Source organism: Brachyspira hampsonii 30446 (genome assembly GCF_000316195.1).
Classification (GTDB): Bacteria; Spirochaetota; Brachyspiria; order Brachyspirales; family Brachyspiraceae; genus Brachyspira; species Brachyspira hampsonii_C.
Genome location: NZ_JH994111.1, coordinates 1443403 through 1501073 on the forward strand (window position 1 = coordinate 1443403; position 57671 = coordinate 1501073).

The following is a 57671-nucleotide window of genomic DNA, read 5'->3' on the forward strand; positions in this document are numbered from 1 at the left end:
TTTAAATAATAAAAAGAGACCTAAAACATTTAAGTCTCTTTTGTCAATAAACTTTTTATATAAACTATTAATTTTTAATTAAATATTATCCAATATAAGTCTTAAATCTTTTTTATCTATTATAATATTAGCCTCTTTTTTAAGAACTTCTTTGGCACAGAAAGCTGCCCTATTTTTAGCATGCTTAAACATACTCAAATCATTAGCACCATCACCAACTACCAAAGTATCATCATAAGAAATATTAAGAAGTTTTTGAAGAGTTAAAAGCATATTGCCTTTGCTATCAGAAAACATCATCTCCCCTCCAACTTTTCCTGTAAGCACATTTTCTTTTACATGAAAAATATTTGCAAACTCAGCATCTAAATTAAGTCTTTGAGCAAACAAAACAGTGGCATTTTTAAACCCGCCGGAAAAGCATACACATTTATATCCTTTTTTATGAAGCTCTTCAATAGTTTCTTTAGCTCCATTCATTATAGGAAGAGAACTGCAAATTTCATTAACAGTTTCTAATTTTATTCCCTTAAGCAAAGATACTCTCATCTGAAGACTTTCAAAGAAATCAATCTCGCCTCTCATTCCTTTTGCTGTAATATCAGAAATTTCATCAGCAAAATTTGTTTCTCTTGCAATAATATCTAAAGTTTCTCCGTCCATTAAAGTAGAATCAAAATCAAAAACTGCTAATTTCATTTTATTTGTCCTTATATTTTATAGAGTATACTCTGCTGTAAGTCTTACATATTTAGGCTCATGAACGCCTTCTATATTAGAAATTTTTGTTATAACATCATTTCCTATACTTCTATCAACATTTATAGCCATTATAGACATATTGCTTCCTTTGATATTTTCTGATACACTCATAGAACCAATATTAATGCCGTCTCCTGAAAGCACAGTAGCAACTTTCGCTACCATAGCAGGCTGGTTTATATGAGGAACTACTAATATATGAGGCTGAGGCTTAATTATAACATCATAATCATTAAGTTTAACTATTCTAGCAATATTTTTAGCTATTAATGATACTGATACGCTTGTTACATCTTTATCGGTAGTTAATTTTACTTTTAATATGCCTGTAAATGTAGAAGGAGCTTCTGACTTAACAGTTTTTACTTCGATTCCTCTTTGCTTAGCAAGATAAGGAGCATTAACATAGTTAACATCTTGGAACATATAAGATAATGCACCTTTTAGTATAGCTACTTCAAGAGGCTGAATATCCAAATCAATCAAATCTCCCTGAGCAGTTATTTCTAATGATTTTATTTTACCATTAGAAATTTGCATTATCATCTCACCTGCATTCTCAGCTATTTTCATATAATCTTTAACAGGCTCTAATTTTTCTGGATTTAGAGAAGGTATATTAACTGCTGATTCTGTATATCCTCCAGAAAGCACCTGTTTTATCTGTTTAGCAACATCCAAAGCCACATTTATCTGAGCTTCTTTTGTACTTGCTCCAAGATGCGGAGTAAGTATTAAATTATTATTCTTATACTGTGTTAAAGGGCAAGTTTCTATTTTAGGTTCATTTACAAAAACGTCCACTGCAGCTGCTGCTATAGTTCCATTTTCCAATGCATTTTTTAAATCTTCTTCATTAACAAGTCCTCCTCTAGAACAGTTAATAATAATAGCAGTATTTTTCATTTTGCTCATATTATCTTTATTGATGATATTATTAGTTTCTGGAGTTTTTGGTATATGAAGTGATAAATAATCAAGTTTTGGTAAAAAATCATCTAAAGAAGTTTCATAAATAGCTCCAGCCTTTTGTACAATCTCTTCAGTAGCAAATGGATCATAAACTAATACTTTCATTCCAATAGCCAAAGCAATATGAACAACCTTTCTTCCTATTCTTCCAAATCCCATAACTCCTAAAGTTTTACCGAAAAGCTCATTACCTGTAAACTTATCTCTTTCCCATTTAGCTTCTTTAGTTGACACAGCAGCTGGCACTATATTTCTTGATATGGCAAGCATTAAAGCTATAGTATGTTCTGATGCCGCAATAGTATTTCCATCTGGGGAGTTTACTACTATTACACCTTTTTCTGTAGCAGCTTCTACATCTATATTGTCTACTCCTACACCAGCACGTCCTATAATCTTTAAATTTTTTCCAGCTTCTATAATCCTTTTTGTAACTTTAGTCTGACTTCTTACCATTAAAGCATCATACTCACCTATAACCTTTACTAGTTCATCTTCACTCATTGTAGGAAGAAATACAGCCTCAGAAACATCAGCTATTATATCCTTTACGCATTCATTTACCTTATCAGTTATTAAAACCTTCATATATCCTCTCCTATTATTGTTATGCTCGCCTTCGCTTAAAATAGCAAATAAATAAATTTATTTGCTGCTTCGGCTCGCTTTGTTGTTGTTATGCTCGAAAAAGCCTATAAGATCCTCGATAATGACTTTGTCCGCCTTAGGCGAATTATCGAGGCGGCTTTTTCTCACTATTGTTGTTATCTCGCTTTTGCCTATAATAATCTGCCAAACGAGTTTGCCAGATGGCTCGGCTCGCTTTGTTGTTGTTACGCTCGAAAAAGCCTATAAGATCCTCGATAATGACTTTGTCCGCCTTAGGCGAATTATCGAGGGGCTTTTTCTTTCTTATTATTGCTATGCTCGAAAAAGCCTAGAAATCCCTCAATAATTTATTATCGAGGGGCTTTTTCTCGCTATTGTTATTGTTATGCTCGCCCACCTGTAAGGTGCCTAATCGGTTTGCCTATAATCATCTGCCAAACAAATTTATCATATGGTACCTACTTGGTCGGCTCGCTTTGTTATTACTATTCTCAAAAAAGCATATAATCCTTCGATAATGACTTTATCCGCATTAAGCAAATTATCAATACAGTCTTTATAGCTTCATTATTATTACTAAAAAATAAAATATTCTAATATAATTATTAATAACTATATTAGAATATTAAAATCAAAACTATTTATTATTTATTTAATTCTTCTATTAACTTTTTAACTCCGCTTCCTAATTCAAACTTGTAGCCAAGTTTAACTAAACTAGCTTCTAAAGAGCCAACTGCCATTATCAAATCGCGTTCGCAAACATATCCCAAAGTACCTATTCTAAATATTTTATTTTCCAAAGCACCCTGTCCGTTTGCTACAATAATATCATAATCATCTTTTAGAGTTTTTCTTATGTCTGGAACACTTATTCCTTCTGGAGGAAGTATTGAAGTTATAGCATAGCTTGCATTACTATCATCTTCAACAAGAAGTTTTAATCCTATAGCTTTAATAGCAGCTCTTAAAGCAAGTGAAAACTTTTTATGTCTTTTATTAACATTTTCAATACCCTCTTCTTTTATCATTTTTAAAGCGGTATGAAGAGATGCTATCAAATTAACTGCTGGTGTAAAAGGTGTAGTATCTTTAGCTATAGATTTTTTATGTTCTGCCCAATTAAAATAAAAGCTAGGATATTTACATTTTTCATGCATTTTGAAAGCATCTTCACTTGCAGTTAAAAAAGAAAGTCCAGGGGCTATCATAAAACCTTTTTGAGAACCTGATATGGCTACATCAATATTCCATTCATCAGTTTTAAACTCCATAGCGCATAAACTAGTTATTCCATCAACAACAGATACAGCTCCATGTTTTTTTATAATTGAACATAAAGTTTTAATATCATTAGCAGCACCTGTAGAAGTTTCACTATGAGTAAGCGTTACAATTTTGATATCTTTATCCTTATTTAATGCCTCTTCAAGCATTTCAGCTGTTATCACTTTACCTGCTTCAACCTCTATTTTTGTTACAACAGCTCCTCTGCTTGCAGCAATCTTAGCCCATCTTGAACCAAAATTACCAATGGATAAACATAATACTTTATCACCTTCATTGATAAGATTTTCCAAAGCAGCACACATTGCACCTGTTCCGCTTGCTGTGAATAAAAATACATCATTCTTAGTTCTAAACACATATTTTAAATCTTCATACACTTCTTTTAATATGTTTGAAAATTCTTTGCTTCTATGTGCCATAGGATGCTTTGCCATTTCTACTAATGCTGATTCTGGTACAGGTGTAGGACCTGGTATCATCAAAAAAGTTTTATCTTTCATTACTGAAGTCTCCTTAAAAATAACAATACAAAATAAAAAATATTTTCTACATTATAGTACATATCTTATTTTTTACAATACTGTATCTAGTAATATTATATATAAAAATTAATTTTATATATAAAAATAACTATTTTATATATAAAATGCTTGTTTTTTAGAATTTATTTAATAAAGTTAAAATGCCATTATATATAAAAAAGCTAAAAACAATGAAAAATTATTTTAATTACTATACTAAATATATGCTGCTTTAATGCTGAAAAAAATGCAAAATAGTATAAAAATTGCAAATAACAATATGCACAAAAAATAACTTCTTTTGTCAATGAAAATAATGATAATCCTAATTGGAATAATTTACCTAATATGACAGAAATGATATAAATACAAATACTACTATAGATATTAAAGATAAAATATGGTCGTATTGTGGATATTTTGGAGCAAATATAGTGAGATAATTTATTTAATAGAAAACTCAAAAGGTATTAGCTTAATTTAAAGTTAATACTTTTTTATTTAATACAAAGTATACATAAAATATTTTAATACAAAACTTCTTGACAATACATTATCTTTTATATATTATTTAATATCTGATTTTTTATTTATCATAATTACAATTATATAAGTTACTTTAATTTAAGGAAAACAAATAATGAAATCACTAAAAAAAGAAATTATATATCCTATTATATTTGCATTGCTCTCTATATTATTTTTCTACAGCAATTTAACATTTTCATACCTTCAAATGGGAGATGTTATTCTTTGGGATATTAAAAATATTAAAGATGCCATATTAAATGGAAATTTATATTTTTGGAATAATGCCTATTTCACAATAGCTTCTTCTTCAACAGTACCTATTCACCCAAAATCTTTACTTATAGCATTATTACCTAATAATATATATCCTCAAGTAAGTATAATGTTTCATATAACTGTTATGGGATATGGTTTGTTCTTATTTTTGAGAGAAAAGAAATTATCAATAAATGCTTCTATGTTTGGTGCTGTTGCTTTGATGTTTTCTAATGCTATTATAACATTAATACTTCCCGGACATTTAGGTAAATTTGAAACTTACTGTTATTTTCCATTAGTATTATATTTTCTTTCAAAAGCTATGAATACTGAAAAATGGATTCATTTCTTTTTTACAGGGGCATTTTTAGGCATAGCATTTTTAGGCGGAGCTTTAGATGTGGCTATGTACTTCGCTTTATTTTTATCATGTTATTTTTTATATTTACTTTACAGTAAAAAAAATGATAAAAAACTAATGGATTTTATAAAAACAGATATTAAAAAAATAATTCTTTTATGTGTAAAATTTGCATTAGTTGCTGTATTTTCTTTTTTAATGTCTATACAAATAATAATGATTACAAGAAATACTCAAGATATGGGGGCAGCCGGAGTTACAGATAAAAATCAGTTATGGGAGTGGGCTACAAGATGGTCTTATCCTCCTGAAGAAGTATTAGGTTTCTTTATTCCTGGATTTTTCGGATACTACTCTGGAAGTGAAACTCATCCTTATTGGGGAAGAATAGCCAATATGCCCGGAGAGCCTAAAACTTCAAACTTCTCTTTAACTTCTGCCAATATTGGGTATATAACTTTCATCTTCATAATATTTGCCATATTTATAAGCAGAAAAAAATACAGTGAAAAACATTTTTGGATTGGTACTGCTTTATTCTTCTTAATAGCAAGTTTCGGAAGATATTTCCCTGTTATATACGGAGCTTTATTTCAAATACCAATATTCCAAGATGCAAGAAATCCTAATAAATTTATAGAAATTATACCTATTCCATTTGCAATACTATCATCATTTGCATGTGATTATATATTTAAAGCATTTGAGGCTAAAAAAGAAGATAAACTATTAAAATATTTGGAAGATGATTATAAATATATAAATATAGCCCAAAAGATTATGTACATAATAACAATAGCTTCTGTTATATTAGCATTAATAACAATACTAACAAATGGAATGATATATAACAATTTTGTTTCAGATTGGAAAGAAGCTAATGCTGCATTAATATCAAAAAATATATTTATGTCATTTATAAGATTGGCATTAATATCTTCTGCTGTGCTTCTCTTAATTAATAATACAATTTCATTAAAAGAATTAACTATAAAAGATAAATTTCTTGTAATAGTACCGTTAATAGGATTTATATTATTTTCTGTATATGATTTAGGTCATATAGGTTTTCTCATTATAGGAAGTATTATAGTATTTTTATATATTGTAATAGTAAATAAAGATGAATTATTCTATAAATATTTGCCTTATATGTTTATTGCTGTTTTATTTTTAGATTTAACCCAAAGCGGAAACATGTTTATAGTAAAATCAAATTATGATCAGATGTACAATTCTACTCCTATAGTAGATCATATATTAAATGAAAAAGGCAATGAAACAACAATGCCTATATTGATTCCTTATTTATACAGATACACTACTCATACAATGCCTTACTATAAAATACCTTTAACAGAACCGCCAGCAGCAAGCCGATTATCAAAAGATATTACAGATGTATTTTCAGCATTTAGAATAAATGATTATGTAGGTTATCAGCCTAGACTTATGGATTTACTTGGTGTAAGATACATTCTAAGTCCTACATATTTGGATCAGTCTGTACTTTCAAATGATTTAACAAAAATAACTGAATATCAGGATCAATTCTCTGCTGCTGTTTTATACGAGCTTAAAGGCTATAGAAATAAATATGAATTTGTTAACAATGCTTATAATGCCGTAGATTTCAATGATGGTCTTGGCAGAATTACAATGCCTAATTTTAATTTAGCTAATGAGGTTGTTTTATTAAATAACTCAAATAATAATATTACATTAAATAATGGAAATGCAATATATACAGCCGAATTACTTGAAGAAACAGATAATAAAATAATTCTGAATGTAAAAACTCCTGAAGCTGGTATTCTAGTATCTAAAGAACGTTACAATACTGACTGGTCGGTTACTGTAAATGGAGAAAAGAAAGAGTTATTAAATGCCAATCTGCTATTTAGAGGTGTTTATATTGATGCTGGAGATAATAATATAGTTTTTGAGTTCACACCGGCAATGAAATATTTGTACAGTACAATAATTTGCTGGATAATATTTATAGCTTTATCTATTTTTAATATAATTATATATTTCAAAAAACAGGATAATTAATACTAAATATTTATATTATTTAAAAAACAGTTTTAATAATTTTACATTAGAACTGTTTTTTAAATTTATAGATAATATGTACGATAATATGTAAGTAATAATTATAAAAATAATAAACTTGTAAATGAGAAGTAAAATATTTGTAAAAAATATTGACATATAATAATAAACATGATATACTAATAATATAAAAGGAGGAGGTTATTTATGAAAATATTAAAAGTAATATTAATTATTATTATAATCTCTTCCTCTGCTTTATTTGCTGATGATTGGATTGTTTCTCCTGACTATTTACCTGAAAGAGCCAAGCAATTTGTGGCACAAGTATTTCCTGATGCACAAATATGGTATGTTGAAATGGATGACGGAAAATATGAAGTTGAGCTTTCAAATGGTATAAAAATAGATTTCTTAGGCAATGGAGATTGGAAGGAAATAGAAGCAGAATATATAGGTATACCATATAATGTATTTCCTGCCAATGTTGCAAACACAATAAGAAATACATATCCGCAAACCGTTATAATAAGTGCCGAAAAGAAATGGGGTACTTATGAGATAAAGCTTAATAATATGATGGAGCTTTATATATCTTCTGACGGTCAGCTGATAGGACAAAAATTCGACGATTGATTTACTTTCCATCCCATATACAATGCAGGGTATTAGATTTTTATCTATGCCCTGTAATTTTTTAGCGGAACTTCATTATCATAAAATAATAAACTTATACCAAACTAATTTTATTTATCATTACGAAACGAACAATCATTGAAAAAAAGTCTGATAGGTGAAATAAGAAGATATTTATATATAAAAAAATAAGAAATAAACAATAGACTTGTTTTAAAACTACTTTACAGGATTGTATATAAAAATTTCATAATTTTATAATTTATAAAATAATGTTTCATAAATTATTATTTTTAGTATATAAATGTACAGTCTTTCACGAGAATATCCGGGCTTGTCTAGGATATAGCTTCTCCCCTGCCAAAGGCACGCTTCCTTAGGCATAAGAGCATGCTTTATATGGTAGTACCTATGAAATTACTAAAATTAATTTTGAAGCAAGTCTATTAAAAAAAGTCAATTTAGATTTAATAATCCAAAGCTTGAAAAACAATTAGAAATTATATATAATTTGTAAAATAGCAGCTTTTTTAGTTATCTATTACAGCTCCAATAAAAATAATTTTGAAATAAGTCTAATAATTTGTTTTAATAAAAGTCAATTGTAAAAATATTAATATTATATTATAATTAACATAATATATTTATAGTAAATAGGACTATCAATGGAAAATATATTGAAAGTAGAAAATTTAAAAATGTACTATCATACCTCAAAAGGTTTAGTAAAAGCAATCAATGATATAAGCTTTCAAATAAAGAAAGGCGAAACTTTAGGTATTGTCGGAGAATCAGGATGCGGAAAAACTAGTCTTGGCACATCTCTTTTAAGAATGCCTTCTATACCTGGAAAATATGAAGGCGGAAGAATAATACTTGATAATGAAGATATTATACCTCTTAAAGAAGAGTATGTAAGAAAGAACATAAGGTGGACTAAAATATCTATGGTTTTTCAAGGAGCTATGAATTCTCTCACTCCTGTGTATACAATAGAAAAGCAGATGATAGAAACTATAAACCGACATGTTGATATAAGTAAATCGGATGCCGGCAAACTTATAGAAGAATATTTGGGATATGTAGGTCTTCATGCCGATGTCGCTAAAAGATATCCTCATGAACTTTCAGGAGGTATGAAGCAGAGAGTTGTTATAGCTACTGCATTATTTTTAAAGCCTAAACTTATTATACTTGATGAGCCTACTACTGCATTAGATGTTATAGTTCAGGCACAGATTATAAATTTATTAAAAAAACTAAAGAAAGATTTTGATTTGTCATTTATTTTTATCACTCATGATTTAGCATTGGAAGCTGAAATTGCAGATAAAGTATGCGTTATGTATGGAGGAAAAATATTAGAACTTGCAGACAATAAAGATATATACGAAAACTCTAAACACCCATATACAAAAAGACTTTTAAAAGCTACTCCTAGATTAAATAAAGCTGTAAGTAAATTGGAGTTTATAGAAGGAACGCCTCCTGATTTGCTTAATCCTCCTAAAGGCTGTATGTTTTATGACAGATGCAAAGAAAGAATAGATGAATGCAAAAATGATGAACCTATATTAAAAGATATAGGAAATGGGCATTTATGTGCTTGTCATTTGATTAATTAGTAATTTCTTCTTTGTATGTTATATATTGTTCATTACTATAGATTATAGGCATATTATTATATTGTGAGTTTATATTTTTAGTTCCTATGATATTGTATTTTATATTTGAATTAGTATCTAATTTGAAATTTGGATTTTCAATTTTCATTAATACATACGAATATTGATCTGAGTCATACAAATTAAAAGAATTAGTATTTGAGTCTTTAATTATATTTTCTATATGAGGCTGCATAAATCCCCATCCAAATTTCCCTCTATTTTTATATACTTCATATATCTGTATATTAACAGCAAATAGATTCATTACCGCAAATATTAGTATAAAGTTAAAAATCTTTTTATATTCTATTTTCTTTATAAAATAAATTATAGGTATGAAAGTTAAAGGAAATATATTATAAAAATATCTAGGTCTTGCAGAACCTAAATTTAATAACATAAATAAAACTATAGTTGCTATTATATATATAAAATATAATAATGCTGATTCTTTGAATACTAAATCATCATCATTATTCAATTTCTTTCTAAAAAAATCTGAAATAAAAAATATAAAAGATAATAACCCAATAAGTACAGATATTATATAAAATATAAAACTAAAAATTAATTTAATATCTCCATTAAACCATCGTGTAAATATTACAGATATTTTATTGCCATAATTATAATTAGGCTCATCTGTTGGAAAAAACAAAACAGACCATATCTGAGGCGGCTGTATTATGGATTTTACTGAATTTTTCATATTAATAACATTCATCAAATTTGGAAATCCATTTGAAATTTCATACACAATATAAGGAACATACAATAGAAAAGATATCAAAACACCTATAGATAGCGGTACAATATATTGCTTAGTTCTTTTTATCCGTATTATTAAATATATAATAAATGCAGGTACTATACTGAAAAATACAGCAATATGACACATAGCCTCCAATGCTAAAATAGGAAATATAAAAATACTTGCAATATACGAATATTTATTGTCAGATGATATATATATTAATATTAAAGTTATTGAAATAAATGATAAAATAAAAACTGTATCCGGATTATATATTTCGTTTTGAAAATGTAAAAATGTAGCATTTACAAATAGTATAGAAGTAATTATTGACATTATTTTCAAACCAAATTTTTTTAATATAAAAATTAAAAATACCAAAGGTGATATGGTAATCAATATATAATTTAATAATCTAGCTATATCAATATTTTCACCTGATAAAAAATATAATACTAAATATTGTAAATAAAATAAACCGCCTGGTATTCTCGGAACATTTTCTTCATATACATTTTCAGAGCCTATTAATAATCCTGGAGATACTAAGTAAACACCCATAACAGGAAACTCTTTATTATCATAATATTTCCTCATATTATAATAATGCTCTAAAGTATCTCCGCTTGCCACATTATATTTATCATATAATTGAATTCTTGTTAAAAGCCCTACGAATATTGATAGAATAATGATTAATATATAAATAAAAGATTTATCTTTCATCTGCTGCCTCATATAATGCCGAAGCAGCATATATATTTATTATAATATTTTTTGCAACAAAGATAAATTTGTTTAAGAGAATAAAACTTGAAGTTTGTTTGTTTATTTGTTTCATAAATATGCTCATAATTCTGATTAAATAATTATACTATTATAAACATAAATAGTCAAATTAATTTCATTACTTATCATTATAAAAAATAAATACTTGATTTATGAATTATAATATATTACTATTATAAAAAATAAAATGATTAAGAGTTATAAATGGATAATGATATAATATTAAAACTTGAAAATGTAAAAAAATATTTTAATCCTCATGCCAACATTATAGAAAGTTTAATGAAAAAGTCTAAAGAGATTAAAGCAGTTGATGATGTTAGCTTTGAACTAAAAAGAGGAAAAATACTTGGGATAATAGGAGAATCAGGAAGCGGAAAAACCACTATAGGCAAACTTGTAATGAAATTAATAAACCCTACATCAGGAAATATTATATTTGAAAATGAAAATATTAATAATTTTAATAAAGAAGAAACTGCAAAATATAGAAGAAATGTACAGATGATATTCCAAGATCCTTATGCTTCTATGAATCCAAGATTTAAAATAAAAGATGTATTAAAAGAGCCTTTATATATTCATAATATTGAGGGAGATGAAAAAGTTTATGATGAGATGGTTATTAAGGCTTTAAAAGATGTAAAAATCAATCCTCCAGAAGAGTTTATGGAAAGATATCCTCATATGCTTTCAGGAGGACAGCGTCAGAGAATAGCAACTGCAAGAGCTTTGATACTTAACCCTAAATTAGTTGTTGCTGATGAGCCTGTTTCTATGATAGATTTATCCACAAGAGCAGAAATTCTTTATATGATGAAAGAACTTCAAATAGAGAAAAATTTAAGCTATATATACATTACCCATGATTTATCAACAGCAAGATATTTTGCCGATATGGTAGCAGTTATGTATTTGGGAAGTATTGTAGAAATTGGAGATGCTGATGAAATAATAGATAATCCTAAGCACCCGTATACAAAGGCATTAATAGCGGCAGTTCCAGATGCTTCTTCAGGAAGAGTTAATATAATAAAAGAACTACCTATCAAAGGAGAAATACCTAATGCCTCTGATATACCTTCAGGATGCAGGTTCCATACAAGATGCATATATGCTAAAGAAGAATGCAAAAATAATATTCCTAATGCTGAAAAAATTTCAAAAAATCATTTAGTTTCATGCCTGTTTGCAAAATAAATAATATTGAAATTACAAAATAATTTCAGTATAATAAAATAACTAATTATAAATAGGAATGAATTATTATGAAAGAATTTAATGATAAAGAAAAAAAAATAGCTGAATATATAGAAAAATATTTACCTTTCAGAGCAAAACATATATTTTCCACAAGAGAGCTTTCTATTAAAATAGCAGAAAAATATAATATAGATACAAATAAAGCATCCATTGCAGCATTATGCCATGATTTGGGAAAGAGATATAAAGATGATGAAATGCGTAAAATAATACTTGAAAATGATAATAAAGAATACCCTAATTATATAACAGGTGCTTTACTGCATGCAAGGGTAAGTTCCATAATCGCAGAAAAAGAATTCTCAATAAATGATAAAGAAATTTTAAATGCAATAGAAAGTCATACTGTAGGACATGGAAATATGACTATGCTTGAAAAAATAATATACGCCTCAGATTATCTTGAGCCTACAAGAAATATTCTAGCTGCAGATAAAATAAGAGAGAATATTTTTACAGATTTTGATAATGCATTTTTAGAAGTAGTATTGCAATCTATAAATTTTGTTTTGAGTAAAAAACAATATTTATCAGACAAAACAATAGAACTTTATAATTCATTAGTTATCAAATAATAATATTGGGTAAAATTTTTTATGAATAATAATCAAATAAAAAAAGCATATATAATATTTGTAACCGACAGCAGACAATACAGAAACACTAAAATAAATATAGATAATATACTTAATGAGCTTGAAATGCTATGCGGCACTGCAGGTTATGAAGTTGCAAATAAATATTCATTCATACAGCCAAAAATAACAGCCGGAACTTATATTGGTACAGGTAAATTAGAAAGTTTAAAAGAAAGTGCTGCTATTGATAATGTAGAATATTTTATATTTGATAATGAGCTTAGCGGTTCTCAGGTAAATGCTATAGAAGAAGGTTCTAATATAACAGCACTTACAAGAACAGAAATAATATTAGAAATATTTGCTTTAAGAGCTAAAACTATGACTGCTAAAATGCAGGTGGAATTAGCCTTTTTAGAATTTGAATACCCAAGACTAAAAGGTAAAAGAACTAATCTAAGTCAAATAAAAGGCGGTATAGGATTAAGAGGAGGAGCAGGAGAAAAACAGCTTGAATATGATAGAAGAAGAGCAAGAGAGCGTATACATAAATTAAAATCTCAATTAAGCAAAGTAGAAAAATCTGCAAGCACAGGTAGAAAAGGAAGGGAAAATACTTTTAGAATAGCAATAGTTGGATATACAAATGCCGGAAAAAGTACATTATTTAATCTACTTTGTAAAGAATCTGTTTATGTTGAAGATAAATTATTTGCTACGCTAGATACCCATACAAGAAAATTATATTTAAGTGATGATACTCCTGTAGAAGTAATAATAAGCGATACTGTAGGGTTCATAGACAGACTTCCTCATACTTTAGTAGCTTCATTTAAATCTACATTATCCGAAGTTGTTGAAGCTGATTTACTTTTACATTTATCTGATGCAAGCGATGAAAATATAGATGAAAAACTTTTGCATGTAGAAAGTATAATAAAAGAGATAGATGCCTCTCATATAAAAAGAATAGTTATATTTAATAAATCTGACTGCATAGATGAAGTACAAAAAAATAGAATATTAACCTCTTATGATGATGCTGTGTTTATAAGTGCAAAAAATAATACTAATATAGAAACTTTAAGAAAGAAAATATTGGATATCATATTGGAATTAAATAGTAATTAAATTATCTTCTTAGTTGGGCAAATATAACTACCCAGAAATCCTCACCATTAATGGAATAATGCGAGACACCGATATGAGTAAATTTATCGCTTATAATATTTACTTTATATTTATTAGAATTCATCCAATAACTAACAACAGTTTCGGCATTCTTAAATCTATAAGCAATATTCTCATTCGATGAGTAAACAATTATTCTATTTTCATAAAGCAATTCATCATACTTTGTATTATTAGGCCTAATATGAGAAAAACTTATAGCAAGCTCTTTTGCTCTGATATCTGCAATATTATTTAATTTATCATCAATTTCAAATGGGTATAAATTTTCATTATCTCTTATTTCATTAAATGTTTTCAGCATAGTATTAATATCATCATTATAATCCTGAGCATACAAAAAGCTGGCAGAAGCTATGATGACAAATATCATTTTTATTATAATATTAACCATATATTTTCACTTAATTAATAATTATACTATTACAATAGTATTTTCATACAAATAAATATAATATTTTTTAATTATTTTTCAAGCCTAATAAGTAATTTATTTTTATTAAATTCGGAAATATTTGAATGTTTTATATTATAAATTATCCTCTGTTTTATTTTAGAAATAATGCTTATCTCAGAATTATAATATGATAAAATATCTAAAATGCTATTAGTAATATCTATAAGGTATTCATTAGATTTTGATGAACATAATCTGCTGTAAATTTGAAGTATATATTCCCCAAAATATTTTATAAGTCGTATATCATTAGAAAGTATGGCAGCATTAATATGATAAGAATAAATTTTCAATGCATTAATATTATCATCTTTAATATACTTGTCCAAAAACATAGAGAATACTTTTATATATTCCAAACTTTTATCTTTAAGTTTGCTGCATATCTCATCTTTATTTATTATATGAACAGAATATTTTAAATTTAATACTATAATATCATCTTTATCATAATCAAATATTATATTGTCTTTAGAACAATCCAAAGGATTATCCATTTTTAATCTGATATTATCTATATACCTTAATTTTTTATTAATGCTGCTGTAATTTGTTTTTGAAGTATCAATTACAAATAAATATTCTATGTTTTTAGTTTTATTAACTATAGATCTTTTAGCACCTCTGTATTTAGTATATTCAGAAGTAACAATATCTAACTTACCTCTATTTTCAAGTATTGATATTAAATCATCATACTCTATTATACCATCTGTAGAATAACTCATCACTATATGTTTAGAATCTATATTATCCAATAAATTTATTAAAGTATCCTTAGCAGTTTTTTTATAGCAGTACATAGATCTAGTTTTTATCCAATCTTTTCTTATACCGCCTTTGTCTGTTTTCTTACCATTTATATATATATTTTTATTAATTACAGGCTTATCCCACAGAGCTATAGTATTAAGCAAATGATAATTGCTTCCGTATTGATGCTGATTATAAGGAGGATCTAAATATACTAAATCAAAATGCTTATTTCTATTTTTTATAACAAACTCATTAGCATCAATCATACTCACATGGCATTTTTTACCATTATATAAAGGTATTTGCTTTAATGATATAGGAGCCATGATTCTATGCAAGGCATCTTTATTTCTTCCGCCGAAACCTGCATGAAAAGCTTTAAAAACTCCGGAAGTATTTGTATGAGTAGCTGATTCATATATAATAGAAGCTATAAGATAATAATATTCCTTTTCATTTATTACATTATTTTTATAAAGCATTTCTATATTATGCCTTATAATATCAATTCTCTCGGCATTGTAATGAGTATAAAAAAGTCTTTCATTTATTAAGTCAGGATTTTCATCGCTTGAAGGAGCATAATATTTTGATATATATCTGTCCTCATCATCAATATATCTAATATCATTAATCATCTTTATTGTATTCTCTGCCCCGCCTGTATGAATAAACATATTAGATAAGTCTTCTTCATTTATACATAAATGAGCATAGTTTAGAATATAAGAATAATATTCCCAATCATTAGAATAAACTTCCAAATCTAAAGTTTTAAAAAGTCTTGAAACGCTTCCGCTTCCTGCAAATAGATCCAATGCCGTTTTTATATTACTATCTTCCTGCAATATTGCTGAAATAGTATTTTTTATAAATGAAAGCAATCTTCTCTTATTTCCAATATATGCTATTAAATTTTCTTTTAAATATTTATCTTTAACATTATCTTCAGTATTAGTTATCATAATCTTATTATCATAATATAGTTTACATAATAATATTAACATAATACTGAGAAAATATCAATATTATATGTATAAATATTCATTTAGATAAATATTTATACATACTATAATTATAAAAATCATATATAGCAACAGAAGAAGCAGCATATATTTCTATATCTTTAAAATTATTAATAAAATTTATTTCAGTAAGGAAATCATAAGAATTATATTTATTTTTTATATTATTTTTTATTTCATTAATAAAGCCTTCACCTAAATAAAGCATCTCTCCGCCTATAAATATAGTTTCAGGGTCAAAAGTATTAACTATATTGTATATTCCTATAGAAACCCAATAAGCTGAAAAGTTATTATAAGTATCAATAACAATATCATCATTAATATGATTTTTTATAATTTCATTATAACTTATATTTTTATATTTATTATCTCTGTTTCTAAGTTCATTCATAAAAGCATCAATGCTCGCAACAGATTCCCAGCATCCTTTTTTTCCGCACATACATATATAATTAGAGTCTGTTACTATAGTATGAGAATAATTAGCTGCTGTGTCATGCGTACCATATAAAATTGCTCCATTGCTAGATACCGATACTCCAATCCAATTACCTAAATAAATATATACAGATGAAGTTCGTATAGGCATAGATTTTTTCATCTCTTCAAGCATACTATATGTAAGCATAGCACATGCATATCTGTCAATGATAACATCAGTATTAGTATTCTCTTCTATATATTCTTTTAATGGTATATTTTTCCATTCAGGTATTCCCATACAATCTACAAGGATATTATTATTTTTTTTGCTTATCTTACCTGGTACAGATATTCCTATAGAAAATATCTTTTTATCTTTATATTTATTTTTTAAATCTTTAATTTTTTTTATTATAGGATTAAATGTTATTCTATAATCATCATTTATATTCACTTTTAATGAACATTCTTCTATGATTTCATTTTCCAAATTAACAATAGCTATATTGCATAATTCACTTCTAAAATGTACAGCTATAAAATATCCTAAGTTTTTATTTATATCTAATAATATAGGTTTTTTACCGCCTAAAGATGATGACTCACCATCACATTTTTCATATACTATACCCATATTAATTAAATCATCTACTAGTACAGATATACTAGCCTTGCTTAATTCTAAATTATAAGCCAAATCAGCTCTTGAATAATGACCTATTTTTAATAATTTTACTATATCAATATAATTTTGTTCTTTGATATTTTTAGCTTTTAATCTCTTCATTTTTATATATCAATTTACCTTTAAGAATAAAAAATATACGGTTTTTTATTATATTATAAAGTTATGATTTGCAAAAAGTGCTAATAATAATAAAAAATGATGCATATATTTTTATACGCATCATTGTTATTTTAGATTAATATTTTATTCGAATAAATTATTAATTAATTCAAATTGAACATAATTATTAACATCCACAGGATCTGTTATAACTTTAGAGTTTATAAATATTTTTTGCTGAGATTCATACCATTTAGCAGCAGTACCATCAGAATAATTATTTTTTATATCTTCTCCTGTAAGCCATACAGCAGTTTCTTTTTCTGAAGATACAGATTCTGCAGGAGTTCCATTTACCTTAGCAACTATTTCAACAGCATCATCTATATTAGCTCCCCTATAATCCATAGCTTTTAATATAGCTTTTGAAAATCTATTAACTATATCAGGATTATTTTTTTGATACTCAGGAGTAACTACCCAGCTGCTAGGGAATACACCTTCATCAGAATAATCAATTATAGTTGCAATAGACTCTACTTGATCTCCAAGCTGTTTAGTAATTTCAAAAGTATAAGGTGCCCATACAGATACAGCATCAACTTTTTTACCTATCATAGATGATACTATTCCGCTTACATCCATATTAACAACATTCAAATCTGCTCTATTTACTCCTGCCTTATTTAAAGCCAAATCCAATAAAATTTCTCCTGAAGTTCCTAGCTGTGTACCTACTGTTTTACCTTCTAAATCAGAAATACTATTAATATTAGCCCATTTTCCAACCAGAATTTGTTCAGATTTGCTTAACCCATTAGGAAATAATACATTAACTTTACCTTGAATAGCTAAAGAATGAGCCCCATGTCCTATATAGGCAAATTGTATATCTCCTGAAAGCATAGCAGCGACCTCAGAAGGTCCATTTAAAAATTTAACTAATTCAACATCCAAATTTTCTTCTTTAAAAAAACCTTTTTCCTGAGCAATAGCAGCAGCAGAAGTACCTGAAAAATCTGCCATATATGCTACTCTTATTTTGTCGAGTGCACCATTTGTTTGAGAAGAAGAAGTATTGTTTCCTCCTGAACATGATATTATCAAAGCTATTAATGCTATTGATAAAATAGAAACTAACATAGTTTTTTTCATTTTTGTTCTCCTTTTTAATTATTTTTTTATTAAAACTTATTTACATCAAAAAGAATTTATAAATTCTGAACAATATATCTTTATTATCTTCTCAAAGCCATTCTTCTATATGTATGCACCTCTCCCCTTAATACCAATGATATAGCCATAGCATTCATAGGACTTGATATACCGCCTACTCCTGCATCTCCTATATGCATTATATCCGCTCCCGCCATTTTAGACATTAATGCAATTTGTTTTATTGTATCTATAGGTGCCCCTTCCTGAGCAGTTCCTATAGCCGTTTTTGTAAGCATACCAAGACTTTTAGCTTCATCTATAAGCTCATGAACTTTCTCTACTGTATAACCTGGTAAAGTTCCAGGAGCCCCAAACATTATAACATCAGCACCAGCATCTGCAATTTGTTTTACTGTACTTAAAGTATCGGTATTGCCGGCACCTGCTCCATGCATTTTACCTGCAATAATCATCATCTTACCTTTGGCAATAGATGCTAATTCTTCAGCTGCTTTTGCTATAGTATCTACAGAAACTTTTGTATGAGGGTTGCCTGTTAATACTATATAATCTATTCCAAAATCTAATGCCCTTTTATAATTATCTTTGGTAGCTTTTAAACCTTCAGGATAATCCACCCCTTCTCCTACAGGTTCTAAATTTATACCTATAAATCTTCCTGTATACTTTTTTATTCTTTGTATATGATCATTTCTTTTTCTTGAAGATTCATATAATTTAAGCTGACCTTTAAAAGTTCTTTCTACCATAGGCATAGAATTATCACCTTCAGCTTCATCTAAATCATATATGAAAGGATTAAGTAAGTCAAATATATTTAATGTAATTAAGTCAACCCCCATAGCAGCCAAAATTTCAGGATCTGTAACTTTTTCTATTAATGGTCTTTTATATATTAAGGATTCTGCCATTAATGTTCTTCCCTCAGAATTTCTTATGGTTTCTATCAATGTATTAGTATCCATATTAAATGTATCTGTATAATTTAATTCAAATATTCTCTTCATTATTAATTTACTCCCCTATTTTTTAGCCTCTAAATATTCATGATATACCAGCTGCCATAATTGATTTTTGATATCATTGAATTCTTTTGATAATTTAGTCTCAGGTACTCTAGGATATGCTATAGGCACCTCTACTATACTTTTAATTCTTCCGGGTCTTGGACTCATTATAACAACTCTCTGAGCTAAAAATACGGCTTCATCTACATCATGAGTAATAAAGAAACAAGTTTTCTTTTCATTATCCCAAGTATTTAAAAGTTCTGTTTGAAGCTGTGCCCTAGTCTGTGCATCTAAAGCTCCGAAAGGTTCGTCCATAAGAAGTATATTGGGATTAACAGCATAAGCCCTAGCTATAGCCACACGCTGCTTCATGCCTCCTGAAAGTTCCTTAGGATAAGCATTTTTAAAATCTATTAATCCTACAGCCTTAAGATAATGATCTACTATATCATTTATTTCAGACTTAGATTTTTTCTGAAGTTCAAGTCCGAAAGCTACATTTTTTGCCACAGTAAGCCAAGGAAATAAAGCATACTGCTGAAATACTACACCTCTGTCAACGCCTGTGCCTTCTATAGGTTTGCCGTCTATTTCTATACTGCCTGAATTCGGAGTATCAAGTCCTGCAAGTATATTAAGTAATGTACTTTTTCCGCAGCCTGAAGAACCTATTACACATACAAATTCATTTTTATATATATCTAAATTTACATTATCTAAAGCATGAACATCTTTAGTTGTACCTTTATATATTTTACTAACATTAGAAATTTTTACTTTTACTTCTTTATTTGACATATTCAATCTCTTTTATATAATTTTTTATATATAGCTTATTATCTTTTTTTCTTTTCCTGCCATACAGTTAACTTGTTTTCTATTATGCTTACTATAAAATTTAATATCAATCCTGTAATACCAATAAGTATTATACCAAGCATAACTATATCCATTCTAAAGTAAAGACTTGCCTCCTGAATCATCTGTCCTAATCCTGAACTAGATCCTGTTAATTCAGCAGCAATAAGAGTTGTAAGTGAAGCACCCAATCCTAAACGCATACCAACCAATATATAAGGTACAGAAGCAGGTATTACAACCTTTAAGAAAATATCTTTATCTTTAGCACCAAGAACTCTGGCTGCTTTTATTAAAGTTTGATCAACCTCTCTTACCCCTTGATAAACTGTTATAATCATTACCAAAAAAGTAGATATAAATATAACTGTAATTTTAGCACTTTCTCCAACTCCCTGAGCAACTACAACCAAAGGTATATATGCTAATGCCGGTATATTCCTAACAAATTGTATTATAGGTTCTATTAATAATTGTACAGGCTGATACCAACCCATTAAAAATGCTATTGGTATTGAAACAACAAAAGCTAATCCGAAACCAGACAATACCCTAAATAAACTTATACCTATATGATTTAATAATTTACCATTAGTAATCTCTCTTATAAATGACTTTAATACATCAGCAGGGCTTGCAATAACGGCACCTGCCACGGAAGATGATACTAGCTGCCATACTAATAAAGCTATAATAATGGAAGCTGCAGTAAATATATATTTCTTTTTCCCCATAGGTTTACTATTCATTTTTATCCCTCTTAATAAAAAATCTAAGCATATAACTTAACCGTTTACAGTTAAAACTATATTTGTTTTAGCTGTAAACTATAATTTAATAGTTTAATGCTTGTTTTATAATGTCAATTCTCACATATTTATCTACAGCAACAGGCTCAGAATTTAATCTGTTGTTTTGCAAAAAATAATCTATTTGTTTTCTGTAAATATTGCTTATGCTTCCATCATCTATTCTGCTTTTCATTGTCTGAGAATCCATCCAATCAGAACTGTATTTCTCCTGAGCAACTGTAGCTATATCCAAACCTATAAGATTTGATACATTTGTAATAGCTTCATCTAAATGCTCTTTTCTATAATCCATTGCTTTATACAATGCTCTTGTAAACTTTATAACAGTATCAGTATTAGACTCTAAATAGGCAGGTGTTACTATCCAGCTTGCAGTAGAATCAACGCCGACATCCTGAGGTTTTATAATATTCAAATTCTCTAATCCTATTCTATTGTCTATCTCAACAGTATAAGGAGGCCATACAGATACAGCATCAACTTTATTAGCCAAGAATGAAGCAACAGCACTTGAAACTTCAGCATTAAGTATATTTATATCTGATTTATTAACGCCTGTTCCTGCTAATACCTGATCTATAATAGTTTCTCCAGATGTACCTAACTGTGTTATTAAAGTTTTTCCTTTTAATTGTTCTACAGTAGTTATACCTGAAGACTTTAATGTTCTAATACCTTCTACAACAGCTATTCCGTCAGTAGCTATTATCTGAACCTTTCCTTCGGCTGCCAATGTATGTGCACCAAAACCTATATAACCTATCTGTATATCTCCTGAAACCATAGCTGCTATTTCTGTAGGTCCGCTTGTAAATTTTACTAGCTCTATATCCAATCCTTCATCTTTAAAATAATTCTGATGTATTCCTGTAATGATTGCAGAAGCTCCGCCTACATTAGGATGATATGCCACTCTTATTTTACCTGAATTTTCATTGGTATTTTTACCGCATGAAATTAAAAAACTAAATAGCAAAACAAAAATTAATAATATTTTTTTCATACTCTTACTCCATTTAATATTGTTAATTTAATATATCTTCTATCTCAGAATTGCTTAAGAAATTCATAACTAAAGGCTGAGATTTATTATCCTGAGACTGCTGCCAAGTAGCATACATTCCGTCTTTTGTTCTAAGTACATCTACATATCTTGAACAGCCTGTACCATAAGGACTTACAAATAATGGAAGCTCTTTACTTATTCTTTCAATATGTGCAAATGAACCATTCTCTATATATGCAGCTCCTCCTAATTCTTCGCATGAATATCCTCTAGGTCTTTTTACAGCTTTTTCATGCTCATCTAAATTTCTTACGCATTCGCCTCCGTCATAGAAAAATAAGCTTATTCTTTTATTTCTCAATATTCCAACCTGAGGCATATCAATAATGCAAGTTCCCCTAGTCATAGCTATATCCCAAGTATGACCTTTTTCAAAGAAATAAAATACAGGTGCTTCAAAATTGAGTTTATCTCCTCTTCTAAGCATATATCCTGTATTTGAACTAGTCCAATTATATGGGTGAGTACAGAACAATAAATACTTTTCTCCGTTATAACTGTCATATACAAAAGGGTCTTTCAAATGTATAAATCTTGAATCCTCACCTTTAATAAGTTCTTTAACATTGGAAGCATTTAAATTTTCAATTTTATCAGCTACTATAACATCAATATCCCATACCCCTGTTCCCGGTTTTAAATATTCTTTAAGATGATCCGGATACTTATTTTCAGATTTCTCAGAAGATATATAAAGCTCAACTTCATTATCATTATTAAATCTCAAAGCTGTGCCTTCTATAGATAATACGCCTCTAGGAAGTTCTTTTTTTAATATGCTTTTTATTTTTGTCCAAGTATTTCCTTTGTCTGAAGATTTAAATATTGCAAGTTCTGCTCCCCTATCTCCTAAATCAAGCCCCGTTCTAGAATCTCCAGAATTTCTGTATCTTCCTGAAATATATAAATTACCGTCTTTATCCTCTACCATATTTCCGCCGCCGAACCAATATCCTGTTTCTGCTGTTACAGGTACTATAATTTTAGCCTTTTTTTCATCTATTAATCTAAGAGAAAATTCCATTAACTTTTTTTCTAAATTTGTCATGATACTCCACCTCATATTTAATTAGTATATTAATTAGTATAGTAAACTAACTAACTAAAATCAATTATTTTAACAAAAAAATATTTTTCACAAATATAATTTTTATCATAAAAAATAGGCTTATTTTAAAAATAATTTTATTTATTAATTCTTGTACTCTATACACAATAAAAATATCAAGTACTCCTTTGCTATTATCATACGACAGAATATTTATATAACAAAAAAGATATACTAGTATATAGTATAAATAGGCAATAAAATTTAATTAATTTTTTATATCAAGTTAACATACTTCATAAATTTATAATTTAAACTTTCGATAATAATTTAAAAAGATATATTGTTATAGGATTTTATTATGAATATGAAAAGTGATTATGTTTTCAACGATGATAATATATATGTTTTATTAGAAGAATTCAGTGATTATTTACAAACTCTAAATTTTGCAGCTCATACTATTAATAGCTATAATAAAGATTTAAAAGAATATTTCCAATTTCTTCATAGTAAAAATATTTCATTAGATGAAGCTAATCATTATACAGTAAGAGATTATTTAACTTTTTTAAAAGGAAAATCTTTAACCAATTCCACAATGTCAAGACATTTATCATCTATAAAAAAATTCTATAAATATTTAATAAGAAACGGCTACTCAGATAAAAACAGAATAGTAGATATGAAAAGTCCCAAAAGAGAAGAACATATAGCCAAATTTTTATCTATAGAAGATATAGACAATATATTAGCCATAGATGATGAAGGAGACTTCACACTCATTAGAGATAAAATGATGGCTCTGTTTATGTATGCCATAGGGTTAAGAGTATCAGAACTTGCTTCATTAAAACTAAGCATGATAAAAAAAGGCTCTGAAACATTAAGAATATGCGGTAAGGGTTCAAAGGTAAGAGATATACCTATACTGCCTATCGTATATGAAAATTGGGATATATACATGGAAAAAAGAAGAATAATTCAAAAAGAATATTCTCAAAATAATGACTATTTATTTATAAACAGATTCGGAAAACCAATAAGCGACAGAAGTATAAGAACATCTATGAAGCGTTTAATAAGAAATTCAAATATATCTATAGATTTTTCTCCACATACATTAAGGCATACATTTGCTACTCATTTGCTTAATAATGATGCTGAAATAAGAGGTGTTCAGGAATTATTAGGGCATGAAACTATAGCTACAACTCAAAGATATACTCATGTTACAAATTCAAGATTATTTGAAGTATATAATAAATTTCACCCTCATTCTAATAATTAAATTTTTATATTTAATAATAATTATTTTCTTATTTTATTAGACCTTTTTATACTTCTAAGATGTAAGTATACTGTATGATGTGAAATATTTAAATAATTAGCAACTAGCTGAACAGATTCTTTAAACTCAAATATCCCTTGAGAATATAATTTTTTTATTATTGTCTTGTTGTAAACAGAAGGACCTACTTCATCTTTATCTACAGAGTCTATAACTTTTTGAAGAACTTCTATAATAATATCTTCTGATTTGCTGTTTTTATTTTCTTTTACATCAGAATTTACATTATCCGGTATAAACACTTTTAATGTATTAATTAAAGAAACATCAAATTTCCAATCTATAACCATCATAGCTATAGGAACGGCATTAGAATTTTCTATAATGGTATAATTTTTTTTATGATATTCTCCTGTAACAGTTTCAATAAAATTATTTTTAAAAAAGCTATTATTATGTTTATCTATCATTTCATTTAATATGCTTCTATCTTTATCGGAAATAGCATCGCCAATATTTTTATTATGCATATATTCATTAACCATAAAAACTATAGGGCAATTCTCATTCTCAAAAGAATATATCACTATCTCAACATTATCTCCAAGGTATTTTCCTAATGATATAGAAATATTTTTATAGCTATTTAATATGCTGAAATCTTCTTGGGTGTATATATAATTATACATTGCTTCTCCAATTCTTATTCTTAATACTGTTATAATATAATAATTTTTTTATATTTTCCAAATTTTTTTAACTAAAATATTTGTTTTATTATTTTATATGTGTATAATTATAACAACAATAACTAATATAGGTAATTAAATGGGAATTAATTTAGATAATTATGTAACAATATCTTTAGAAAAAATAAAATATTATAAAGAAGTAATACTAAAGGATAAAATAGACATTATTTCTAAAAATGAAAATGGTATAGTTAATGTTATACCTTATAATAAAATAGATTATTTATTTAATAATAATTTAGAAGAAAATCCTCTATTTAATAAAGCCCAATATTATATATATAAATCCTATTTGGATATGATAGAGTTTTTTATAAACCCTGATGAATTAAATAACAAAGATTATTTCTATTCTATTTTTACGAACTGTAAAGACCCTATAGAATATACAGGAAAAGCTCAGGAAGCTATACTTGAAAATATATTATCTATGAATGAATATCAAAGGGTTGAAAAGATAAAAAACTTAATCATAGAATTAGAGATAGAAGAAAATAGAGACAAATTCACATCTAAAGCTGCAATTATACTAGGAGAAATATTGGTAAGATTGGGACTTATGATAAGAATAAATGTGATAGGAAATATATCTGAAAATAATGAAAATCTTAAATACAAAAACTACAATACAAACTATGACGAATTAATGAAAAGCATTGCTGAAAGTGCATTTGTATTGCTAAATAAAAATTATGAAAAGCCGGATATATTCAGCAATGTAATAGGATTTACAGGGTGTAATATAATAGATCATAGCAATAGATTATTTATTAATACAATAGAATTTATGATATTCTATAATAAAAATATAAGCATGGGAATACTGTCAAAAATAAGAGCTAAATGGAAACATGATTATATGCCTTATTATGAAAAAGTATCAAAGAAAAATAAATTTATAAAAGATATATCGAAATTAGATAATATATTCAAATTGGGAATAAGACAATTTGACTATAGTGAAATTATAAATATGTCTATAGCAGCATTTCTCCATGATATTACATTAACAGAAATAATTAATTATTTACCTACACAAAATGTTAGTATAAATAATGAACTATACTCTCATTCCATTAAATCATATAATTATATAAAATATTCAATATCAAATAATCAGGATATAAATTTAGCAGTAGGAGTTCATCATGAATACTACGGATACGGAGACGGACTTGCCATTACAATATGCGAAGCTATGAGAAGTAAAAGACCTAATTTTGAATATCCATATTTAATTAGTTTTGATTCTAAAGATATATTTAATTTCACAGCTTTCATATATTATCCTGTTAAAATTATAGAAATATTGGATTTATACGATTTTCTAAAATATAAACATGATATTTGTATAAATGAAATCAATACTGATATAGAAATAATAGATTATATATATGATAACTTTTTAAAAGATGAAGTAAAAATAGATTATATAATATTTTCAATTTTTAAAGACTATTTATCTAATAAGTACAAAGTATAATTATAAAATTTATTTAAGTATTTTCTGATAAAATAATTCAAATAATAGAGTTATTTCAATAAAAAATACAAATTATGAAAAGCAGATAATCTATACTATACTTTATATACTAAAATACGATGAATATTTAACAAATTTATTTATATTTTATATATACCGCATACATTTAAATAAAAAACAATATAAAAAATAAATACTTAACTAAGTAAAACAATATTAATTTTTGGATTAAAAGCATAATGCTGTTCTATTTTTTTTCTCGTATCCTCTATCAAATTAATAACATCTTCAGCCGTACTTTCATTTTTAGAGTCATATAATGATTCATTGATAATATAGTTTGGAAATCTTCTATGCCATCTCATAGCTCCGAACTTCATATCAAGTCCTCCTACCCTTTCAACCATCTCATAAGCCTTAACATCATAAAAATCTTCAAATACAGGACCTATACTAGCCTCAGTAGGAGCGACAGAACCCCTTATATATCTAAACCAATCTATTCTGTTATCAATACTTTCAGGACTATCTTTTTCCAATACTAATACCGCAGATAATATGATTATAAACCTTTTTTCTTTATCAGTTAAAGCTGAATATTCATCTTTACTCAATTCTGTTACAGTACAATCCTGCTTATTAAATAATCTTACAGATTTAACAAAATTAAGCAGTGATATTCCAAAAGATTCAAATTTATCATATATAGCAGCACCTATTCTAGTATTAACTAAAGCCGCAAATTCTAATCCCGACAAATTTCTAATTCTTGATTCATGAGAAAGTCTCTCTAAAATAGCAGAACTATTGGATTTTAAAACACCATCTTCCAAAAACTCAAAAGATTCAAATTCCCCCTCCAATGAAACTATTATGCCGTTATAACCATTATCAGAAACTATAACCTTACTAGTATCTCCCATTACAAAATAATCAATAACATTTTTATAAAAGAAATCAGCAAGTTCTAAAAAATCAGATATTTTTTTTATGATAATATATAAATCAATATTTCCTCCAACATTAAAACTGCTGAATTTACTAAAAGCTTGATTTCTATAATATTCTATATTTTTTTCTTTGAGAAATCTCTCAACTATTTTGTAATTTTCTTGCATATTCATTACTAATCCTTACTATATTGCCTGCTCCCAAAGTTAATATTATATCTCCGTCTTTTTTCATATCATCAAGTACCGGCAATACATCTTCTATATTTGGAACATATCTTATATGATCATTTTGTCTTCTCACTACATCGCATATAATTTCACCGCTTATTCCTGCTATAGGCGTTTCACCTGCTGCATAAATATCGCTAATAATAACTTCATCAGCATCATTAAATGCAGACTCAAAATCATTAAGAAGAAGTTCTGTTCTGCTGTATCTATGAGGTTGGAATACTGCTATTATTCTTCTGTTTTTATAAGCATTTTTTACAGATGAAAGTGTAGCTTTTATCTCTGTTGGGTGATGAGCATAATCATCAAATAAAGTTATCTCTTTATCATAAAGCTTATTTAATCTTCTTCCTACACCCTCAAAAGTTTTTAATCCTTCTTTTATATCATCAATATCTATACCCAAATGAATACCTACACCTATTGAAGCTAAAGAATTCAATACATTATGAATACCTATAAGCGGAACAGAAAACTCTCCCAAACATTTGTTATCATAATAAGCAGTAAAATATGTTATAGGAGCTTCTACCCTAATAGAATCTCTATCAACATAAAAATCATAATCCTTTGAAAACCCATAAGAATAATATTTTTTATTGGCACTCTTTGATAAATCTTTTACAACATTATCCTCAAAACATAAAAATGAACATCCGTAAAAAGGAACTTTATTAATAAATTCTAAAAAAGCAACTCTCAAAGCCTCAACATTTCCATAATAATCCAAATGATCATTATCAATATTAGTAACTACATTAATAACAGGCGAAAGCCTTAAAAAACTTCCATCGCTCTCATCTGCTTCGCATACCATATATTCACTGCTTAAATCATTACAAGAAGCATTGCTTTTCAAATTAAAATGATTTCCTCCTATTATACAAACAGGATTAAGTCCTGCATGCATCATTATCTGGCTTATAAGAGAAGTTGTTGTAGTTTTACCATGAGAACCGGATATTGCTATGCCGTATCTTAAACGCATGAGTTCTGCAAGCATTTCTCCCCTAGGTATAACTGTTATCTTTTTTGCTTTTGCCTCTATAATTTCTTCATTAGTAGGGCTTATAGCCGATGAAGTTACAACTGCAGTAACATCATCTTCTATATTTTGAGCTTTATGTCCATAATATACTTTTATTCCAGAAGATTCCAAAGATTCTGTTTTCGCTGTCTTAGCTAAATCACTTCCTGTTACCGTAAAACCTATAGCATTTAATACACTTGCTATAGCACTCATTCCAATTCCGCCGATTCCTATAAAATGTATCTTTTCTTTTCTTTTTGTAAACATATATTCCTCAATATTTAATTATTTTTTTCCTAAAACTTCAGTTATATCATCAACTATTGAAGATACTGCTCTTGCACTCCAATTACTTTTAATATTTTCCCTCATCTTATTTAATCTTTCATCATTATTCAAATTATTTATAATAACATTTTCTAATTTTTCTTTATCCAAATCGGATTCTTCTATCAAATATGCCATATCCTTATTAAGCAAATCTAAAGCATTGAAATACTGATGATTATCTGTCGCATAAGGAAATGGTACTAATAATGAAGGAACATTAACAGCTAATATCTCACTGATAGAACTGCTTCCTGCTCTTGATATAACAAAATCCGCAGCATGAAGTAAATTTGCCATATCTTTATAATAGCCATGTACAAAAACATTTTCAAATTTAGCATTATTTACCTTGGCAATCATATCATTAGCCCATTTAGGTCCCACAAGCCATACTATATACAAATTATTAACCTTAGCTTTTATATCTTTTATGCATTCAAAAAATAATTCATTTAATTTCAAAGCCCCCTGAGATCCTCCCATAACAACTAAAAGTTTATCATCTTCTTTTAATTTCATAACAATTCTAGCACTTTCTCTATGAACTACAAAGAAATCATTTCTCACAGGATTTCCAAAAACTTTTCCATTAGGCATAAACTCTAAAGTCTTTGAAAAAGTTAAATATGCTCTTTTAGCATCTTTATAAAATATTCTATTAACTTTACCGGGTATAGAATTTTGTTCGCATAAAAATATAGGTATATTTTTAGTCTTAGCAGCATAAAGCATGGGAAATGATACAAATCCACCCATACCTATTACACAATCAGGATTATGCTTTCTTATTATACGATAAGATTTTAATAAAGCAGGTATAAATTTTAATGCAAATATTATTTTCTTAAAGAAATTACCCGGAGAATTAATATTTATAGTATTAAAATCATAATTTCCCGGTATCAAATGATAATCCTTTTGAGCAACAACAAGTCTAGGTTTATGTCCTTCTTTTTTCATATAATCATATATAGAAATAGCAGGAGTTATATGTCCGGCAGTTCCGCCTCCGCATAAAATTACATTCATTGTTCTCTCCTTTGAGTTATTTTTAATAAGATACCTATCATTATCATATTAACAACTAAAGCATTTCTACCATAACTAATGATAGGAAGTGTCATACCTGTAGTAGGAAGCATAAGTGTAGCCACCATTATATTTAAATATGCCTGCACACTAATGAACATCGTAATAGCAAATGAAAGATTTTTTAAAAACAGATCCTTAGTGCGGGACGATATTATAAATCCCCTAATAGTAAATGATAAAAATAAAAGCAGTATAATCAAATTCCCTACCAATCCGTACCTTTGTGATACAGAAGCATATATAAAGTCAGTTAAAGCAGCAGGTAAATGCGTACTAACATCAGCTATATAATCATCAGGAATTCCTGTAACCCCTCCATAATTAAATGCAAGCTTAGCCCTTCTGATTTGATAAACTTCTTCTTCAGGCTGACTCTGAGGATCTAAATATGATACAACTCTGCTTCTCATATACGGTGTATTAAAAATAAAAATGGCAAAAAGAATCAATAAAAAAACACCTGAAAGCAATATGGATCTTAAAGGTATGCCGCCGTAAAAGAATATAGAAAAACCAACTATAGCAAATAAAAGTGCTGTTCCGGAATCAGGTTCTATCAAAATAAGTCCTGACACTATTATTAAAATCAAAAGCGGTGGAAATAATCCTCTTTTTATATCAATTAATTTCTCTCCTTTCTTGCTTAAAACACTAGCAAAATATATACTGCATGTTATTTTAGCAATTTCTGAAGGCTGTATAGTAATGCCTAAAGGAAGAAGAAGCCATCTTTTTGCATAACTGCCTGCCACTGTTATACCAAATAAACATACCCATATAAGAAGCACCAAAGTAAAAATCAGAATAAGAGGAACCATCTTATCTAAAAAACTAAAGAAATCAGGAACTATCATCATAATAATAGTAAGAACAAACATAAATGATAATAGTTTCAAATGATTAGAAAAATATGCAGTATTTGGCTCATGTATTGTCTGTGCTCCATATATGGAAACCAAACCAGCTACAAGTAAAGCTATATATATTATTAATAAATATTTATCAGGAAACAATTTTCTATTTATCATAAACACTCTTTTATTTTCATAGTATCTTATAAGCTAAAGACATCTTCAATTCTATAAATGTAGTATTATTATAATGGGGAAGTCCTACATGCAGTCCTGCCGATGCTCCTATATTTAACATTAAAGTTTCTTGTAAAAATTTAAAGTTTATAATACCAGCCATGCCGAATTTATGAGATAAATGTTTTGAATTAATTAAATAAGTAAGCCCATAATATCCTCCTATATAGAACATACTTATTCTTCCTAAAAGGAAAAAATCATTGATTAATTCAAATTCACTTTTAGCATGCAATATTGAAGTTCTAGGATCATAATAATATTTTTTATCCCCAACATTCACATAAGACATATTAAGATTATTTATTAAAATAAAATTATCAAATTTAAATATAAAATACGGAGAAATATTTATGATATATCCAAAAGCATCCCCCTTTGACATACCATATAATTCATCAAAAGAATAGCTGACATCTTTACTATCAAATCCTGCATAACCAAAATTCATAGCATTAAACATAAAATCAGCATATCCGCTCACCCTAACGCCTAAAAAAGATAATGGCTTCACATCCGCATACAGCCCAATCATATCAGAAGACAATGAAAAATTATTCTCTATACCAAAATCAACTCTCGTATCTTTAAACAAGAAATTTGTAGCATTCTTATAAAAATATAATCTATAATATAATCTAGTCTCTAAATTAAATTTTATGTGGTTATATCCCCCCAAAGCCGTTTGTTCTATAAAAAGTTCATTACTGTAAATACCCGTATTAGTATTAATTGGTAAATTCCTTTCATATATATCCATATTAAAAATAGTACTTATATCTGCAAAAATAATCTTTGAAAATATAAATACTAACACTATAAGAATATTTATTTTTCTCATTCAAATCTCAAAAATTATGAAAACTTTTTAATATGATACTTTATAAAATAAAAAAATCAAGATAAAAAAATATCATTTTACTATTTTAATACACTATAGATCTATATAAAAACATATTGAAATAAAAGCCTATATATGATAATATAAGACATATTTTGTATATTATACAAGGTCATTTTTTAATGTATAAAAATATTATAAAATCAGTAATGGAAAATAGAATTGAAGTTATAAAAAAAGACTCTACTCTCTTAGAGGTGGCTTCTCTTGTATCTAAATCCTCGAATAAAATATTAGCCGTTATTAATGATTTTGATAAAATAGTTGGAATTATTAATTATAATGAACTATTAGTAAATATATTAAAAAATATCAATAAAAAAGATTCCAAAAACATTTTTAATAAATCGATATCAGTTTTTATGAATAAAAATCTTGTAATAGCACATCCGGAAGATGATATTACAGTTGCTTTCGATATAATGAAAGAAAAAAAAATGGATTATCTAATAATAATAAATAATGATAATTATCCGATTGGGATTATTAATATATATGATATATATGAAAATATAATAAAAATAAGAATGCGTAGTATGAATATCGCTATTAATGAAGTAGAAAAGAAATCTTCTATAGAAAAAGATAAAGTAATAAAAAAATTAATGAAAGAAATTGACACTTTGCATGCCCAGTCAACTATAGATCCTTTAACGGGATTATTCAATGTTAGATATTTTAACAAAATAATAGAAGAAGAAGTAGAAAGGGCTAAAAGATATAAACATAGCATATCTATTATATTTATGGATCTTGATCATTTTAAGGATATTAACGATATATACGGACATGACTGCGGTAATATAGTTCTTCATGAAATAGGCAGATTATTAAGCAATAGTTCTGATAATATGAATATACTTAGAAAAAGCGATATAGCTATTCGTTATGGAGGTGAGGAATTTATTGTTATATGTCCTAATACTAAGAAAGAACAAGCCTATATAGTAGCAGAAAGAATAAGAAAAACAGTAGAAAAGAAAAGATTTAATTATGAATCTGCTGTTATAAATGTGACGGTAAGTATAGGTATTGCCGAACATAAAGGAAGATCTAAAAAACCTATAGCAGAAACGATAAAAAATGCTGATACCGCAATGTATGAAGCAAAACATCTCGGAAGAAATAAAGTAATATTACACTAATTAATTTTATAAAATATTAATACAATCTAAAATAAAATATCATTATATAATAATGGCTGCCAATTAATTGACAGCCATCAATAATAATAATATATTAAATTAATTATTTAGCTTGTAAAGAAGTTATAACTGCCAAATCAGCGATATCCTGAGCAGAACATCCCCTTGAAAGGTCATTGGCAGGTTTAGCTATACCTTGAAGCATAGGACCTATAGCAGTACATTTTCCTACTCTCTGAGCTATTTTGTGCCCAATATTTCCTGAATTTAATTCTGGGAATATAAATACATTAGCATCACCTTTAATAGGAGAGCCAGGAGCTTTTTGAGCAGCAACTCTTTCAATCATAGCAGCATCTAACTGCATTTCGCCGTCATAAACAAAATCAACATCTTGAGAATCTAGTATTTTTTTAGCTTCTCTAACTCTAGTAATAGATTCATGCTCTGCAGAACCTTTAGTAGAAAATGAAAGTAAAGCAACTTTAGGTTCATTTCCTGTCATAATTCTGTAAGATTCAGCTGTAGCTTTAGCAATATCAGCTAGCTGTTCAGGTGTAGGCTCAGGTATAACGGCACAGTCAGCAAAACAAGATATACCATTTGTAAATAAAGATTTATCAGGGCTTTCAAGGAAGAATGTAGATGATAAAGTTTTAATCCCTTTTTTAAGTCCGATTAAAAATAAAGCAGCTCTAAGCATTTCGCCTGTAGAATAAACAGCTCCTCCTACCATACCGTCAGCAGCATCATCAGAAATCATTGCAGCAGCAGCATATATAGAATGATTTGTAATTAAATCCTTAGCATGATCCTTAGTCATACCTTTCTTTTCTCTGGCTTTAAAAAGCATTTCAATATATTGTTCTGTTTTAGCTTCTTTAGCAGGATCGAAAATTCTTACAAAGCCGTCATCTAATTTCAAAGAATTTTCTTTAGCTAAACTTTGTATTTTAGCAGTATCCCCTACTAATATAATTCCTTTAACTAACTGTTCTTTTTCAAGTATAGCAGCAGCCTTAACATGTCTTTCATCATATCCTTCTGCTAATATTATAGTTTTTGGATTAGATTTTGCTTTTTCTTTTAAATTATCCATAAATGATGCCATAATAAAAACCTCTTAAAAAATAAAATTATGTTTATATATTTTAATACATAAATTAGAATTTTGCAAACATATACTAGGCATCAGTATAATTTTTACTAAAAATAATTAATTTTAATTAGTATTAAGTGATCTTTTAGTATTGATTAAATACAAAATTTGAAATTTACACTTTTACTTTATAAGACTTACTATAAAATTATACATGCATACAGCACTAATCATACTAGATTATAATTATACAAAATAAACATATATGAAATAGATTTATGCTTCTTTTTTTACGCTGCTTCCTATCTCACATATAAATACTGCTGCTATCATACAACTGCCCCCTATAACAAAATTGACAGTAACAGGGTCTTTCATAAAAATAACTCCTCCCAAAGCCCCCAAAAATGATTCCAAACTAAGTATAATTCCAGCCTTACTAGGATTTACATACTTTTGCGATACAGTTTGAAGTAAATAAGCAATTCCTGTAGCTCCTATAGACAAATAAATAAGAGAGTAAATAGATTCACTAGAAACATTATTAATATTGAATGGAGTTGAAGTTAATGCTCCTACAGAAAGAGATACTATTCCAGCTATAATAAGCTGCAATGCTGCCATTATAATACCATCTACATATTCGAGTATTTTATCTATAAGCATTAAATGAATGGCAAATACAACGGCACAGAGCAAAGCAAATAAATCTCCAGACTCTATACTAGAAAAGCCTTCAAAAGAACTTAATAAATATAAACCTGCAACTGTAATAACTGCCGCTATAAAGGCTGAAATATGAGGACTTTTCTTATACACTATCCAAGAAAAAAACGGTATAAATATAACATAAGAACCCGTAAAAAATGCTACCTTTGAAGCTGTTATAAATTTAGAACTCATAGTCTGCAAAAAGAAGCCTAGAAATAATGCTATCCCTACAGGTATTGATAATATTATATCCTTTTTAGAAACATTTTTAATTTTTTTGAAAAATACAAGAGATAAAAAAATACCTCCTGCTAAATTTCTAATACCTACAAGATAAAAAGGTTCTATTTCTCTCACTACCACCTTAACAGCAACAAAACTGTACCCCCAAATTAATGCTGTTAAAAATATACCTATAGTACCTAATCTTTCTTTATTAGCCATATATCAACCTAATAATTAAATTTATTAGTATTAGATAATATAATATTTAAATTAAAATGTCAAAGTATGTTAATTAAATTATGATTTAAGTTTATTATTAAATAAATTTATAATACTAATATAGCCCTTTTCTTTAGCAATATCATATTCTTTTTCAAACACATTATTATTAACATCATTTATTTCATAATATTTAACTAATTGTTCGCATATTTCAAAATAACCTTTTGAAGAAGCTATATACAAAGCAGTATCTCCATTCATATTCTGCTCTTTTATAGAAGCATTATTTTTTAGCAGATGCTCCACTATCTTTGTTTTTCCATTATCTGCAGCTATCATTAAAGCTGTTTCTCCAAATTTATTTTTATTATTAATAATATCAGGATAAAGCTCTAAAATATATTGAACTATATCATCATATCCCTTGGCACATGCAAACATAAAGCAATTCCAGCCATTAATATCTGTCTGATAAATATCAGCACCTTTTTCTATTAAATATTTCACAGACTTTAAATTATCATATATAACCGCCCACATCAAATATGTAATAGATTTTTCATCTCCTTTTAAATCCATTCCATACATTAATAGAAGTTCAACAATATCTATATTTCCTGCTATTATAGCATGAACAATAGCATTTCTTTCTATGCTGTCAAAAGCATAAATGTCAGCATCATTATCAAGCAAAGTTTTTACTATCTCAATATTTCCAATATAGCATGCATACATAAGAGGAGTAACATAATCATCATCAGTCTGATTAACATTAACATTATGCTTTATTAATAACTCTATAATTTCTTTATTTTCTATTTCTATTGACAATATTAAAGCAGATTTCCCATTATCATTAACTCCGTCAGGCTGTACTTTATTCATAAGAAAATACTTAACTATATCTTTATGACCAGCAGATGCCGCTATAGCTAATGCTTTAGGAGCTTTCTTTCTTGAATTATCAAAAAAATATCTTACAACATCTAAATGCCCATTATAAGCGGCAGATATAAAAGCACTTGAAAATACATTATGTTTATTTAAGCCCAATTTTGAATGTATATAATGAACTAATGATAAATTACCGCTAATTGCTGCTATTGTTAAAGAATATTTTGGTATTTCTATATCGCCTCTATTGAGTATATACTCTACTATATCTATATTGCCGCTTGATATTGCATAGGATAATACTGTTTCCTCATATATATCAACATCATCTAAATTAGCCTTATTATCTATTAAAAATTTAACAGCCTCAAAATTTGATTTCTGACATGAATACATCAAAGGAGTTATATTAATATCTGTTTTCGCATTAACATCAGCCCCATTTTCTACAAGTAATTTTATAATATCAAAATGATTCTCCGAACATGAATAATGCAAAGGAGTTTCACTATTACAATTACTCAAATTTACAGAAGCATTATTTTTTATTAATATTTCCGCTATATCTCTATGTCCATTAGCACATGCTGTCATTAAAGGAGTTATACATAATTGATCCGCTTTATTAGGATCTGCACCTGCCTTTAATAGTAATTCAACTATTTCTTTATATCCACCTTTACAGGCATGCATTAATGGAGTTAAGCCCAATATATTACTTAAATTAACATCTATATCTTTATTTTTTAATAATATTTCAACAGCCAATATATTATTTTTGGCAGAAGCCTCATGTAATTCTATCTCAATTTCTCTCATAAATAATAACCCTCATACTATATATTAAATGTAATATAAAAGCATAAATAGTCAAATATATTTTACTTTCAAATATAACATATTAATAATAATTTAACAATTATCAAAAAAATATTATAAAAGCTATTGTAGCTATAGAACAATATAAAGCCGTACCAACTATATCGCATATAGAAGTAAGCATAGGTGCTCCGCTTATAGCAGGATCTATATTAAATTTGGTAAGTATAAAAGGCAGACAAAGCCCTATAACACTTCCAATAAATACTATACTAAACATTGATATAGAAACAATAGCCGCTATTTCTAATCCGCTCCTTATTAAACCTAATATATATGCCCCAGCAGCCATACTCAAACCTAACATAGAGGCAACTAATATTTCTTTTGAAAGCATATAAAACCAATCTTTTAACACCACATCTCCAATAGCCAAAGATCTTATAACAAGTGTAGCAGACTGACTTCCTGCATTACCTCCGCTTCCTATAAGCAAAGGAAGAAAAACGACTAAAACTATATGCTTTTGAAGAGTATTTTGAAATATACCTATGACACCGCCTGAAAATATATTAATAAATACTAATATTAAAAGCCATAATATCCTCTGCTTATAAAGAGTTGATATAGGTGTAATTTTCAAATTATCATCAAACTGATCCTCACTTGAAGTTATCCCTGCCATTTTATGAAAATCATCTGTATATTCTTCTTCTGCTATATCCATTATATCATCTACTGTAACTATCCCTATCATAGAATGTCTGTCATCAACAACGGCAAGAGAATGGAGATTATATTTTTTTATTATATCAATAGCATTTTCCTGATCTTCATAAGCTGATATATAAGGACAATTATTAGTTATTTCTGATATTAATGTATCTTTATCTGTAAAAAATAATTTTCTCAAAGCAATAGAGCCAATCAATGTTCTTTTTGCATCTATAACATACAAAGTAGTATATGTTTCTGATTCTTCTATATTACTTCTCACATATTCAAATGCTTCATTTACTGTCCAATCCGGTTTGATACTTATATATTCAGGGGTCATCAAACGACCTATGCTTCCTTCAGGATATGCTAAAAGCCATGAAGCTATTTCCCGCTCTTCACTTCCTAAAAGTTTTAGTATATTTTCAGACATAGTTTCAGGAATAGATGCCAAAAAATATGTTCTGTCATCAGGATTAATATTTTCCAGCAAATCTTTAATATCTAATTCCTGCATATCCTCTATGATTCTCTGCTGATCTATAGGTGCAAGTTCAGGAAATACTTTATAATAATAATCTTTTGGAAGTATACTAAAAACTTTATATTTATCATCATTTTTTAGAGAAGTGATGAGATTGGCTGTCTCTACCTCCTGCCATAAAGTAAGTATATCTCTTAATGCTTCCCATTCTTTTTCTTCTATTAGGTCCTCAATTTCCGGCTGTAAAAGTTCTTTAAGCATATTTTTTATCCTATTTATTAATAATATAAAATAAGTATGATAATAAATTAATAGCTAGTTCCAACCAAATAAGTACCTATTTGTACTCCAAAATCAAAAGAATGTATATTATATCTTGAATAATTAGGATTTTTGTAATTCATAGCAAAATCATAATTAAAGTATAAACCTGCTGCAATAGCGGCAAAACTGCTTAAATTATACTTAAAATCTATGGTAAACTTGAGATATGGTATAACAGCAGATGTAAATGATTTTTTTATTTCATCAGCATTTAATTTAGAATTATAATCTCCATCCTGCAAATTGGCAGCCAATGGTATTTTCGCCCCTGCTCCTATACCCAAAGAAAGAACTAAAAAAGTAACTCTAAACATAGCACCTGTATTTAAAGTATCAAATGTATAAGAAACTATTCCGGCATCTTGAGAGTTTATATATTTATAAGAACTTCTATAATATCCTATATCAGCTAAGACATCAAACCCCAATAATCCTCCGAAATCATAAAAATATCCCGGCTGAAGTAATACTCCGAAATCAAAAGAACTGCTTCCTTTTAATATATCAATTTTACTATTATCTAATCCTCTCAAATCAGCAAATGCAAAACTTCCTGTTAATGGAACAAATAAAGCAACACCGCCTCCATGCTGAGAAAATGCATTGATGCTAAAAAATACTATAAAAAATAATGATGCTGTTAATTTTTTCATAATGTTCTCTCTTAAATTTCTTATTTAGAATATATGTTTAATAATTATAATATAGAAAAAGCAATATAATGTCAAATAATTAAATTTCTATACTAAGCCCATCATAAGCAGGATACATATTTTTAGGCAGTTCTTTTTCCAAATGTCTATGCAAAACATCATGCGTCATATGAGTAAAATAAGCTTTTTTTACGCCTAATTTATCAGCTATATTTACAGATTCCTGCAAAGATAAATGGGTATGATGCTGCCTGTATCTTAATCCATTTAAAACTAAAACTTCAGTTCCTTCAATCAATTTCAAACTCTCATCGCTTATATGGCTTGCATCTGTTATATATGTAAAATTATTGAATCTATAACCAAGTATATTAAGAACCCCATGTTTTACAGCAATAGGAGTAACTTTAATATCATCAAAAATCATTTCATTTTCTATATGATGAAAAACTACCTGAGGAAGTCCGCCTCCTACTTGAACAGGATTAAAAAAGAAATCGTACTTCTCTCTCAAATTATCCATAGTATCTTTATTGCCATAACAATCTATTGCTGAATGCATTATAAAATTTAATGATCTCAAATCAACTATGCCGGAAGTATGATCTGCATGCTGATGCGTATAAAATACTGCTTCTAAACTATCAACTTTTTCTCTTAACATCTGAGCTCTAAAATCAGCGGAAGTATCTACTATATAATTTTTATCATTATGTCTTATCAGTATCGATGATCTTGTTCTCTTATCTCTTTTATCTTTGCTTCTGCATACTTTACATTTGCATCCTATCATAGGAACGCCGTCAGAAGTACCTGTACCCAAAAAAGTTATTTTCATGATATACCTCCTCTTTATAATATTATATAATTTATATTTTTTATATCAATACTTAATCTTTTCTATAAATCTTTTTGCTAAAAATGCAGCATCTATATTTTCCATACATATATGATTATTAGGACAGTTCTTTCTTTTGTAGCATCTTGCACATTCTAGTCCTTCTACTCTTATAGTTTCAGAATTTTTTGCAATTGGACCTACCCTCACCTCACTTGTAGGACCAAATATTGCTATAAGAGGTTTTTGAAATGCACATCCTGTATGCATAGGAAAAGAATCAACTGTAATCATTCCTTTAGAATTTCTTATCAAATATGCTAATTCAGGCAAATTAAAAAGTCCTGAAGTATTAACTACATTATCAAAACCATTAACTATCTCAGAACATTTTTCATTATAATCGGATGTAGCAGAAACTATTATTTGTATATCTTTTAATTTTTGTATTTCTCTTATTATTTCTCTTGATTTATTAACAGGCAAATCCTTAGTATCCCATCTTGAAAATGGAGAAAAAACTATATATTCACTATTTATATTAAAATTACTGTTTATAGAATACTTTATCTTCTCTATCCTTTCAGCAAAATCTATATCTATGTTCTTAGGCAAAAAATAGTCTAAATCTGTACCATCATCTGGGCAGTCTATAAACTTCAAAAAAGACAATAACCCTACTATCGCATTTATATCTTTATAGTAATTGCTCTTTACTCCTAACCATTTACCTTTGGCATATTTCTTTTTTGAATGACATAAATACAAAAATATAATACTCCTTTCAAGTCCCTGCAAATCCATAGCTATATCATAATGCTCTTTCCTTACATCTTTTATATGTGAAAAAAACTCCCTTATAGTAGAAAAAAACAATAAGGGAGATTTGAATATCTCGGTTTCATATCTGTATATATCCAAAACATACAATTTATTTATATAAGGATTATTTTCTAATATTCCTAAAGCTCTCTTATCTGTAACAACATCTATAGTGCAATCCGGCTTCCATTTTTTTAATGCCCTTATAACCGGAGTAATATGCAAAACATCTCCCAACGATGTTTGTTTTATTAAAAGTATCTTCATTATAGCAATGCCCTTATTAGATAATAATACAATCATATATATTTTTTTATAATAATCAATAAAAAATAATAAAAATACACAAAAAATACCGCAAACAGTATTGACAAAATTACTTTATATAGTAATATTACTATATAAAGTAATTAACAATAAAATTAAAAATTAAATATAAAAGGATTGAAAAATGAAAAGAAATAAAACTATAATTTTTACATTGATAATAATATTTGTATTGGTATCATCATTCACTATAAGCAAAAAGTATTTATATCCAAAAACTGAAACTGATGAAGTGATAACAATAGGAATAAGTCAGATGATAGAGCATGATGCATTAGATTTAATATATAAAGGCATAACAGATGAATTAAATAAATATTACAAAGACAGCAATAAAAAGATAAATATAGATTATAAAAATGCCCAAGGGGAACAGGCAAACTGCAATACGATAGCACAAAAGTTTGTTAATGATAAAAAAGACATAATAATAGCAATAGGCACACCTTCAGCACAATCGGCTGTTAATTTAACCAAGGATATACCAATAATAGTTTCAGGCATAGGAGATCCTATAGGTGCAAAGCTAGTAACTAATTTAAATAAACCGAATGTAAATGTAACAGGTGTTATAAATCTCCCTCCTATAGAAAAACAAATAGAACTCATGCATACACTATTACCAAATGCTAAAAAAATAGGACTTTTATACTGCTCAAGTGAAATTAATTCTGCATATCAAATAAAATTAGCGAAAGAAAAATTAGATTCTCTTGGAATTGAGTATGTTGATTTAACTGTTGCTAATGCCAATGAAATACAGCAAATTATGTTAAGTGCTGTAAATAAAGTAGATGCTATATTCTCTCCTACAGACAATATAATAGCAAACAGCATGGCTAATGTTGCTATGATAGAAGAAAGCACAAAAATTCCTGTTGTATGTGCCGATGCCAGCATGACAAAAATAGGAGGCACTGTTACATATTCAGTTGATTATTATGATATGGGAATACTTACAGCTAAAAAAACAATAGAAGTATTAGAAGGTATAAATGATATAAAAAACATACCATTAGAACCGTCTCAAAATCATGACTTTGTTGTTAATACTAATATGATTGATAAATTGGGACTTACAATACCAAACAATATTTATAATAATTAATACTATAATAAACAATAATAGTTCCTTTTTTTATATTACTACATAATAGATAGGCTTGCATTATATAATAATTGCAAGCCCTCTATTTTTAACATTTATCTGTTTTCCTTAAAAAAATGTTCTTCCACTCTTATACAAATTTCATGATATATAGCTTCATGAAATTCCTGAGATATATGAGTTTCTTTTGCCGGAGCTTTAATAGCAATATCAGCCATCTCAGCAAGTTTTCCTCCGTTTTCATTGGTAAAAGATATAACTTTTATTCCCATAGCCTTAGCAAGTTTAGCAGCATAAATAATATTTTTGGCATTTCCTGATGTGCTTATAGCAAAGAATATATCTCCTTTATCTCCGAATCCTAATAATTGCTGAGCAAATACTAAATAAGGCTCTTTATCATTAAGGTAAGCACTTGAAAGTCCTAAATGCGAAGTTAAAGCAACAGCTCTCAAAGGCGATTCCAAATTATCAGCAATATACTCTCCATCATCAAATTGTAAAAGACCCTTTCTTATCTCTTCATTAATAGGACGCTTCTTTAAAAAACTCTTTAATAACTCTCCTGCTATATGCTCACTATCACAGGCACTTCCTCCGTTTCCTGCTATTAAAACTTTATTTCCTCTTTCATAGCATTTTATAGTTTCATCTATAGCAGATTCAATATTCGATTTTATATTCTCCAATTTTGGAATTCTTTTTATTAATTCTTCTATCATTTAATATTCCTTAAAATAAATTATAATTAATGAAAAATTTATAAAATATTATTCAGAAGCACCATATTCTGTTAAAAATGATATCAAAGTATCAGGCTTTTTATAATTATTCTTAACATAAGTAAGAGCAGTTCTTCCATTTTTATCTCTTGCATTAATATCTATTCCATTGTCGCAAAGAATCTTAGCAACAGGAAGCATATTCTCACTTTTATCAGCCGACATAAAAACCATTATTAATGCATTATCTCCATCATTATTAACAGCATTTATATTAACTTTATAATCAATCAAAGTCTGAACTATATCAGCATACAACTTATATGAAGCTATATGCAAAGCAGTTTCACCATAACTATTGGCAGCATTAACATCAGCTTTTGCCTTTAATAAAATCTTTATAATATCATGATATCCGCCTGCAGCAGCCATTAATAAAGCAGTATATCCCACTTTGTCAGCAATATTCGGATCCGCTTTAGAATTAATCAAAAGCCTTACAATAGCAGTATGTCCATGATGTGAGGCAAGCATCAATCCTGTAACTCCGTCCTCTGATACAGTATCAATATTAACCTTTTTATTGATAAAAGATACAACCGCATCATATTTACCCTCTTCACAGGATTTTAAAAATTTGCTTTCATTATCAGTCAAGCCATAAGATACATTAACCAATAGTGCCAAAATGAAAATAATATTTATTAAATTTTTCATAAACAACTCAATATATATAACTATTATATATAATATCATTAAAATAATATTTGTAAAATATTTTTTTAAATTATTAATACATTTAAATTATTAATACATTCCGCCATCAACGCTTATAACTTGTTTAGTAATATAATTAGAATCATCAGACAATAAAAAATTTACAGCATTAGCAACATCTTCAGGTTTTCCTATTCTTTTCAAAGCTATCATATTTTTAGCATGCTCTATTATTTCATCATTTATCATCTCGCTTTCAATAATACCCGGAGCAATACAATTTACAGTAATATTTCTTTTACCTAATTCTATAGCTAAAGATTTAACAGCACCTATTAGTCCCGCCTTAGAAGCAGCATAATTAACCTGCCCCCTATTACCAATAATACCTGATATTGAACTTATTGCTATAATTCTTCCGCCTTTTCTTGCTCTTATTATATGCATAATAATAGGATTAACTACATTATAAAAACTTTTAAGATTAACATCCATAACATTATCCCATTCATCTTCAGTCATAGCAGGAAAAGCATTGTCCATAGTTATTCCAGATGAAAGCACTATGCCGTAATAAGAACCGTTTTCTTCTATATCTTTAACAAGAATATTTTTAACCTCTTCTCTGTCTGTAATATTCATTTTCAAAAATCTTATATTAACATCATAATCTTTTGCAAAACATTTTATTTTTTCTATAAAAGAATCATTTTTATTGTAGCACATTACAGCATCGTATCCGTTTTCTATAACTTTTTTTGATATAGCAAATCCGATACTTCCTGAAGCACCTGTTATTAAAATAGATTTATTTTTCATTTTATATCCGTTTATACTATATTTTAAAAGCATCTGCCAAACTTTCCATAACCATTATAAAACAGTCCATAATTTTATTGCCGTCATTAACTATTTTTTTATATTCATCTAAAGTATTTATATCATCATTATAAAGAACAGTCTCTGCATCATAATAAGCGATTTTTTTATCATTAAAAGTTTCTTTCACAAATATATAAACTCTATTATCAGATCTTATCTTTTGTATATAACAATCAGCTTTTTTTATATTTAAAATAAAACCTATTCTTTTATTATCATCATTATCAGATAAAGCACCATTATAAGCAGCAGCAGTCTGTGCTGCATATTCAGTAAATATATAAGAATCTATACCTTCAGGCTCTGAAATATCATAAAAAATATTATCTTTCTTAATATCAGAAAAAGAAAGTATCTCTTTATCATCAAAATTAATGTCCGCAATGCCATCTATTAAAAGCATTTTTCCTTTATGCGGTATATTCAATTTATATTTATTTTTCATAATATTATTAATACAAAATTATTTTCCCACTATCAAACAAGTATTGCTTCCTCCAAAACCAAAGGATACGCTCATACAATTTTCAAGTCTTTCGGCCTTAACTTTAGCTGTAACCAAATTTATTTTATCCAATGTATCATCATACTCCCCATCATATAAATGCGGAGGAAGTATTTTTTCTTTATTAATATCAGAAAGTGCAATATAGCAAACTCCAAGCTCCATAGCAGCTGCAGCCCCTATAGTATGACCGAATGATGTTTTACTAGAACTGCAGTATATATTAGCAGCATTAACTATATTGAGAGTAGTGCTTTCCATTTTATCATTTATTGAAGTGCCTGTGCCATGAAGATTAATATAATCTATATCATTTATATTCATATCAGCATGTTTTAAAGCATCATTGATACATTTGCTTGTAGTAGTGCCGTTTATATCAGGACTAGTCATGTGATGAGAATCTGAATTACTATTATAGCCTTTAAGATATAAAGCATTTTTTGAATCAATTAAATTATCTTTGGCAAGAACTGTAAAAGCAGCACCTTCTCCTAAATTTATACCTTTTCTGTTTTTTGAAAAAGAATTAGTTTTATTATAATCAACCACTTCAAGCGAATCAAATCCGTAAACGACAGTGTCAGTTACAACATCAGCTCCTCCAACTATAGCAGCATCTATCACACCGCTTCTTATAAGCTCATCTGCCGCTATTATGGCATTTGCACTAGAAGTACATGCAGTAGATACAGTAAATGATATGCCTGAAACATCAAAATATTTCTTTAAAAAATCACAGCATATATTAAGGCTTTGCATAATCAATATTTTTTTCTCATCAATTACACTTCCTTTTAATATATAATCCTTAGTTTCATCGCTTCCATTCTCGCAAGTACCTACTATAACGGATATTCTATTTTTTCCGTATCTCTTTTTAGCCTCATCTATTATAGGCTTTAATTGATTAACCGCATGCAAAGCCATTTTATTTATTTTATTATTATAAGGGTTATCAAGCTCAAAATTAAAAAAGTCATTATCTATTTTTCCTAAGAAAAATTTTTTGGCATAATCATTATTTTCTTTTAAACCGTATTCTCCGTTTAAAAAATATCTATTATATAATTCTTCCTTATTCCTAGCCAAACAATTAATAATTCCGAAATCTAATAATACATTACTCATACAATACCTCAGAGTCGAGTATATAATTCTATAACAAAAAAGTCAAATTATTTAATATTATTATTTTTTATCAATTTATTAAAATTAAATAATACAGGAGAAATTATAAATGATGATAAAATTCCAATAAATAAAAATAATCCGAAAGATTTTACAGGTATAAAACTGCTGAATGCTAATGTGCCAAATGATAATACAGTTGTCATCATAGACAAAAATACCGCTAAAAATGTAATCTCTTTATCTGCCGCACTATTTGAGAAAAATATAGAATAATCTATTGATATTCCTATTGACAGTATCAAAGCAAATATAGAAAATATATTTATATTAATACCAAATATAGAGTGTATTGATAAATTTATTAATACAGACATTAACTGTACAATTATTATAGCTATAGCCTTGCTAGTTTCAAAAAATATTATCATAGCTATAAATATTATAATATAGGCAATTACAGCCATTTTTACAGCAGTTTTTGCCGTATTATCCAAAGCGTCATTAATTTCCTCATTTATATTGAATATTTTTACATCATTATTATCTGATTTTATTATATTATTTGTATCATAATCACTTGTTGCTATAATAAAATATTTATTATTATTAGTAACTATAACTTTATTTAAATCATTGAAATTTGTATTTTCAAGTATTTTATTTATATCAAGAACTTCATCTTTAGTGTCTTCAAATTCTGATTTTATTTTATTATAAGAATAAAAATCTAAATTCAGAGCATCGGTCTGTTTTTTTAATATAGGAATTAATTTATCATTTACTAACTTAATATTATCTCTTTGCCTCTCTTCTGAATATAATATTTTAGATATAGCTGTGTAATTATTATTACTAAAATTATCTTCTATACTCTCTTCTGCTGATAATGCATCTGAAAGAGTATCCCCTCTTGAAATAATAATATTTTTTGCAAGAGATGTATTCAATCTATTATAAACTTCTCTTTCGCTATTAAATAAAAAGTCAGGTGTATTATAAAGCTGATTAGCAGAGAAATTTATTTTTATTTTAGGTATGAATATTATAGAAACTATAATAACTGCTATCAATATAATTAATACATTTCTTATGCTTATTATTTTTACATAATCATTCAATATATTCTTACTTCTATTAAGTATAGACTTATTTATAACACTTTTATCATTCTTAAATAATACAGGATATATTATGTTTACTGTGAGAAAAGAACTTAAAAGTCCGAATATGGAAAATACTGCTATCTGTTTCAACAATATAAGAGAAGTTAAAGATAATGATAAATAACTCACTATAGTAGTTATAAATCCCAAAAGCATGCTTGGAAATATTTTTCTCAATACTTCTTTTTTATCTTCTTCATTATACCATTCAGTTATAAAATGTATAGAATGATCTATTGATATACCTATAAGGCTTGTTCCGAATACAAATGTAAATATATGAATGGAATCAAAAAATACAGATGAATATAAAAATGCTGATAATCCGGATAATAATATAGTACACATTGAAATTATATAAGGCTTCAAAGATTTGAATATAAAAATAAATATAAGACAAATAACAATAAATGACACTATAGATATAATAGTAATTTCAAACTTGGCACTTTTCTGACTATAATAAGTATGCACTGGTACGCCTGAAATATATGTATTTACATTTCCTTCTATTTCTAATATTTTTAAATAATCTGTAATATCATCAAAAAACTTTTCGTTATCAATACTTTTAGGCATATCAATATTAACAAGAATATTATATTTATCATTATAATTTATAAACTGTATTGAATCTCTGGACTGTAAATTATTTTCTGAAGAGAGAATATCATTTATTTTTGAATTAACAGTTAAAAAAGGATCATCTTCAATATTATCTACTATAGGTATAAAAAAAGGAGAATAAAAATTTGCTAAGGCATTTTTAGCAACAATATACGCCTCATCATTCAATAAATAATTTCTTATCTCTTTTGAAAGAAGCTGATATTTATATTTTATCATTATAGTTAAAATATCATCATAATTTCTGGAATATAAATTGACTGAAACATTACTATAAGACTGTTTTATATATTCATCTAATTTTAATGCATTATATTTTGCATCATCAAAATTTTCACTTTCTATAAATATTTTTACACTGCTTGAATTTTTATAAAAGAAATCTTCCAAAGGTTTTTGAAAATCTTTATCTTCTAAGAACTTAGGTGTTATAGATAAAAAATTAGTATCTATTTTTGCTGTTTTTTCAAATCTTACTAAAAATAATATAACTGCAAATAAATGAAAAATTATCCAAATAATCGTAAAAATGGTTCTTCTATTATTATTCAGAATAGTTTTATTCAAAATATTTTATCTCCTCAGAAGTTATTTTATTAGATTTAGATAAAACTTCCATTATATATTCAGTAGTGCTGTTATTAGAAGAATACATTTTTATTTTTTCTATATATCCGGAAGTAGAAAAAGTTACTTCTATCTTTTCTATTATTTTTTTAATCTCGCTAGTTTTGGGGCTATAAACTGCAGTATTTCCATTCATACTTTGATTGAATGATTCATTTATAGTTTTCTCATCATAAGTAAAAATTGATTTTATTATATTAGCTATCTGAGCAAACATAGCATTATTAGAATCAGCCATAACTTTCTTTTTTCCGTCAGGCATTATCTGAACTACATTTTTTTCCCCCATTACCGTTACAGACTCTTGAGGAGTTTTAGTAAACCAGCATATACCATAACCATTTACTATAATAAAATCCCCTGAAGATTCAAAACTTCTTCCCTTCTGAGTTACTATTTGAGTATAATTGCCTTTCAATAGTTTTGCATTTTTATATTCATCTTTAACTTGAGTAAACAAAACAGATGTAAATATAAAGCAAGTCATAATTATAAAATAAATATTTTTCATATTGATTATCCATTATTATTAATTTTTTCTATTCTATCTACAAAATCTTTAGGATTATTCAAAAAACCTTTTCTAGTTTCTGAATCTATAGGCATTTGCAATGTGCTTGATTTAGATATGATTTTATTATTTTCATCATAAAAAGTATATTCCACTCTCATGCCATTTAAATATTCGGTAATAGCTGTATGTATCCTAATTTTTTGATTTAATTTAATAGAATTTATATATTTAATTTCTAATTTTACTATAGGCCACATAATACCTTTAGCAGTCATAATATCATAATTATAATCTATAATTTCAAGCATAGCCTCCCTAGCCTGCTCCATAAACTTTATATAATTTCCATGCCAAACAACACCCATAGGATCCAAATCATAAAAAGACGGCTTTATATAATAATCATTTTCTAAATAATATTTTTTATTTGACATAAATTAATCCCCTTTATACCAAAAATCATGAAAATTATACCACTGATATGGATATTCTATAGCTTTTTGTTCTATAATAGAAGCAAACTCTTTTGTTAATTCTAATATAACCTCATTTTTCTTTTTTCTATTTTTTAATTCTTCATCATTCAGTTTTATTTTTGAAGGATATATATAAAAATTATATTTCTTTGAAAGTATTTTATCATTCTCTCTCAAAGCAAAGAAATAATAAACAGGATATCTAAGCAAAATAGGTATCAAAAAAGCTCCGCATGGGAAAGGTGCTTCTTCTCCTAAAAAATTTATATAATTAACTTTATCAGTTTTATTGCTTGTTCTGTCTCCTGCTATCGCTACTATCTCACCATTATTCAATTTATCCTCAATACTTATTATAGTATGCGGTCCTATATTAGAAGCATCTATAAAGTCTATAAAAGAATTATTTTTACTCTCACTAAGAACTATATTAACATTTTTATTAACCTTAGGATCTATTATTATATTTATTTTATAGTTTTTTATAGGATTACCTTCATTAATAGCTGCTAATCCTTTTAAAAGCTCAATATTTCCTATATGAGAAAATAATATTATCATTCCTTTTTTTCTATTAAGCAGATCAATAACTTCATTATAACTATCTTTAGTTTTTATTACCAAATCAGTTATAGGTATATCTCCATTCCAAGCTGAAAATTTTTCTGAAACAGATACTACAAATGAAAGTAAATGCCTATAAGAACTAATAAAATTCGACTTGATTTTTTTATTATATTTAGACATTTTTTTTAAATACTCTCTGGAAGCCTGCATTCTAGTTCTTGAATAAAAGAAATAAAATATACTTATAGGAATAAGATAAAGTATTACAAAAGTTCTTCCTAAAATTTTATAAACAGATATAGAAAATAATGCTTTCCATCTCTTACCTATCTCTTTTTCTTCCGTCCAATGAGCCATAGAAAAACCTTTAAGAAAAATACAATTTACCGTCTGAATATTTTTTATTATCATCATACATTTTAAATGAAATAATATTATCAGAAAAATGAGATTCTATAAAAATATTTGTATTTGGAAGAATCATATTTGTAAATTTTAATTTTAATAATTTACTTATTATTAACTTTTTATTAGAAATATCTTTAAATATATCAGCAAGCATTTTTATTTGAGCTATAGCAGGAAGAATTTTAAAATTATCAAAATGTCCGTCAAAATAAATTAAATCTTCACTTATAAATACTTTAACTCTAAACATATCAGGTGTATGTTCTTCTATAGTATAATCTATAAAAAAATCAGACAATTTAATTTCCTTCCATTATAGCATCAAGAGCCTCTCTGTCAATTTTACCAATTTCATTTCTAGGTATAGAATCAACAAAATATATTTTTTTAGGCAATACTATCGTTTCAAAATAATCTTTTAAATAATAAATAACATATTTCTTCATATCTTCCAAATTTCTATTTTTGTTATTCATTACTATAAAAGAAGCAATATATTCTCTTTTATCAGATTTACAGTATATAGTATAACTGTCTTTAAAATGCTTATCCATCAATATTTGTCTGTCTATCTGCTGTACGCTTATTCTTTTACCCTCTATTTTTACTATTGAATCTTCTCTGCCTAAAAGTTCAAACTCATCATCATTTTTCATATTCACAACATCGCCCACATGTATCCAAACATCATCACCTGTATATCCTGAACAGCATTCTATACTTCCATTTTCATCAACTTTAATTTTTACAACACTAAGTCTTGTCCATAATTTATTTTCACTTCTTCGTCTGTATCCAATAGCACCAGCCTCAGTACTTCCATAAATTTCTGTAACATCACTACCAAATACATCTTTGCAAAGATCATTAATTTTCTCTTCAAGCATTCCTGTAGAAGAAAATAAATACCATTTAGATTTTATTTTTAAAGAAGATGCATCTATTCTCTTTAAAAAAGCAGGCGTAGTAACCATAGTAATTTTGTCATAATCTGAAAAATTATTAGCAGTCTCTAAATAATTTATTCTATTATTTATACATCTAACTTCAAGCATAAAAGGAACTAATACTGCAAAAACAAAACCATAACTATGATAATGAGGAACTGTATACAAAAATAAAGAATCTTTAATACTATCTGTAAATTGATTAACTATTTTAACCGCCTCAGCTTCAAACTGCTTTAAAGTTTTTTCTATAAGTTTAGGATATCCTGTAGAGCCTGAGGTATAAAAATTTATATATACATTTTCATCTATTATCGTTTCTTTAAGTACATCAAACCATTTATCATTACACTCGCTTTCAAAAACTTCATCTAAATTTAAATCTGATTTTTCTGTATCTGATATATAAACCATAGTATCATTTATTATGCTTTCAACATATTTAGGACTATTATTGTTTAAAACATTTACTCTTTTTTTAAGAATAAATCCGGCAGTAATAACTGAAATAAATCTATAAGCATTTTCAATAAATACTGTAATAGTATCTTTTTCAAATTTAGAAATATATTCTAAACTTTTAACTATATCAGAAACAAACTCTTTATATTTTATAAAATTCTTATTTTCTTTATGAATAAGAAAAATATCCTCTGAATCTTTTAATGAATAAAAATTTGTATTGCTTAATTTTCTCATAATATTTTTATTTATTATCTGAATTTTCCCTTATATATTTTGCCAAAGTTGCAACAGAATAAAAATACTGTTTATTATTTTCTTCTATATCAGAAAAAGTAATGTTAAACTTTTTTCTAATAGCAACACCTATTTCCAAAGCATCTATAGAATCAAGTCCTAATTCATCTCCGAATAAAGGAGCATCTGTATCTATATCTTCTATGGATACGCCTTCCAAATTTGCCGATTCTATTACAATTTGCTTTATTTGATCTTCAATACTCATATAGTTTTCTCCTTAATTATAATTTCACATAAATCTATCAATAAAATATATTATTTTTTTATTAATTTTATTTTTCCTAATTCTAAATCGGAAGTATCAGTTGATATAAATTTAATAAAATCTATAATTGAATTTTCATCTTTATCTGCATCGCTGTCAATTGAATCAATATAGATATTTGGATCTTTTTTAGAAATAAGACAGGAAAATGCAAATGAATAATTACCATCTGCAGATATCTCTTCATAACTCTCTGGTAATTTTTCATCGGCTATTAATATAAGAGCTTTATCATCATCAGAAGTTTTTAAGAAAGCAATGGCCTGTATAAGAGCTGTATCTATAAAATTATTGTAGCATGTAACTGCAATAGCTCTTTTATAATTTTTATAAAAAATAGTAAGCTGTGCTACTGCTGTGTTAAAAACAGAAAAACTAAAAAGTGCAGGAGATACCTCATGTTCTGTAACTATCTTTTTTGACATATTATACTGCTGTTTTATTTCTCCGTATTTAGATACAAAAAAAAATGGTATCTGATCATTTGCATTTAAAATATTTTTAACTGATTCAAAAGAAAATTTAGTTATTTGGCTTAATCTTCTTTTTTGAGCTTTTGGTATGAAATCCAATTCAGGATTAGAATCTCCATAAGTAATTTTTATATCATTATTTATATTTTCCAATATAATTTTTTTATCCATATTAGGAGCAAAAAAATCCCAATCCAACACTCTAAAACTTAAATCCAGCATAAACTTCCTAAAACAAAAATTATAATTTCACTTTTTTTTATTATACAAAATTATCCTATAAAGTCAACTATAATATACTTACTTAATAAATCAATATAACAAAAAACAGACTATAAAATATAATACTTTATAGTTATAGACAATCATAATATATAAGTATTTGATATAATTATATAATAAATTAAACTAAATAATTATAAAAACAATATTGACATTGGAGTGCACTCTAATGCTATAATATAGAAAAATAAAGGAGGTAATTAATACATGACAATAGCAGAAGTTAGCAAAAAAACTGAGTTATCTGCTGATGCTTTAAGGTATTATGAAAGAATAGGAATAATACCAGAAGTAGAAAGAAGTGAAAGCGGAATAAGAAATTATACTGATTATGATTTGGGCTGGATAGAGTTTTCAAAATGTATGAGAAATTCTGGTATGTCTATAGAATCGATAATAGAATATATTAAGCTCTATAATAAAGGCGATGCTACATTGGAGGCTAGAAAACAGCTTTTAGTAAGTCAAAGAGATGCTATGCAGGAAAAATTAAATGAACTTCAGGCTACTTTAGATAAACTAAATAAAAAAATAGAAAATTATGGACATCAAATGTCAGTTCATGAAAAAGATATGCTTAAATCTAAAAATAATGATTAAGGATAAATATTTATGAAAATAAAAAAATATTTTTTAAGTTTATTAATTTTTTCTATTATGTCATCTATAGCATGCAATTCAGTTTACGGAGATAATACAACTATGGAAAATTTAAATACTTTAAATACTTCAATTAATGTAAAAATAAAAGATAAAGAATACAAATTAAAATTATATGATAATCAAACAGCGAAAGATTTTTTAGCTCTTCTTCCTTTAACTGTTAATATGAACGATTTAAACAGCAATGAAAAATATTATAATTTAAGTAAAAATCTCACAACTAAAACTGAAAATATAGGCAGTATAAAAACAGGCGATTTTTTACTATATGGTAATAACTGCATAGTATTATTTTATGAAAGTTTTAGAACTTCATACAGTTATACGAGACTTGGATATATAGAAAATACCAAAGGTTTAAAAGAAGCACTTGGAAGAGGAAGCGTAGAAATAATTTTTAGTGCCTCTAGTGAAAATTAAAAAAATTATAAAAATAGCTATTGACATTGGAGTGAACTCTAATGCTATAATTTGAAAATAATTGATAAATAAAAAGTAGTTAACAATAAAAACTTTAATTGTTTGATTTTGAATTAGATAATAATGATATGAATGAAATATCAAAGCTCGATACAAAAAAGAGTTTATTTTTATCGCATACTGATATTGAAACTGTAAAATATTTATGCAATTATAAAATTTGATAGTTTGTAATTTAATTATAAATTTCTTCCATAAGAAATAAACAAATATTGTAATGCATTATAGGTGTATAGTTTATAAATTAATAAAAAGGATAAATGATGAAAAAAATATTTTTTAGTTTTTTATTTACTTTCATTTTAATTATCACAATATTTTTATTAAATAAAAAAGCAGAGGCAAATACTAATATGGAAAACAATAAAGTAGTTTTTAATTTTAATACAAAAATAGCAAAATTAAACAGCGGATACGAAATACCATTAAACGGAATAGGTACATACAGTCTATTAAATGATGAATGCTACAATTCTATACTTTTCGCTTTACAAAATGGAGTTAGATTAATTGATACTGCCTATATATACAGAAATGAAGAAGAAGTAGGAAGAGCTATAAGAGATTCAAAGGTTGATAGAAAAGACATTTTTATTATTACAAAATTATATCCTAATCAATACAGCGATGCAGAAAATGCTATAAATGAGGCATTAAAAAAGTTAGATATTGAATATATTGACATGATGCTTCTTCATCACCCAGGACAAAATGATGTTGAAGCATACAAGGCTATAGAGAAAGCAGTAAGAGAAGGAAAGATTCGCTCTATAGGACTTTCTAATTGGTACATAAAAGAATTAAAAGAGTTTCTTCCTAAAATAAGTATAATGCCTGCTTTGGTTCAGAATGAAATACACCCTTATTATCAGGATACTGATGTTATAGAGTATATTCAAAGTTTGGGAATAGCAGTTCAAGGCTGGTATCCTTTGGGAGGAAGAGAACATCAAAGAGAACTTTTAAATGATAAAGTATTAAAAGACATTGCTCAAAAATATAAAAAGTCTGTTGCACAAATTATATTAAGATGGAATTTGCAAAGAGAAGTAATTGTAATACCGGGTTCTAGTAATAGAGATCATATAATAGAAAATACAGAAATATATGATTTTGAATTAAGTGATGATGATATGAAAAAAATATCAGAATTAAACCGCAATGAAAAACATGATTGGTATTAAAAATTAATTGATATGTGATTTATATATAGAGTTTTTAAAGTACATATTTTTTAAGCAAATAAAAAAGTATATAGAGGGTTTTGGTTAATAGTTAATTTTTAGGTGAGTTTATTGACAGCAGCAAATATAAAATTTAGGGTGTCTTTTAAGAGCCTTTAATCCATAATTTTTTATTAGCAACAACTATAAAAATTGCGAGCATCTGCTAAATTTATTTGGCAGATACTTTGCCAAAGGCACGCAAAGCGAGCGAACAATTTTTATTAGCAACAATGAAATAAACGAGCTTCTAGAAATTTTAAGCGAGTTTATTGATAGCAACAAATATAAAAATTTCGGGCGCCTTTTAAGAGCCTTTAAGCCATAAATTTTTATTAGCAACAAATATAAAAATTGTGAGCATCTGACAAATTTATTTGGCAGATACTTTGCCAAAGGCACGCAAAGCGAGCGAACAATTTTTATTAGTAACAATAGGAGCAATTATGCAAAAAAGAAAATTAGGTAATTTAGAAGTATCAGAAATAGGTTTAGGCTGTATAGGATACGGTGTCATGTATGATGAGCATTATGACAAAAGAGAATTAATATCCGTTATACATGAGGCTATAGAATTGGGTATTAATTTCTTTGATACGGCAGAGGCGTACGGTCCATACAAAAATGAGGAGGTTGTAGGAGAGGCATTAGAAAAATATAGAGATAAAGTTGTAATAGCTACAAAATGCGGAATAAAAACTGTAAACGGCAAACCTGTACTTAGTGCTAAAAGAGAAACTATAATAAAATCATTGGAAGGTTCATTAAAAAGACTTAAAACAGACTGTATTGATTTGTACTATATTCATAGAGTTGACCCTAATACTCCAATAGAAGAAGCAGCCGATACAATGAAAGATCTAATAAAAGAAGGTAAAATAAAGCATTGGGGTATTTCTGAAGCAGGTGTTAATACTATAAAAAAAGCTGATGAAGTATGCAAATTGACAGCCATACAAAGCGAATATTCTATAATGTGGAGAGAGCCAGAAAATGAACTTATACCATTATTAGAAAAATTAAATATTGGTTTT

At 27.2% G+C, this 57671-nt stretch carries 54 protein-coding genes (1 of these 54 running past the window's edge); 14 read left to right on the top strand and 40 right to left on the bottom strand.

The features are described 5' to 3' along the window. Nucleotides 1-78: 78 nt before the first annotated feature. From serB to A966_RS11005, 3 genes are all read right to left on the bottom strand, one after another. Nucleotides 79-699, bottom strand: coding sequence for a phosphoserine phosphatase SerB (gene serB / locus A966_RS10995; RefSeq protein ID WP_008725565.1), 621 nt, complete (start codon nt 697-699; stop codon nt 79-81). A gap of 18 nt (nt 700-717) precedes the next feature. Further along, nucleotides 718-2322 carry a phosphoglycerate dehydrogenase gene (gene serA / locus A966_RS11000; protein ID WP_008725568.1) on the bottom strand — a complete coding sequence of 535 codons (1605 nt, stop codon included), beginning with the start codon at nt 2320-2322 and terminating at the stop codon, nt 718-720. A gap of 665 nt (nt 2323-2987) precedes the next feature. Then, nucleotides 2988-4133, bottom strand: a complete 1146-nt coding sequence (locus A966_RS11005) for a pyridoxal-phosphate-dependent aminotransferase family protein (RefSeq protein WP_008725570.1) — start codon at nt 4131-4133, stop codon at nt 2988-2990. Between the two features lie 661 nt (nt 4134-4794). Between A966_RS11005 and A966_RS11010 the strand changes: the two genes are divergently transcribed. The 3 genes from A966_RS11010 (at nt 4795) to A966_RS11020 (ending at nt 9620) form a co-directional block, all read left to right on the top strand. Then, nucleotides 4795-7359: a hypothetical protein gene (locus A966_RS11010; protein ID WP_008725572.1), complete on the top strand. Its 2565-nt coding sequence runs from the start codon at nt 4795-4797 to the stop codon at nt 7357-7359. 207 nt (nt 7360-7566) lie between these two features. Continuing rightward, nucleotides 7567-7995 (top strand): PepSY-like domain-containing protein, encoded by a 429-nt coding sequence (locus A966_RS11015; RefSeq protein WP_008725574.1) that lies wholly within the window; start codon nt 7567-7569, stop codon nt 7993-7995. A gap of 665 nt (nt 7996-8660) precedes the next feature. After that, nucleotides 8661-9620 (top strand): ABC transporter ATP-binding protein, encoded by a 960-nt coding sequence (locus A966_RS11020; RefSeq protein WP_008725576.1) that lies wholly within the window; start codon nt 8661-8663, stop codon nt 9618-9620. On the opposite strand, the gene A966_RS11025 is transcribed toward A966_RS11020, so the two are convergent. Further along, entirely contained in the window at nt 9613-11142 is a 1530-nt protein-coding gene (locus tag A966_RS11025; protein WP_008725579.1) for a hypothetical protein, read from the bottom strand. The genes A966_RS11020 and A966_RS11025 overlap by 8 nt on opposite strands. Beyond that, nucleotides 11132-11257: a hypothetical protein gene (locus tag A966_RS13980; RefSeq protein ID WP_256093367.1), complete on the bottom strand. Its 126-nt coding sequence runs from the start codon at nt 11255-11257 to the stop codon at nt 11132-11134. Before A966_RS13980 ends, A966_RS11025 begins: the two co-directional genes overlap by 11 nt. 152 nt (nt 11258-11409) lie before the next feature. On the opposite strand from A966_RS13980, the gene A966_RS11030 reads away from it, so the two are divergent. The 3 genes from A966_RS11030 (at nt 11410) to hflX (ending at nt 14177) form a co-directional block, all read left to right on the top strand. Next, complete coding sequence (locus A966_RS11030) at nt 11410-12405, top strand: ABC transporter ATP-binding protein (protein WP_008725580.1); 996 nt, start codon at nt 11410-11412, stop codon at nt 12403-12405. Nucleotides 12406-12473: 68 nt separating this feature from the next. After that, on the top strand, nt 12474-13043 hold the full coding sequence (yqeK, locus tag A966_RS11035) for a bis(5'-nucleosyl)-tetraphosphatase (symmetrical) YqeK (RefSeq protein ID WP_008725582.1): 570 nt from the start codon (nt 12474-12476) through the stop codon (nt 13041-13043). A 21-nt stretch (nt 13044-13064) separates the two neighbouring features. Next, nucleotides 13065-14177 carry a GTPase HflX gene (hflX, locus tag A966_RS11040; RefSeq protein ID WP_008725585.1) on the top strand — a complete coding sequence of 371 codons (1113 nt, stop codon included), beginning with the start codon at nt 13065-13067 and terminating at the stop codon, nt 14175-14177. Between the two features lies 1 nt (nt 14178). On the opposite strand, the gene A966_RS11045 is transcribed toward hflX, so the two are convergent. From A966_RS11045 to A966_RS11085, 9 genes are all read right to left on the bottom strand, one after another. Next, nucleotides 14179-14631: a CAP domain-containing protein gene (locus A966_RS11045; protein WP_008725587.1), complete on the bottom strand. Its 453-nt coding sequence runs from the start codon at nt 14629-14631 to the stop codon at nt 14179-14181. A gap of 71 nt (nt 14632-14702) precedes the next feature. Next, nucleotides 14703-16415, bottom strand: coding sequence for a DNA adenine methylase (locus A966_RS11050; protein ID WP_008725588.1), 1713 nt, complete (start codon nt 16413-16415; stop codon nt 14703-14705). Between the two features lie 79 nt (nt 16416-16494). Next, entirely contained in the window at nt 16495-17688 is a 1194-nt protein-coding gene (locus tag A966_RS11055) for an ROK family protein (RefSeq protein ID WP_008725590.1), read from the bottom strand. Nucleotides 17689-17832: 144 nt separating this feature from the next. Next, nucleotides 17833-18843, bottom strand: coding sequence for an aliphatic sulfonate ABC transporter substrate-binding protein (locus A966_RS11060; protein WP_008725592.1), 1011 nt, complete (start codon nt 18841-18843; stop codon nt 17833-17835). A gap of 83 nt (nt 18844-18926) precedes the next feature. Continuing rightward, nucleotides 18927-19874: a DUF7916 family protein gene (locus tag A966_RS11065; RefSeq protein ID WP_008725594.1), complete on the bottom strand. Its 948-nt coding sequence runs from the start codon at nt 19872-19874 to the stop codon at nt 18927-18929. Nucleotides 19875-19889: 15 nt separating this feature from the next. Beyond that, nucleotides 19890-20675, bottom strand: a complete 786-nt coding sequence (locus tag A966_RS11070; protein WP_008725596.1) for an ABC transporter ATP-binding protein — start codon at nt 20673-20675, stop codon at nt 19890-19892. 38 nt (nt 20676-20713) lie between these two features. Further along, nucleotides 20714-21484 (bottom strand): ABC transporter permease, encoded by a 771-nt coding sequence (locus A966_RS11075; protein ID WP_008725597.1) that lies wholly within the window; start codon nt 21482-21484, stop codon nt 20714-20716. An 85-nt stretch (nt 21485-21569) separates the two neighbouring features. Beyond that, nucleotides 21570-22550: an ABC transporter substrate-binding protein gene (locus tag A966_RS11080; RefSeq protein WP_008725599.1), complete on the bottom strand. Its 981-nt coding sequence runs from the start codon at nt 22548-22550 to the stop codon at nt 21570-21572. A 22-nt stretch (nt 22551-22572) separates the two neighbouring features. Further along, nucleotides 22573-23661 carry a sialidase family protein gene (locus tag A966_RS11085; protein WP_008725601.1) on the bottom strand — a complete coding sequence of 363 codons (1089 nt, stop codon included), beginning with the start codon at nt 23659-23661 and terminating at the stop codon, nt 22573-22575. A gap of 361 nt (nt 23662-24022) precedes the next feature. On the opposite strand from A966_RS11085, the gene A966_RS11090 reads away from it, so the two are divergent. Then, nucleotides 24023-24952: a tyrosine-type recombinase/integrase gene (locus A966_RS11090; RefSeq protein ID WP_008725603.1), complete on the top strand. Its 930-nt coding sequence runs from the start codon at nt 24023-24025 to the stop codon at nt 24950-24952. 20 nt (nt 24953-24972) lie between these two features. On the opposite strand, the gene A966_RS11095 is transcribed toward A966_RS11090, so the two are convergent. Continuing rightward, entirely contained in the window at nt 24973-25641 is a 669-nt protein-coding gene (locus A966_RS11095; RefSeq protein ID WP_008725605.1) for a helix-turn-helix transcriptional regulator, read from the bottom strand. A gap of 139 nt (nt 25642-25780) precedes the next feature. Here A966_RS11095 and A966_RS11100 point away from each other — a divergent pair, with 139 nt between their 5' ends. After that, complete coding sequence (locus A966_RS11100) at nt 25781-27187, top strand: HD-GYP domain-containing protein (protein ID WP_008725608.1); 1407 nt, start codon at nt 25781-25783, stop codon at nt 27185-27187. A gap of 197 nt (nt 27188-27384) precedes the next feature. Here A966_RS11100 and A966_RS11105 read toward each other — a convergent pair whose 3' ends face one another. The 5 genes from A966_RS11105 to A966_RS11125 are packed head-to-tail and all read right to left on the bottom strand — an operon-like array spanning nt 27385 to nt 32752. Beyond that, nucleotides 27385-28311 carry a UDP-N-acetylenolpyruvoylglucosamine reductase gene (locus tag A966_RS11105; protein ID WP_008725610.1) on the bottom strand — a complete coding sequence of 309 codons (927 nt, stop codon included), beginning with the start codon at nt 28309-28311 and terminating at the stop codon, nt 27385-27387. Further along, the gene (murC, locus tag A966_RS11110) at nt 28280-29668 is read right to left on the bottom strand and encodes a UDP-N-acetylmuramate--L-alanine ligase (RefSeq protein WP_008725612.1); all 1389 of its coding nucleotides are present in this window, start codon (nt 29666-29668) and stop codon (nt 28280-28282) included. The genes A966_RS11105 and murC overlap by 32 nt, the downstream gene beginning before the upstream one ends. Before the next feature lie 18 nt (nt 29669-29686). Next, nucleotides 29687-30760: a UDP-N-acetylglucosamine--N-acetylmuramyl-(pentapeptide) pyrophosphoryl-undecaprenol N-acetylglucosamine transferase gene (locus A966_RS11115; RefSeq protein WP_008725614.1), complete on the bottom strand. Its 1074-nt coding sequence runs from the start codon at nt 30758-30760 to the stop codon at nt 29687-29689. Next, on the bottom strand, nt 30757-31851 hold the full coding sequence (locus A966_RS11120; RefSeq protein ID WP_008725616.1) for an FtsW/RodA/SpoVE family cell cycle protein: 1095 nt from the start codon (nt 31849-31851) through the stop codon (nt 30757-30759). Before A966_RS11120 ends, A966_RS11115 begins: the two co-directional genes overlap by 4 nt. A 16-nt stretch (nt 31852-31867) precedes the next feature. Further along, nucleotides 31868-32752: a hypothetical protein gene (locus tag A966_RS11125; RefSeq protein WP_008725618.1), complete on the bottom strand. Its 885-nt coding sequence runs from the start codon at nt 32750-32752 to the stop codon at nt 31868-31870. A gap of 182 nt (nt 32753-32934) precedes the next feature. Here A966_RS11125 and A966_RS11130 point away from each other — a divergent pair, with 182 nt between their 5' ends. Beyond that, nucleotides 32935-33957, top strand: a complete 1023-nt coding sequence (locus A966_RS11130; RefSeq protein WP_008725621.1) for a diguanylate cyclase — start codon at nt 32935-32937, stop codon at nt 33955-33957. 103 nt (nt 33958-34060) lie between these two features. Here the strand turns inward: A966_RS11130 and pta are convergent, their stop codons facing one another. The 7 genes from pta to A966_RS11165 form a co-directional block, all read right to left on the bottom strand. Further along, the gene (pta, locus tag A966_RS11135; protein ID WP_008725623.1) at nt 34061-35068 is read right to left on the bottom strand and encodes a phosphate acetyltransferase; all 1008 of its coding nucleotides are present in this window, start codon (nt 35066-35068) and stop codon (nt 34061-34063) included. Nucleotides 35069-35332: 264 nt separating this feature from the next. Beyond that, nucleotides 35333-36211 (bottom strand): DMT family transporter, encoded by an 879-nt coding sequence (locus tag A966_RS11140; RefSeq protein ID WP_008725625.1) that lies wholly within the window; start codon nt 36209-36211, stop codon nt 35333-35335. Nucleotides 36212-36289: 78 nt separating this feature from the next. Continuing rightward, on the bottom strand, nt 36290-37927 hold the full coding sequence (locus A966_RS11145; RefSeq protein ID WP_008725627.1) for an ankyrin repeat domain-containing protein: 1638 nt from the start codon (nt 37925-37927) through the stop codon (nt 36290-36292). Nucleotides 37928-38030: 103 nt separating this feature from the next. Further along, entirely contained in the window at nt 38031-39389 is a 1359-nt protein-coding gene (gene mgtE / locus A966_RS11150; protein ID WP_008725629.1) for a magnesium transporter, read from the bottom strand. 47 nt (nt 39390-39436) lie between these two features. After that, a complete protein-coding gene (locus A966_RS11155; protein ID WP_008725632.1) occupies nt 39437-40105 on the bottom strand; it encodes a hypothetical protein in 669 nt (222 codons plus the stop codon). A 79-nt stretch (nt 40106-40184) separates the two neighbouring features. After that, the gene (locus A966_RS11160) at nt 40185-40943 is read right to left on the bottom strand and encodes an MBL fold metallo-hydrolase (protein ID WP_008725633.1); all 759 of its coding nucleotides are present in this window, start codon (nt 40941-40943) and stop codon (nt 40185-40187) included. Between the two features lie 45 nt (nt 40944-40988). Next, the gene (locus A966_RS11165; RefSeq protein ID WP_008725636.1) at nt 40989-42032 is read right to left on the bottom strand and encodes a glycosyltransferase family 9 protein; all 1044 of its coding nucleotides are present in this window, start codon (nt 42030-42032) and stop codon (nt 40989-40991) included. Between the two features lie 184 nt (nt 42033-42216). On the opposite strand from A966_RS11165, the gene A966_RS11170 reads away from it, so the two are divergent. Then, nucleotides 42217-43200 (top strand): ABC transporter substrate-binding protein, encoded by a 984-nt coding sequence (locus A966_RS11170; protein WP_008725638.1) that lies wholly within the window; start codon nt 42217-42219, stop codon nt 43198-43200. Nucleotides 43201-43295: 95 nt separating this feature from the next. Here the strand turns inward: A966_RS11170 and A966_RS11175 are convergent, their stop codons facing one another. The 13 genes from A966_RS11175 to A966_RS11235 all read right to left on the bottom strand — a co-directional run bounded on the left by A966_RS11175 (nt 43296) and on the right by A966_RS11235 (nt 54211). Next, complete coding sequence (locus A966_RS11175) at nt 43296-43922, bottom strand: D-sedoheptulose-7-phosphate isomerase (protein ID WP_008725641.1); 627 nt, start codon at nt 43920-43922, stop codon at nt 43296-43298. 48 nt (nt 43923-43970) lie between these two features. Continuing rightward, on the bottom strand, nt 43971-44639 hold the full coding sequence (locus A966_RS11180) for an ankyrin repeat domain-containing protein (protein ID WP_008725644.1): 669 nt from the start codon (nt 44637-44639) through the stop codon (nt 43971-43973). 90 nt (nt 44640-44729) lie between these two features. After that, on the bottom strand, nt 44730-45458 hold the full coding sequence (gene fabG / locus A966_RS11185) for a 3-oxoacyl-ACP reductase FabG (protein ID WP_039955763.1): 729 nt from the start codon (nt 45456-45458) through the stop codon (nt 44730-44732). Nucleotides 45459-45474: 16 nt separating this feature from the next. Next, nucleotides 45475-45966 carry a hotdog family protein gene (locus A966_RS11190; RefSeq protein WP_008725647.1) on the bottom strand — a complete coding sequence of 164 codons (492 nt, stop codon included), beginning with the start codon at nt 45964-45966 and terminating at the stop codon, nt 45475-45477. An 18-nt stretch (nt 45967-45984) separates the two neighbouring features. Next, entirely contained in the window at nt 45985-47157 is a 1173-nt protein-coding gene (locus A966_RS11195) for a beta-ketoacyl synthase N-terminal-like domain-containing protein (protein ID WP_008725650.1), read from the bottom strand. A gap of 47 nt (nt 47158-47204) precedes the next feature. Then, entirely contained in the window at nt 47205-49517 is a 2313-nt protein-coding gene (locus A966_RS11200; RefSeq protein ID WP_008725653.1) for an MMPL family transporter, read from the bottom strand. Further along, entirely contained in the window at nt 49510-50088 is a 579-nt protein-coding gene (locus A966_RS11205) for a LolA family protein (protein ID WP_008725655.1), read from the bottom strand. The genes A966_RS11200 and A966_RS11205 overlap by 8 nt, the downstream gene beginning before the upstream one ends. 5 nt (nt 50089-50093) lie before the next feature. Beyond that, nucleotides 50094-50525: an acyl-CoA thioesterase gene (locus A966_RS11210; RefSeq protein WP_008725658.1), complete on the bottom strand. Its 432-nt coding sequence runs from the start codon at nt 50523-50525 to the stop codon at nt 50094-50096. A gap of 3 nt (nt 50526-50528) precedes the next feature. Then, on the bottom strand, nt 50529-51491 hold the full coding sequence (locus A966_RS11215) for an LpxL/LpxP family acyltransferase (protein ID WP_039955765.1): 963 nt from the start codon (nt 51489-51491) through the stop codon (nt 50529-50531). 10 nt (nt 51492-51501) lie between these two features. After that, nucleotides 51502-51840, bottom strand: a complete 339-nt coding sequence (locus A966_RS11220; protein WP_008725661.1) for a 3-hydroxyacyl-ACP dehydratase — start codon at nt 51838-51840, stop codon at nt 51502-51504. Nucleotide 51841: 1 nt separating this feature from the next. Further along, on the bottom strand, nt 51842-53188 hold the full coding sequence (locus A966_RS11225) for an AMP-binding protein (protein WP_008725663.1): 1347 nt from the start codon (nt 53186-53188) through the stop codon (nt 51842-51844). A gap of 7 nt (nt 53189-53195) precedes the next feature. After that, complete coding sequence (locus A966_RS11230) at nt 53196-53456, bottom strand: phosphopantetheine-binding protein (RefSeq protein WP_008725666.1); 261 nt, start codon at nt 53454-53456, stop codon at nt 53196-53198. A 50-nt stretch (nt 53457-53506) separates the two neighbouring features. Next, nucleotides 53507-54211, bottom strand: coding sequence for a beta-ketoacyl synthase chain length factor (locus A966_RS11235; protein WP_008725668.1), 705 nt, complete (start codon nt 54209-54211; stop codon nt 53507-53509). A gap of 267 nt (nt 54212-54478) precedes the next feature. Between A966_RS11235 and A966_RS11240 the strand changes: the two genes are divergently transcribed. From A966_RS11240 to A966_RS11255, 4 genes are all read left to right on the top strand, one after another. Continuing rightward, entirely contained in the window at nt 54479-54871 is a 393-nt protein-coding gene (locus A966_RS11240; RefSeq protein WP_008725670.1) for a MerR family transcriptional regulator, read from the top strand. 12 nt (nt 54872-54883) lie between these two features. After that, nucleotides 54884-55354: a cyclophilin-like fold protein gene (locus A966_RS11245; RefSeq protein WP_008725672.1), complete on the top strand. Its 471-nt coding sequence runs from the start codon at nt 54884-54886 to the stop codon at nt 55352-55354. 323 nt (nt 55355-55677) lie between these two features. After that, nucleotides 55678-56598, top strand: coding sequence for an aldo/keto reductase (locus A966_RS11250; RefSeq protein WP_008725674.1), 921 nt, complete (start codon nt 55678-55680; stop codon nt 56596-56598). Between the two features lie 485 nt (nt 56599-57083). Then, nucleotides 57084-57671 carry the 5' portion of an aldo/keto reductase gene (locus tag A966_RS11255; protein ID WP_008725676.1) on the top strand. 390 nt of this gene lie beyond the right edge of the window, so the window shows 588 of its 978 coding nt (coding positions 1-588); it begins with the start codon at nt 57084-57086; the stop codon falls past the right edge of the window.

Bases quoted from the DNA above. Each gene is read 5' to 3' on its own strand.
- A966_RS11180 (WP_008725644.1), bottom strand. From the start codon at position 44,639: ATGAAAAATTTAATAAATATTATTTTCATTTTGGCACTATTGGTTAAT.
- A966_RS11215 (WP_039955765.1), bottom strand. From the start codon at position 51,491: ATGGCTCATTGGACGGAAGAAAAAGAGATAGGTAAGAGATGGAAAGCA.
- A966_RS11015 (WP_008725574.1), top strand. From the start codon at position 7,567: ATGAAAATATTAAAAGTAATATTAATTATTATTATAATCTCTTCCTCT.
- yqeK (WP_008725582.1), top strand. From the start codon at position 12,474: ATGAAAGAATTTAATGATAAAGAAAAAAAAATAGCTGAATATATAGAA.
- A966_RS11195 (WP_008725650.1), bottom strand. From the start codon at position 47,157: ATGAGTAATGTATTATTAGATTTCGGAATTATTAATTGTTTGGCTAGG.
- A966_RS11165 (WP_008725636.1), bottom strand. From the start codon at position 42,032: ATGAAGATACTTTTAATAAAACAAACATCGTTGGGAGATGTTTTGCAT.
- A966_RS11130 (WP_008725621.1), top strand. From the start codon at position 32,935: ATGTATAAAAATATTATAAAATCAGTAATGGAAAATAGAATTGAAGTT.
- hflX (WP_008725585.1), top strand. From the start codon at position 13,065: ATGAATAATAATCAAATAAAAAAAGCATATATAATATTTGTAACCGAC.
- A966_RS11205 (WP_008725655.1), bottom strand. From the start codon at position 50,088: ATGAAAAATATTTATTTTATAATTATGACTTGCTTTATATTTACATCT.
- A966_RS11085 (WP_008725601.1), bottom strand. From the start codon at position 23,661: ATGACAAATTTAGAAAAAAAGTTAATGGAATTTTCTCTTAGATTAATA.
- serB (WP_008725565.1), bottom strand. From the start codon at position 699: ATGAAATTAGCAGTTTTTGATTTTGATTCTACTTTAATGGACGGAGAA.
- A966_RS11210 (WP_008725658.1), bottom strand. From the start codon at position 50,525: ATGTCAAATAAAAAATATTATTTAGAAAATGATTATTATATAAAGCCG.
- A966_RS11025 (WP_008725579.1), bottom strand. From the start codon at position 11,142: ATGAAAGATAAATCTTTTATTTATATATTAATCATTATTCTATCAATA.
- A966_RS11125 (WP_008725618.1), bottom strand. From the start codon at position 32,752: ATGAGAAAAATAAATATTCTTATAGTGTTAGTATTTATATTTTCAAAG.
- A966_RS11105 (WP_008725610.1), bottom strand. From the start codon at position 28,311: ATGAATATGCAAGAAAATTACAAAATAGTTGAGAGATTTCTCAAAGAA.
- A966_RS11030 (WP_008725580.1), top strand. From the start codon at position 11,410: ATGGATAATGATATAATATTAAAACTTGAAAATGTAAAAAAATATTTT.
- A966_RS11155 (WP_008725632.1), bottom strand. From the start codon at position 40,105: ATGAAAAAATTAACAGCATCATTATTTTTTATAGTATTTTTTAGCATC.
- A966_RS11045 (WP_008725587.1), bottom strand. From the start codon at position 14,631: ATGGTTAATATTATAATAAAAATGATATTTGTCATCATAGCTTCTGCC.
- A966_RS11230 (WP_008725666.1), bottom strand. From the start codon at position 53,456: ATGAGTATTGAAGATCAAATAAAGCAAATTGTAATAGAATCGGCAAAT.
- A966_RS11115 (WP_008725614.1), bottom strand. From the start codon at position 30,760: ATGAATGTAATTTTATGCGGAGGCGGAACTGCCGGACATATAACTCCT.
- A966_RS11055 (WP_008725590.1), bottom strand. From the start codon at position 17,688: ATGAAGAGATTAAAAGCTAAAAATATCAAAGAACAAAATTATATTGAT.
- A966_RS11070 (WP_008725596.1), bottom strand. From the start codon at position 20,675: ATGTCAAATAAAGAAGTAAAAGTAAAAATTTCTAATGTTAGTAAAATA.
- A966_RS11240 (WP_008725670.1), top strand. From the start codon at position 54,479: ATGACAATAGCAGAAGTTAGCAAAAAAACTGAGTTATCTGCTGATGCT.
- A966_RS11235 (WP_008725668.1), bottom strand. From the start codon at position 54,211: ATGCTGGATTTAAGTTTTAGAGTGTTGGATTGGGATTTTTTTGCTCCT.
- A966_RS11190 (WP_008725647.1), bottom strand. From the start codon at position 45,966: ATGAAAAATAAATATAAATTGAATATACCGCATAAAGGAAAAATGCTT.
- murC (WP_008725612.1), bottom strand. From the start codon at position 29,668: ATGTTTACAAAAAGAAAAGAAAAGATACATTTTATAGGAATCGGCGGA.
- A966_RS11050 (WP_008725588.1), bottom strand. From the start codon at position 16,415: ATGATAACTAATACTGAAGATAATGTTAAAGATAAATATTTAAAAGAA.
- fabG (WP_039955763.1), bottom strand. From the start codon at position 45,458: ATGAAAAATAAATCTATTTTAATAACAGGTGCTTCAGGAAGTATCGGA.
- A966_RS11100 (WP_008725608.1), top strand. From the start codon at position 25,781: ATGGGAATTAATTTAGATAATTATGTAACAATATCTTTAGAAAAAATA.
- A966_RS11250 (WP_008725674.1), top strand. From the start codon at position 55,678: ATGAAAAAAATATTTTTTAGTTTTTTATTTACTTTCATTTTAATTATC.
- A966_RS11225 (WP_008725663.1), bottom strand. From the start codon at position 53,188: ATGAGAAAATTAAGCAATACAAATTTTTATTCATTAAAAGATTCAGAG.
- A966_RS11020 (WP_008725576.1), top strand. From the start codon at position 8,661: ATGGAAAATATATTGAAAGTAGAAAATTTAAAAATGTACTATCATACC.
- A966_RS11120 (WP_008725616.1), bottom strand. From the start codon at position 31,851: ATGATAAATAGAAAATTGTTTCCTGATAAATATTTATTAATAATATAT.
- A966_RS11005 (WP_008725570.1), bottom strand. From the start codon at position 4,133: ATGAAAGATAAAACTTTTTTGATGATACCAGGTCCTACACCTGTACCA.
- A966_RS11010 (WP_008725572.1), top strand. From the start codon at position 4,795: ATGAAATCACTAAAAAAAGAAATTATATATCCTATTATATTTGCATTG.
- A966_RS11140 (WP_008725625.1), bottom strand. From the start codon at position 36,211: ATGGCTAATAAAGAAAGATTAGGTACTATAGGTATATTTTTAACAGCA.
- A966_RS11160 (WP_008725633.1), bottom strand. From the start codon at position 40,943: ATGAAAATAACTTTTTTGGGTACAGGTACTTCTGACGGCGTTCCTATG.
- serA (WP_008725568.1), bottom strand. From the start codon at position 2,322: ATGAAGGTTTTAATAACTGATAAGGTAAATGAATGCGTAAAGGATATA.
- A966_RS11080 (WP_008725599.1), bottom strand. From the start codon at position 22,550: ATGAAAAAAATATTATTAATTTTTGTTTTGCTATTTAGTTTTTTAATT.
- A966_RS11175 (WP_008725641.1), bottom strand. From the start codon at position 43,922: ATGATAGAAGAATTAATAAAAAGAATTCCAAAATTGGAGAATATAAAA.
- A966_RS11170 (WP_008725638.1), top strand. From the start codon at position 42,217: ATGAAAAGAAATAAAACTATAATTTTTACATTGATAATAATATTTGTA.
- A966_RS11060 (WP_008725592.1), bottom strand. From the start codon at position 18,843: ATGAAAAAAACTATGTTAGTTTCTATTTTATCAATAGCATTAATAGCT.
- A966_RS11090 (WP_008725603.1), top strand. From the start codon at position 24,023: ATGAATATGAAAAGTGATTATGTTTTCAACGATGATAATATATATGTT.
- A966_RS13980 (WP_256093367.1), bottom strand. From the start codon at position 11,257: ATGAAACAAATAAACAAACAAACTTCAAGTTTTATTCTCTTAAACAAA.
- A966_RS11065 (WP_008725594.1), bottom strand. From the start codon at position 19,874: ATGAAGAGAATATTTGAATTAAATTATACAGATACATTTAATATGGAT.
- A966_RS11245 (WP_008725672.1), top strand. From the start codon at position 54,884: ATGAAAATAAAAAAATATTTTTTAAGTTTATTAATTTTTTCTATTATG.
- A966_RS11075 (WP_008725597.1), bottom strand. From the start codon at position 21,484: ATGAATAGTAAACCTATGGGGAAAAAGAAATATATATTTACTGCAGCT.
- A966_RS11145 (WP_008725627.1), bottom strand. From the start codon at position 37,927: ATGAGAGAAATTGAGATAGAATTACATGAGGCTTCTGCCAAAAATAAT.
- mgtE (WP_008725629.1), bottom strand. From the start codon at position 39,389: ATGCTTAAAGAACTTTTACAGCCGGAAATTGAGGACCTAATAGAAGAA.
- pta (WP_008725623.1), bottom strand. From the start codon at position 35,068: ATGGCATCATTTATGGATAATTTAAAAGAAAAAGCAAAATCTAATCCA.
- A966_RS11095 (WP_008725605.1), bottom strand. From the start codon at position 25,641: ATGTATAATTATATATACACCCAAGAAGATTTCAGCATATTAAATAGC.